Below are 40,533 nucleotides of genomic sequence, written 5' to 3' on the forward strand. Positions count from 1 at the left end.
TGGACGGCGTGCGGCGAGCCGCCGGTCCTGGTCTGCGACAGTCCGCTCCCGCCGACCTGCCTGCGCGACCTGGCCTCGGCGGGCGTTCGCTTCATCACGGATGTCCTTCCCCTGCGGGAGGATCCTCTGACCCGCCTGCCCGGTCGGCGTCCACTGTGGACAACGGGTGGGGTGGAGACCCGGCTGGCCGCCGAACTTCCCGCCGCCCGCCTGGACGACCTCGTGCGGGCGCTGTTCGTACCGTTGCTGCCGGCTCGCGAACTGGAGCGCACTGTGGCGCTGGCGGCGTCGCTGGCCCTGGGCATGATCGCCTGGCAGCTGTGGCGGGAACGTGAGCCCCCTGATCCGGTCCTCACCCTGACGAGATTCGCCGACCTGGAGGGCACTGTCCGGTTCACCCGCGACGTGGTGCACGTGAAGCTCCCCTTGGGGCGCCGTCACACGGATCTGTGGCGGGGCGGTGCGCTCGCCGACGTGCCGAACGTGGTCTGGCTGGGTGGCCGGACCCTGACCTTCTCCGGTGGCTGAGGTGAGCGGTCTCGCGGTCGAGCACCTCCGGGTGCGCATGGCGGAACTCCACCAGGCGCTGCGCGGTGCGGTCGCCCGCCAGTCCGAAGTCGCGGCGCTGCTGACCCGACCGGACCTGACGCCGTTCTGCGTGACGGACGAGCAGGTGGACACGTTGCTGGATCGCGTCGACGCGTTCACCGAGGCGATGACCGAGCCACCGTCCACGCCAGGCCGGGACCCGGAGTCGGAGCAGCACCTCCGACGCCTGGCCGCGTCGCGCGGCGTGACGTTGCCGCTGGACGCCCTCGCCGCCCGCTACGGCCTGTCCCGGGTCGAGCAGGCCGCGCTTCTCCTGGTGGCCGCGCCGGAACTCGATCCGGGCTACGAGCGCGTCTACGCCTATGTGGTCGACAACCTGAACCGGCGGGCGCCGTGCGTCGAGCTGCTCGTCACCGTGGTCGCAGATACCCCGGCGGACCGCCTCGCTCTGCGCCGGACGCTCGGGGGCACAGGAACGTTGCGGCGCTACGGGCTGCTGCGAGCGTACGGCGAGGCGCCGACGGAACTCGCCCAGGAGCTGGCCCTCGGCGACGGAGTGTTCGAGTACTTGATGGGCTGGGGCGGTGACGTCGGAATCCTCGGCCAGGATCCGGGTGAGGTCGTCCAGCCGGACCGGCAGGTGACGTCGCCGTATCTGCGATCGGAGCGCCTGGGAAGGCTCGGTCAGGCGCTGGGTGCCGGCGACCTGGACGTGGTCGGGCTTTGGGGATGCCCGCCCGACAGCCAGCTCGATGCCGCGCAGGCACTGGCGGCGGCGGCCGGTCGGCCACTGCGTCGCCAGACCGCGGACATGGCGCACGACCTGCGGACCGCCGCGGCTCTCGGCGCGGTCCTCTGGATCCGGACCGACGGCCGGACGACTCCGCTCGACGAAGTGTTGACGAGATCGAGTGTGCCGTTGTGCCTCACCGGCACGAGCCCGTCGCGGCCGCACGGCCTGCTGGCGGCTCGCACGTACGCGGAGCTGACCATCCCCAGCCCGGGTTTCCCGGAACGCCGGGAGATGTGGTCGTCGGCGTTCCCTGTGTTGCCTTCGGAGGCGCTGGAGGACTTCGCGGCCCGCTATCGCATGAGCGGTGGCGAACTCCGTGCCGTCGCGGCCGTCGCCGACGCGGACGCACGGTTGTCCGGCAACGGCCACCCCGTCACCGAGCACGTGGAGCCCGCGATCGCGACGGTGGCCCGTGGTCGCACGAGCAGTGCGGTGCAGTCGATCCTCCCGCGCCGCACGCTGGCCGACCTGGTGCTGCCGGACGCGCAGATGGGTCAGCTCACGGAGATCGCGTCGGCGTTCCGCGCGTGGCCGCGAGTCGCGGAGTCCTGGGGCTTCGCGCACAAGACGGCGGCAGGTGGGGTGAAGGCGCTGTTCACCGGCGAGCCGGGCACGGGCAAGACGATGTCGGCGGAGGTCGTCACCGGCATCCTGGGCCTGGAGCTGCTCAAGGTCGACCTGGCGCAGGTGGTGTCGAAATGGGTGGGGGAGACCGAGAAGAACATGGAGGAGGTGTTCCGGCAGGCGGAGGACTGCCATGCGGTTCTGCTGTTCGACGAGGCGGACGCGCTCTTCGGCAAACGCGGCGAGGTCAAGCAGGGGACGGACCGCTACGCCAACCTGGAGGTCGGCTACCTGTTGCAGCGCTTGGAGGCCAGCGACGGGTTGATCATCCTGACGAGCAACCTGAAGGAGAACATCGACCCGGCTTTCACCCGCCGTTTCCACTTCGTGGTCCATTTCCCCCGGCCGGGCGTCGCCGAACGCAGGCGCCTGTGGCAGCTGGCGTTCCCGCCGGAGGCCCCGCTGGCTGCGGACGTGGACCTGGAGACGTTGTGCCGGCTGGACATGACGGGCGCAGGCATCACCTCGGCGGCCCGTTCGGCGGCGCTGTCCGCCGCCGACAGCGACAGCTCCGCGATCGGCATGCGGCACGTGGTGCGGGGCGTGTCGCGGCAGTTCCACCGCGAGGCGCGCTTGTTCCGCCCGGCCGAGCTGGGCCGGTATGCTGAATTGCTGGCCGACAACGGAGAGCGCGATGCCTGAACTGATGCCCCCGCAGACGAAGCCCGCCATTCCGGTGACCGCCCAAGAGCTCCGCACCGCCGCGGCTTCGGATCGGGGCAAGAAGAAGCTGGTGCTGGTCCCGGCCGTCGTCGGGAACGCCCAGGCCGCCAAGACGGCGATGGACGGCAGCTCGAAGACAGTGCCGTCGCACGTCGCTTCGACGTTCGCCGCGGGTCAGGACCGGGTCGGGAACGCGGCTGTCGCGGGCGCCGCGATGCGGGTGGTCCCGATGGCGGTGCCTGTGAAGGAGAGCCGCCCAGGGCGGTAGAGTGCTGCCGCACTGCCTGGCGATCTGGTGTCCCTCAGGGGGTTTGAAGTGCTGGTCGAACAGTTCGACGTGGTCTACTGCGAAGGCTGGGACCCAGCCGCACAAGCGATCGCAGGTCCCATCCAGCCCGCTGAAGCTTCCAGGCGCGACGCTGCCGGGGATCAGTACGCCGTCGTGGTTCTGGCCGGTTCGGATCCCAGGGCACTCATCGAGATTTCGTGGCGACACCATTCTTGCTCTGTCTGGGGATTCGACGAACGAGGTCGACGGGTGCTCAAACGTGACTTCCGTCGGATCGATGGCAAACGGGTTCTTCTGGTGGAGCAGCTCGAGTGGAACTACTCCGAACCCGACGAATCCGAATTCGGCTCAGGGGTGCCGAAGACGATTACGCGACTTCAGCGCGGCCGGTTCGGCGACACGATGGTGATCAGAACCGACCAAGGAGAGCGTAGCGAGGACGCATCTCTGCCGGTACTCACTCGTGACCTGCCGGACTTCGGCGATTGGCGAGAACTTCTCTTTGCGGGTGATTCCGAGGATGAGGCCGGTGTCGCGCGGATGTCTCCGGGCGACGATCCGTTTGCCATGTTGGCGCACATATCCGGCGCTGAAGGTATCTGGCGAGTGAAGCCCGTACTTCCACAACGCAAGTCCGACGTTCGCCTCGTCGAGCGGTTTCCACCGCCGAGCCGCCACACGGAGGCGGCGGCCACGCTGTGGTCTCCACCGCGCCCCATGCAGCCGGATCCACGAGTCCTCGACCTGACCGGCCCGAAAGCGTCACTGATGCTTCGGAGTGAAATTTCGGTCGTGGAGTCCCATACCGCAGGAATGTTGCGGATGCCGACCGGGCAAGTCATGGCGGGTGCTCCCGATGACTACTTTCTCGGCCAACGCGAGCCCTACACGGTATCGGTTCCACCGGGCTCTTACGAATTCGTGCTCCGAGTGGCTCATGGAGCGAACATGGACCCTCGGGTGGCCGCAGCCGGGTTCGTGATCCGGAAAGAACGCGTGGCGTCATGGGAACTCGCAGTAGTGCCGGGTGAGGACCCGAGGCTGCTGCGTGATAGCGAAGCCTATTGCTTCGGTGTCGACGGTGGCACAGCGTGTTTCGCGGACGCCTCTGTCACTGAGTGGATCGCCTCGTTGTGGCGCGACGACGAGGCCCCTCCTCGGCAGACACAGGTCGCGGGCGTCCGGATGTCCGACGCCGAAGACCAGGAGTCCGGCGCGAATGTCATCGCGTTCAGCAGCGGATGGGGTGACGGGTGCTATCCGGTATGGATCGGCCGTACCGACGGCGGCAGCGTCGCATGTTTCGTCGCGGACATGCGATTGTCCGACTGACCTGCGCCCCGTGTCACGGTGGCGGGATGTTGTTCGAGATGGTCCACGACGAACCGGGTTTGGGTACTCGGTTCAGCGGTCCCGGCGTTGCCGTGATGGTGAGTACGATTTCGGACCTGAGGAGATAGTAGGCGAGGCCGCGCAGGATGTGCTGCTGCTGAGCGGCAGCGCGAGGAGGGCCACCCATCGCGCGGTTGATTTCCGCCGAGGACGGCCGATGTGCCCGTGCGATGTCGAACAGCTGCTCGGCCGCGTCCGGTGCGACGGGCGGATAAGCTGACACGAGCCATGTCTGGAACGCCGTCGCGTCCGAGAACTGGTGATTCACCTGCGCCACGTATACGACCTGGTTGGAAACGTCGCCGGTGTAGATGAAGTCGGCGGCTTCCCGTTCGGGCTTCTTCATCGCCGTGTTCGCGGGCACTGTCAGCGGAGACAGGTTGCGACGGTCGGTTCCCGAACCGCCGAGGAGGTTGGCCAGCAGGTGACCACGTTGAAGCGTACCGACACCGGGAATGTCGATCCCAGGGATGTGACCACCGGCAGGTGAGCCACGTCCTTCGGATGCCCTGCTCAACGGGTTGCCGGAATAGCCGGTCGCCCGGCCGAAACCATCGAGTGACGACGGCACGGGATTGTGCAGCGGACGTCTGAACGTCAGTCCGGGGATCTGGAACTTCACACCGATTTCGCTGATCATCTCGCTGAGATCGTTCAGCCAGCCGTTCAACTGCCGGTCGCGATGAGGAGATGCCGGAAGGCCCGCGTAGTCGGTCACTATCTTCGTCGCCTTGCCTTCGACCTTGTCCAACGCGTTGTTCAGCTCGCCACCCCAGGTCTGTTCCCGGGGATACCGCGACTTCAGTGCATTGTTCGCGAGCTGACGAAGCACTTTCATCTTGACCCGTATCGCGTCGAACCCTTCGCTCGCCATGAAGATCTTGACGCGTTTGCCCTGAATACGAGCCTGAAGAACGTGTGATTCGGTGCCGACCCTGGTCGACTGTTCGACGCTGTGCGGTGGTACCTCTTCCTTGTCCTTAGCGGAAGGATCTTCTTTCTTGTCGCCGGGCTTCTTCGTGTCCTTCGTCGGCTTCTTCTTGCCGAACTTGTCCTTGAGCTTCTTCCCCGCGGCCTTGGCCTTGTCCGCGATCTTCTTCGCGAGGGACTTGACCTTGGCCCAGACCTTCTTCACCAGTCCGACGATCTTGTCGATCACCCAGTCGATGGCCTTGTTGACCGGTTTGGCGATCTTCTGGAAGACCTCCTTGACCTTCCCGGCGATACCACCGATCCCGAGAATCGCCGCCAGCGCGCCGATCAGCACGGGGATCGACCGGGCCAGCGCCTTCTCGACCAGGCCGGCCACGCCACCGGCGCCGCCCTTCGCGATCGCGATGACCGCGTCCAGGACGGTGTTGACGAACTCGATGATCTGGCGGCCGTTCGTCACGATGAACCGGATGATGTCGATGATCATCTTGCAGGCGCGGATGAACGCCGACGCGGGATTGAACAGCGAGATGATCCACGTGATGCCCGCCATCACGATCGTCGGCAGCAGGTAGGACACCAGGTTGTCGATGAGGTTCTTCTTCAGGTCGCCGACCCGGGACTTGAGGTCGTCCCACAGCGCTCGCACCCCGCGTCTTCGGACTTCGAGAATGATCGGGAGGGCGGCCTTGCCCGCCTCGATGGCGGCCATGGCCTCCTTCGGCACCTTCCGCGCGATCCGGGCGAGGAGGTTGGCGCCGGAAAGCCCCAGCAGGCTGGCGATCAGCACGAGGATGCTGACGATGTCGAAGCTCTTCGGCAGTTCGATGCCCGCCGTCGCCGCGGTGCCCAGCAGCCAGGACAGGACGCCTTGCTGGAGATGCGCGAGGGCGTTGTTCTTGAACTGCTTGAGGCCGCCGCCGACCGCGGACACCAGGTTGCCCAGGAAGCCGATCGGGTCCTTCAGGATGCCCAGCACGGCCTGCGCGGCCTTGGCGAGCACTCCGAGCAACAGGTCCTTGAGTTCGAGGATCGTCTTGATGACGCCCTTGACGGCGTCCAGGGCCTTGTCGACCAGCCCCTTGTTCTTTTCCTTCTCCTCCGCGATCTCGGCGTCGACCGCCTTGACGGCGTCGGTGTACTTCGTGGCGAGCGTGTCGACCAGTTCGGTGCTCTTGTCGTCGACCGACTGGGTCAGCTCGTCGAACTTGTCGGCGAACCCGGCGGCCGCCTGCTTGCCGATCGCCTGGAGGTCCTTCGGCAGCTTCTTGACCTCGGCCTGGAGTTCTTCCCGGCCCTTGGCGATGCGCTGCTTCGCCCTCGTCAGCTCGCGGCCGATCGTGTCCGCGACGGCCGAGATGACCTTGCGCATCTGCTTGACGTAGTTTTCGCGAGCTTCGACGAAGATCTGGTCCGCTTCCTTGGGCAGACCGAGCAACTTGTCGCGGCCCCATCTGATCAGGCCCCAGGCACCGCTGTAGCGGCGATCCTTGTACTCGTCCATTTTCCGCCGGTGTTCGGCGGTGAACGCGTCCCGGGCCTCCTTCTCGCCCTTGGTGAACTGGTCGTCGACGAGTTTGTCCAGGCCGGTGAGGATGCCCTCCACGTCGGTCTTCATGGTGTCGAAGACCTTTTGGAGGGTGGCCGTCACCAGCGCGCGTTTTTCCTCGTCGGTGAGCTTCGTATCCGCCTTCCCGCCGCCGACCTCGTCGCCGGTGCGCTTCCGCCGTTTGGCGATCGCGCCCATGGCGGCGGCGCCGAAACGCCCGGCCTGCGCGGTGGTCTGGCGCAGGTGCTTCGACTCGTTCGCCCGGAGTTCCGGCGGAGTCGCCTCCGAATGCTGTTCCGCGCCCTTCTTGTCCTTGAGCGCCGCGCCGAACGCCGGCTCGTTCGACTTCTTGAGCTGCGTCTCGGTGACCTGGGCGTCGGTCATCTCCCGGTCGACCTTGGCGGGACCCGCGGACAGGTCGGTGGCCGAAGCCGGGAGTTTGTCCGGTGTCGCCTTGGCCGGGTCGGGCGTGGCCGGAGTGCCCGGCGGCCGGTCGGCCGCCATGGGCACGACCTGTTTGACCTCGGCGGCGGAGGTGTCCGGGGGTGCGGCGGTGGTGTCGGCGATCTGCTCCGCCGAGTCCGACTTTCCCTCGCCGACCTTCCCCGCCACCTCGGCCTTGACTTCGGCGGGCTTACCCGATTCGGCGAACTCGTCGGCCTGTTCGAGGTTTTTCGGCGCCTTTTCGGCGATGGCCTTCTCGACGGCTTTGACGAACGCTTCCTTGTCGAAGTCCTTCGGCTTCGCTTCGTTCATCTTCTCGGCGTTGGCCGTCTTGCCCTGCGCCACCTCGTCGTCCTTGGGCGGGACGGACGCGCTCTGTGCCGAGGTCGCTTCCTTGGCCGCCGGGGGGTGGGAGCGGGCGACCGTGCGTTTCTTGTGTGCGATGTCCTTTTTCAGCACCGCGAACTTCGGATCGGCCCCGGGACCTCTGGCCAGACCCGCGGCCACCGCGCCGTTGCCGACCTTGTCCTGCGAGTCCTTCTGGGACGGGTCCGCCGTCGGTTTCTTGTCGCCTGCTCGCAACGCGGCCAGCGCAGCGGCGTTGGACGGCGGCAGCCGATCCGGCTTCCGTTTCGGTGGGCGCTCTTGCAGCCCCACCGGTGACTTGGTCTGCGCCGTCGTCACCGTGGGGAGCTTCGCGCGAGCCCTCGGTGGCGGTGGCATGGGACAGCTCTCCTCCTGCGACGGGCGCCCTCGGACAGCGTCGCAGCCCGCCGTCACCAGGGCGTCGCGGAAGCGTCCTCGGTGCGTGCGGGCGATAATCGGCACGCTATTTTTCGAGAGCGGAGACGGGGCCGAACACGATGTCCACGAGGCAAGACGGAGACACCTGGGACCTGGCGTCCAGTGTCGGCGCGACCGCCACCATGGCCGCGGCGGCCAGGGCGATGGCGACGCGTGACGATCCTTCTCTGATCGACGACCCGTTCGCCGAGCCGCTTGTCCGCGCGGTGGGCGTCGATCTCCTCACCCGGCTGGCGGCCGGTGAAGCCGCGGCAGGCGAACTGGTGGAGCAGCTCTGGATCGACGTCGCCAAGATTCGGACCAAGTTCTACGACGAGTTCTTCCTCGGCGCGACGAACGCGGGAATCACGCAGGTCGTGATCCTGGCGTCGGGCCTGGATTCCCGGGCCTACCGGCTTCCTTGGCCCGCCGGGCCCGTGGTGTACGAACTCGACCAGCCAGAGGTCATCGAGTTCAAAACCCGAACACTGGCGGAGTTGGGCGCGGAGCCCACGGCCGACCGGAGGGCGGTCGCGGCCGATCTGCGTGAAGACTGGCCCGCTGCGCTGCGCGCCGCCGGTTTCGACCCGGCCCGGCCGACGGCGTGGAGTGCCGAGGGGCTGCTGGGTTACCTTCCGCCCGAGGCGCAGGACAGCTTGCTGGACACCATCACCGAGCTCAGCGCGCCGGGAAGCCGGGCGGCCACCGAAAGCAAGCCCAATCCGCGGCCAGGCGAGGAGGACAGGACGAAGGAGCGTCTGGACCGCATCTCCGAACGCTGGCGCGAGCAGAATCTCGACACCGACATGACCCGGCTGCGCTACTTCGGCGAACGCAACGAAGCCGCGCCGTACCTGACCGGACTCGGTTGGACGCTGGACGCGGCCAGCATCCGCGAGTTGTTCGACGCCAACGGTCTTCCGCCCTTGGAGGACGACGGGATGCGTTTGGGGGACACGCTCTACGTCAACGGCACCCTGGGGAAGACCGCGGAGTGGGTCCTGTTTACCGCGCTTGGTCGAGAAAGGTCTGAGCGAGCAGGCTGGCGATGGCCCAGTCCTGCATCGCCACCCCGACGCTCTTGAAGACCGTCCGGCCGGTCCGTTTTCCCATCCCTGCGGCTAAGGCGTCGCCGAGTTCGACGAGGTCGTCCTCGATGATGGCTCCCGAACCGAGCGCGTGGATGATCTCCCCGGCCTCTTCGAGGATCGCTTCGCGCTCATCGATCACGACGGTCGCGTCGGCGAGCAGTTCGTCGGGGAGTTCCCGCATGGTCGGGCGGAAGGCGCCGATGGCGTTGACGTGGGCGTTTTCGGTCAGTGAAGTGGGGGAGAACAGTGGCGTCGAGGACGTGGTCGCGCAGCAGACGATGTCCATGTCACGGACTGCCTCGTCGGCGTCAGCGACGGCGATGACGGTGTCTATCCGCAATTCGGCACCGAGGGCCTCGGCGAGCGCGTCCGCGCGTTCGAGGCTGTGGTCGACGACCCTGAGTTCGGTCAGCGGCCGCACCGCGTGCACGGCCCGGACCTGATCGGCCGCCTGCCCGCCGGCGCCGATGAGGGTGCAGGTCCTGGCCTCGGCCGGGGCGAGCAGATCGGTCGCGACGCCGGCGACCGCGCCGGTCCGGATGCGGGTCACCTCGGTGGCGTCGGCGACGAGATGACGTCCGTGGCCGAGTTCGCTCCAGACGACCGTCCCGACGATCGCCGGGACGCGATCACTGAAGTTCAGGCTCAACGTCTTGATCATCGCCGAGGCGGTCGGGCGATGGTGCGTCGACATCACGAGGAACGCACCGTCGCGCAACACGGTCCTTGTCGGCATCTCGAACTCGCCGCGTCGCAGCGCGAGAAACCCGCTTCGCACCGCGTCGATCGCCGCGGGCATCGAGACGGCGGAACGGATCTCCTCCGGACCGACGGTGACGACGTCCATGAAGTCCTCCAGATCTCTCGTCGGCAAAGTGGGGCTCTTGCCTGTTCGATCATGCCCCCTTGGCCGTACAGGGAGCTCTGGACACCTCGAGTACAAGCGTGCACGCGCCGGTAGCGAGCCGGTCGTGGCGAAGACGACGCAGCAGCGGCGGGTCGAAGACCGGCTCTGGGTGACCGTGCCGCGCTAGAGGGGATCTTGTTCGTGCTCTGTGTCGTTGGATAGGGGTGACTGGTGAGCTTCCGAGCGCGGAGCAGGCCCTCGGATCGGCACGGGGCCCCGCCTGTTCAGAGGCGTTCGATGCGGTCGGCCTGCGGGCCCCGGTCGCTCTGACGCACCGCGTACCGGACCCGGTCACCCTTCTGCAGCGGCTCCGACCCCATGATCACGGACACGTGGGCGAAGAGATCGTCGCCGCCTGCGTCCGGGGTGATGAAGCCGAAGCCCTTGTCCTCGTCGTAGCGCGCGACGACGCCCTCGCCGCCTCGTACGGGCACGTCCCGCGCCGCCGGCCCTGCGGCCGCGGCAGGTGCCGGCCGCTGCGGCGCCGTCTGGGGCTCGGTGCCCCGGACCAGGTGCACGTCGCGGGCCTGCGGGCCCTTGTCTCCACTAGCCACCTCGTAGGCGACGCGGTCGCCCTCCGCGAGCCACGTCAGCCCCTCGGCCAGGGCCCGGGCGTGAACGAAGACGTCCCCGGCGCCGGAGTCGGGGTTGATGAAGCCGAAGCCCTTGTCCTCGTCGTACCAGGCCACCGTGCCGTCGGCACCGTCCGCGATACCAGCCGCAGCGGGTGAGCCGGCCCCTGCTCCCAGCGGGATCACGTGCCCGGCCTGCGGGCCGCGCTCGCCTTCGACGATCAGGAAGGCCACCCGCTGCCCCTCGGTGACCACGCCGCCGGTCACGATGGCGGAGCTGTGCACGAAGATGTCTGCGCCGCCGCCGTCCGGCGACGCGAAGCCGTACCCCTTGCCCGGCTCGTACCAGTTGACGGTGCCGAGCAGGCCCACGGCGCTGCCGGTAGCCGCATCGGCGGTGACGCGAACGCGCAGCGCCTGGGGCCCGCGGTCGTTCTCGCCGACCTCGAACACGACGGCCTGACCCTCGCGGAGCAGTTTCGCGCCGCCGTCCCCGACGATCTCGGAGGCGTGCACGAACACGTCCGGGGAGCCGTCCTCGGGCGCGAGGAAGCCGAAACCCCGTTCGGCGTCGAACCAACGGACGGTCCCTTGCGGCATCAAATACTCCAGGTTGAGAGGGCGGGCACTGGCCCCCAGTCTCCCTGACTGACCTCCGGTCCGTCGGGCCGGGTCCACAGGCGGGCGGTGCGGAGCCAGGGGCGGGCTGTTGGTTCACCTAGCGACACGCCGAGTTTCGAGACCAGGTCTTAGAACACGAATCGCCACTCACGACCCCTGAGGTCAGGCCAGTTGCCGTGGGGTTGTCGTACCGCGCCCTTCCGGGCAGGACACCTCCACGGCAACCGGCGGAGGGTTGTCGAACGCCCGCGTCCAGACCGTCTCGATCCAGTCGGCGACCGTATCGACGACGACGTCCGCCGAGAGGTCTCGTGGGAGGGACGGCACCTCCGGCTCCCAGCCCGTTTCGTGGTGGACGACGCCGAAAAGGTGGCGATGCTCGTCGATCGGTTTGTTGAGGACGAAGGAATCCGGACCGTCGAACCGGGCCCATACGTCGAAAGTTCCCTCGCCGTCTTCGTCGGGGAACACCTCGATCTGCACGCTCTCGACGGTGTCGCCGATCAGCTCGACGATCGCCCTCAGCCGGGCGGTGACGTCCTCGGAATGCGCGTCGAGGACGCGGCGAAGTCGGCGGCGGTACTCGGCATGGTCCACACAGGACAATCTAGCGCGGCCCCGATACCGGTGAACGCACATCCTGGACGGTCTCGCTGCGCCGGAAGCGCGGATGGGCCGCGAGTACCAGCGCGCCGAAGGTGATCGCGACACCCGCGAAGGTGGCGACGGACGGCCGCGGGCCTGGAGTGAGGGCGTCCAGCAGGACGGCGCCGAGCAGTTGGCCCGACACACTGGCCAACCCGAAGACCAGCACGCCGATGCGCCGGACGACGAGCGTGGCCACCGAGACAACACCTACCCCGATCAGCCCGCCCAGGTAGAGCAGTGGCTCCGAGGGCAGGTGTCCGGGCAGATCCCCGCCGAACCCGGCCCGGATCGTCAGAGCGAGGGTGAGCGACCCGGCCGCGACGACGAAATTGATCAGGGTCGCCGGCCACGGAGACCCGGCGACCGCTCCGACCCGCCCGTTCAACGCCGACTGCACCGCGATCGCGACACCGGCGAACACGGGCAGGACCACCAAGGCCAGTGTTCCGGACCCGCTCCACGCGCCTCGGCCGGTCACGGCGACCGCAACCACGCAGGCCGCGGCACCCGCCGTCCGCGCCACCGTGATCCGGCGCGGAGCGCCGGCTCCACCCCAGAACCGGTCCATGAGCAGCCCGCCGACAGCCGAGCCACCCACGACCGCCACGGTGAACACGGCCACGCCGACCGAGCCGACGCTGATTCCCTGACCGGCCACGAACACGGCGCCACACACTCCGCCCGCCAGATGCCACCACCGCAGCTCGCCGCCGCGGACCGCGGCGTGGACCAGCCTCAGCCCGCGTCGTCCCACCGGGAGCAGCGGAACGATCGCGAGCAGGAGGAGAAGCCCGACGGACGTCGAGGCCAGTGTGGCCGTGATCCCGTCGCCCACTCGCGAACCGAGCTCCCCGTTCAAGCGCGACTGAACAGCCAAGCCGACACCGCCGATCACCGCCCCCGCGATCGGGATCGGACCTCGACCAAGTCCAGCCGGCGAACCCGGCTCCACCGATTCCCCACGCCCCATCACTGGCCGAACGATAACGCCCTGCCGCAGGCTCTGGTGATCTTGTCGAATTCTTCACCGGGATGGCGGAGAATTGTCTCGCAGCCTGGGATCTCGCGAAACTCCTCAGCCCACCGAGGTGCGGGTGGCCCGGTGTTCGGTGGTGGCGCTTACGGTGCCGGCGTCGGTCTGGACGTAGACGAAGCTGTCGCCGTTGGGATCGAGGTACATGTCGAAATGCAGGGTTCCGCCGATGGTGAAGGTCCCCGAGCAGTCCGACGCGACGGTATAAGTACCGGTGAAGGCGTTGTGGGAGCTCGGCGTGCCGTTGAAGTTCGTGCTGGACACCCCTTTGAGGTTGCCCGCGCCGTCGAACCGCTCGGAGCCCGCGAAGGCCAGCGGGACGGCTCCGGTGCCACTGATCGACCAGCCGTCGCCCGCGAACAGGTACGTGCCCTTGAGTGTGGACAGACCGCAGGGCGGTGCGGCAGCCGTGCCGGCGGTGGCGGAACTGACGAGGACTCCGGTGATTCCGGCCAGAAGAGCCGCGGCCAGAATCATCGAACGACGCGTGAAGCGGATACGATTCGACATGAACTCTCCCCAATTCACAGAGAACCATTGGCGTGATCAATCAATGGAATTAATGGTTCACGCGAGTGGCGGCCACGGGCAGAGTCCAAAGTCCTCGAATTCGCCTATTCGGCGACAAACAATTTCAGGCAGCTTGTTTGTTCGATAATTTCCGGAATCGCATACGTGCGCATGCGGGTGTTTCCTGGGAGACTTGGTCGATGCGGATCAGGTATCAGGTCGTCACCTTCGACGCGGCAGATCTCTCGGCCGAGAGCCGATTCTGGGCTGGCGTGCTGGGCGGGGTGGTCGAAGACGATGGTGACTGGCACATGGTGACCATCTCGACCTGTGGGTCGAAGACTTCGCCGAAGCGCACGAACAGGTCATGGCCCTCGGCGCCTCGGTGCTGAAGAAGGCCGCCGGGAACACGACCGGGGACGACTTCCAGGTGTATGCCGATCCCGCGGGGCATCCCTTCTGCCTGTGCTGGCTGGTCGCCGAACAGCGCTGAGCGGCGGTCAGGCGGATCGCAACACGTCGATCTCGCCGCCTGGCATGGAGATGTCGAAGCCGTGCTCGGTCAGCCAGCGGATCGCCAGCAGGCTCCGCACGGACCACCACGCGCGGATCAAGTCGAGGTCGGCGTCCGTGCCGTAGCCGGCGATGACGTCGTCGAGGTGTTCCCTGTGTCCTAGCGTCAAAGAAGCGAGGTCGAAGTGGGCGTCGCCCTGGGCGGCCTCGGACCAGTCGATCACGCCGGTGACCTCGTCGCCGTCGACGAAGACATGGGCGACCTGCAAGTCACCGTGGATGAACGCGGGCGTCCACGGCCGGAGCACGGTCTCGGCGATTCCGCGGTTGCGTTCGACCAGGTTCTTGGGGAGGACGCCGGTGGTGACGAGCCACTCGCATTCGGCGTCGAGACTCGAAGCGAGTTCGTCGACACTCCGGCCGGGCCGGGGTGTCAACGGCGCGTCGTGCAGTTTCCGCACCGCGGCGCCCGCGGCGGTCCATGCCGCCGACGACGCGGTCGAAGGCTCGCCGAGTCGGCCGAGCGCCTTCCCTGGGAGAGCAGCGAGCGCGAGCACAGGCGGCTTTCGCCACAGGATTTCGGGAGTCGGTATCGGCGCCATGGCCATCGCCTCGACCTCGACGTCGGTGCGTGTCTGATCGGCGTCGATCTTCAGGAACACGTCACCGACGCGCAGGGTCGCGCAATCGTGGTGGGCGACGACGACCTCGACTTCCTCCATGAAGCCCATTGTCACGGGGAAGATCGTCGATGTCGCAGGAATTATCGCGCGCGGTCGGCCCGCTGCCCTGACCCAACGGATAGCCGTGCTGTCGGGGATATCGTCGAAGACGTGTCGGATCCCTGGCTGCGTATCGAGGTCCTCGATGGGGAGATCCCTGCGAGCGCGTGGCGACGCGCAAACGCCGAAGTGTTCCTCGACGCCGCGATCGCCGATCGGGCTGTGCGGTGGTCGTGGCGAGTGCATGATCTCGGCGTGGCGTTCGAGGTCGCCTTCCGCACGGAACAGATCCGTGACGAGTTCTGTCGCCGAATTTCGGTGAAGGAAGCGCTCGAAGCCGCGCCGGATCCTCGACGCGGCGTGACCGTGACGTCAGGCGGTGGCGACTAGCGCGTGGCTCCCCGGTGCCGCCCGTAGGGTTCCGCCCTGACCAGGGTGACGTGGACCGCGCCACCGCTCGGCACGCGATATTCCCGCCGGTCACCAGGTTTCGCACCGTGCAGCGCGCGGCCGATCGGCGAATCGGGGGAGTAGACCTCGAGATCTCTGTGGCCCGCTTCGTCGCGCATGCCGAGCAGGAAGGTCTCGGTGTCGCCGTCGTCGTACTCGACGGTGAGCACCATGCCGGGCTCGGCGACCCCGTCGTCGGGAGGATCCTGCCCGACGACGGCCACGCGCAGCACGTCCTCGATCTGCCGGATCCGTGACTGCCGATGGGTGTGGAGCGCGATTTCGTCGTCGCCGTCCCGCTCGACGGCGGCGGCGCGTCGCAACGCCGCGAGTTCCCGCACCAGACGCGCATGGGTTTCCGGGGTCAGCCAAGGGCCTGACGAGACCATGGTCATGGTGATGATCGCCTTTCGGTCGAAGGGCTGCGGGGCTGTCGCCGGAAAGCACCCGCGTCGGTGGCGAAGCCGATGGCGGCCTTCAGCAGGAGAGCCTTTTCGGTGCGCAGCAGAGCGTTCTCGGCGCGGAGTCGGTCCACTTCGGACTGTGCGGTCTCTTCTTCCGGTGGCATCGTCATCCGATTCAGCGGAGGGGATCGAAGGGGCGCAGGGCTTCGGACTGTTTGCCGGTGGTGATGTGCTCGGCCAGGAGCCGTCCGGTGATCGGTCCGTGGGTCAGGCCCCACATTCCGTGCCCGCCGGCGATGTAGAGCCCGGGGGTGCTCGTCGCGCCGATCACGTGCCGTCCGTCGGTGGTGACCGGGCGCGAGCCGACCCATTCGTCGGTTCGCCGGTCCCAGTCCAACCCGGTGAGATACGGCCTCGCCGAGTCGATGATCGCGGCGATCCGGGCCGGATCCGGTGGCGCGTCCGGCTTCCGGAACTCCATCGTCCCGGCCACGCGGAGGCCGCCCTGGTACGGCGTGCACGCCACGCGAATGTCCGGCAGGTAGAGCGGTCCGGGCACCGGCTCGTCGGTCGGCACGGTGAAGGAGTAGCCGCGCCCGGCGCGCACGGGGACCTTGACGCCCCATCGTCGTCCCAGGTCGCCCAGCCACGCTCCGGTCGCGAGTACGACCGCGTTGGCGTTCACGGTCTGGCCGGAGGTCGAGCGCACGCTCAGCGCGTGATGGTGCGCGCGCAGGGACGCGACCTCGAACCGGTGCCGGATCGTCCCGCCCCGGCTGACCACCGCCCGCGCCAGCGACTCGACGAACCGGCCCGGGTCCACGTAGCGCTGCCCCTCGATCCGGACACCGGCGCCGAGCCGCGTGGCCGCCTGGGGGAATCGCTCCGCGAGCTCGGCGCCGGTGAGACGGGTGTACGAGATGTCCTGTCCGGCCTCGCCGATGCGCCGCAGTTCCGTGATCAGCCCCGCCGCGTGCCCCGCGGTCTCGAACGCCGCCGTGATCGGCGCTTCGATGGTGGGCGCGTCGACACCGTTCGCGGTGAGGACGTCGAAGGCCTCCAGGCATTCTTCGTTCAGCGGCGCGTTCGCCTCGACGGTGCGGGTCCACGATCGATCGGTGCAGTTCGCGGCGAACCGGGCCAGGAACGACCACAGTCGCGGGTCGGGGGACGGCGGGACGTGCAGCGGGGCCTGCCGGTCCAGCAGGGTCCGCAGTCCGTAGCGCAGGACGCCGGGTTCGTTGAGCGGGATCGCGAGCCCAGGGGAGAGCCAGCCCGCGTTACCCCATGACGCGCCCGCCGCGATGCCTTCGCGGTCCACCACTGTGACGCCGACCCCGTGTTCCTGCAAGAACCACGCGGTCGACAGGCCGACCACGCCGGCGCCGATCACGATCGCCGAACGTGGGACGCCGTCGATCCGGTCGAGATCGCCCATGAATTCCTCCGCTGCACGAGTGGTGCTGTCGCGGTCAGGATGACTCGGATCCGGTCGGCGGCGATTGTCCGGATTCGACAATCAGGGCGGGTGGCTTTGGCCGGAACGGTCAAGGGGCAGGGTCGGAGACGGCCAGTTCGATGATCATCGCGAGCCGTTTCGCGGGCTGGTCGAGCCGCAGGTCGGTCACTTCGGCCATCTTCCGCAGCCGGTAGCGGATCGTGTTGGGATGCACGTCCAGCCGCTCGGCGGCCTCCGCGAGATCCCCTTGCGCCTCGAGCCAGGCGCGCAACGTCGTGACATAGCTGGTGGCGTTCGCGCTGTCGTGCCGCCGCAGCTCGGTGATCGGTCCCCGGGCAGGCGCCCGGCCGGACGCCGCGGCGGCCCGCAGCCGTTGCACCAGGATGTCGTCCCAGGCCTCGTCGTAGGCGATCGCCGGCGACGAGGTGGGCCGCACATCGTGCAGCGCGAGGCATTCGTCGGCTTCCCGCCTGCTGGCAGGCAGTTCCGCCGACGCCGCGCCCGCCCCGATCCCGGCCAGCATCGTCACCTGGCGGGGCAGCGCCTCACGGATCGAACCCACCCACGCCCTGGCCGCCGCCACGTCGTCGCCGGGCAGGACGGTGTAGACGGTGTTGCTGAACAACGTGCTGCGGCCCGGACGTGACCAGCCGAAACCCGTGGTCGCCCGTTCGAACGCGAGCAGGAGCGCGGCATGGCGCTCGTCGCCGATGTGGGCCTGCAACGCGATCACCCGGAACCGGCCGGGAGGCAGGCCGAGCCTGCTGAGCACGGCCGCCGCGTCCGGTGTGCCCTCCAGCAGCCGGATCACCAGATCGGATTCGACCTGCCGCTCCAGATCCGCGCTCGCCCGTGACCGCAGCAGATGCAGGCCGACCGTGCGCGAACTGTCCCGCAGCACCGCACGCCGGGCGTCGGACAACGGCTGGTCGCATTCCACCCAGATCGAGCCCAGGGCTTCGCGGCCGGCCCGGACCGCGACCACCATCCGCCCGGTCAGCCCGTGTTCCGGATCGGCCTCGACGAACAGCGGCTCGTCGGACTCGGCGAGGTGCCCGAACACACCCCGCCGCTCGAACAGCTCGCGGACCGGCTCCGGAACACGCCTGCCCAGGATCGTCTCCAGCCGTGCCCGGTCGGCCTGATGCTGACGGCTGGAGTAGGCCAGGATCCGGGAGAGCCGGTCCTCGATGGTCACCGCGCTGCCGAGCGCGTCCGCCAGGCTGTCGGCCAGCGCGAACAGGTCGGTCGGCCCCCGGCCGGACTCGGTCTCCCGGCCCTCCAGCACCAGCCCGTAGACCACTCCGGCGAGCTGGCCCCAGGAAACGTCCGGCTCCACCAGCAGCACGGCGACGCCGCCGGATTCCGCGCGCTCGGTCGCTTCCGGGCTCGGTGGCCGCGATCCGCGGACCAGGACGACCGACGCGTGTGCCGCCGCGGCCAGTTCGACGGCCGTGGTGATGGAGTCCGTCCCGACGGCGAGGAAGACGTCGCCGCGCAGTTCGCGCGGATCGGCGGCGTCGTGCATCACGACGTCGCGCAACGCCACCTCGCGCGAGACAGGGCAGCAGCACAGCCGCGCCCCGTACCCGCCGAGGACGTTCACGAGCCGATCCAGCGTCACCATGGCTCGTTCTTACTCCATTCGCGCGGCGGGGCCGCGGGTTGCCGGTCGTTACCTGAACGCGCTATTTTCAGACCATGCAGTCGGAAAAAAGACTGACCGGTCTGACTTTCATCGAGCAGGCCCGCCGTAGGCAGATCCTCGACGGCGCCGCGCAGGTGATCGTCGAACTCGGTTACGCCAACGCCTCCTTGGTGCGCATCGGCGAGGCGATCGGCAGCAGCAAGGGTGGCGTCCTCTACCACTTCCCGGACAAGAACGCCCTGGTCGGAGCCCTGGTGCTGGACATCTACCAGCGCGGCGCCGCCACCATCGCCGCCGCGGTCCGGGAGGCAGGAGACAGCGCGGGGGCGAGGCTGCGGGCGTATATCCTGGCCAACCTCGCCTTCACCGCGTCGCATCGGATCGAGGCGATGGCGCTGGTGGAGCTGTCCAGTGGTTACCGCAGCCCGGACGGACGGCGGCTCGACGAAGTGATGCGGCATTGGCTGGAGGATCCCGGACGCAGCACCGAAGAACGCGCCGAACTGGCGGCGCTCGACCTCGTTCCGCTGGTGCGCCAGGGGGTCGAGAGCGGCGAGTTCCGCGCGTCGCTCGACCCGGACTCGGTGGCCACCGCGCTGCGCGGAGCGGTCGACGCAGCGGCGTCCCGCTGGGCTCGTGACCCGGGCTTCGACCCCGAGGCGTACGGCCGTGAGTTGGCCGACTTCGCCGACCACGCGTGCAGGAGGGTGCGATGACCCGGCTGCTGATCGTCACCACCGGAAGCCACGGTGACCACGCGCCTTACGCCGGTCTGGGCCACGCGCTGCAGCAGAACGGTGTGCGGGTCACCCTTGCCGCAACGGGCCGCTTCGCGCGGCTCGCCCTCGACGCCGGGATCAGCTTCGCCGTGCTGCCTGACGACCCGGAGCCGATCGAGACGACCGAACGTGGCCGCCGCGCGAACGCGGGCGGAGTGCGCGGGTTGCGGACGCTGGTCGAACTCGGGGTCGAGCAGGCCCGCCGTCAGCTGCCCGCCCTGATCGCCGCCGCCGACACCGACGTGGTGGCCGCGACGATCCCGACACTGTCGCTCGCCAAGCCGATCGCCGGCGTTGATCTCGGGCGGCTCAACCGGACACTGACCGGGCTCGCCGGGCGTTTCGCCACCCGGTTGTACGCGCCGGTGGTGCACGAGGTCCGCCGGACCCTCGGCCTGCCAGCCGAAGACCGGGCGCAGGCGGCTGCCCGGATCGAGGAACTGCCGGTACTGCACGGGTTCAGTCCCGCGGTACAGCCACGCCCGCGCGTCTGGCGGCCGGGCGCCGAGGTTGTCGGTCACTGGTGGCCGATCACCACGCCGGACTGGCGACCACAAGAGGAACTCCTCGATTTCCTCGCCGCCGGACCACCACCGGTGTTCATCGGCTTCGGCACGACTGGCTCTTCGGCAGGGTGGCTGCCGTGGTCCACCACGCCGGAGCGGGTACCACCGCGGCGACCCTGCGTGCGGGCGTTCCGTCGGTCCCGGTCCCGCATGCACACGATCAACCGTTCTGGGCACGCCGTCTGGTGAGTCTCGGAGCCGCCCCGGCCGCCCTACCCGCCAAACGAGCCAACGGGCAACGACTCGCCGAGCGCCTCGCTCAGGCCGTCGGTGCACCTCGATACCGAGACAACGCCGCCCGGGTCGCCGAGACACTCGCCACCGAGGACGCGGTGACCCCGGTGCTGCGCGTTCTCCAGGACCTGATGTCGGGGAAGCGCCTACCTTCCCCCTGACAGGCGGCTGACGAATCGGTCGGTTCAGCCGGAGTCGCGTTTGCCCATCAGGGAGAACGCCACCATCAGGACGACCGCGACCCAAGTGAGCAGGACGCCGCCGCCGGTGAGCGGACCCAAGTAGGTCGCCGCGTCGGTCTTGAGCTGTGCGGTGCTGAGCTGCTCGGCGGCCGAGGCCGGGAAGTAGGCCAGGATGTCGCGCTGGACCCAGGCCGGCAGCAGCGCTCCGAGGATGGCCGGGGCGAAGATGAAGCCGATCGCGGTGGCGATGGCGCCTGCCGCGCTGCGCATGATCACGCCGAAGGACAGCGCGAGCAACGCGAACGCCGCCATTTCCGCGCCCCAGCCGAACAGGCTGCGCACCACGCCGGGGCCGTCGAGGCCGAGCGTGGGGATGTCCGGATTGAGTCCGAGGATCAGCTGCCCGGAGTAGAACGCCGCTGTCGCGAACAGGGTGCCGAGTACGAAGGTCAGCAGTCCCACGACGACGGCCTTGGCGAGCAGGACCCGGCCGCGACGAGGAGTGATGGCCAGGGTGAGTCGTATCATCCCGGTCGAGTACTCGCCGGACACCGCGAGCACCCCGAGCACGGACACCAGGATCAGCCCGAGGTTCATCCCGACCATGCTGGTGCCGGCCGCGTCGAAGTCGACCCGTTGCCCGGCCGGAAGGTTTCGATAGTCCGCTTCGGTCAGCATGCTGAACAGCGCGGAGAAGCCGACGCTGACCACGGCCGCCGCGATGACGACGGTCCAGGTCGAGCGGACGGACCTGAGTTTCGTCCATTCCGCGGCGAGCGTGTTCGTGATGCCGGGGGAGAGCTGTGCGGTGGGCATGTCATTCGCCGCCTTCCGTGGCGAGTGCCCGCACCGTCTCGGCGAGCTTGTGCTCGCTCGCGGAGCGGTACTGCACGCTGTTCTTCGTGAGATCCATGAACGCCGCTTCGAGACTGGCGCGGACCGGAGTGAGTTCGTGCAGGCCGAGACGTCGCTCAAGGGCGATGTCACCGATCCTCGGCGCGTCCAGACCGGCGACGTCGAGCGAGCCGTCGTCCCTCTTCGTCACCTTGCCTCCCGCCCGTTCGAGTGCCTGAGCCAGCTCGGTGACGTGCGGCGAGACCACGTGGACGTGGTTTCGGGCGCTGCCCTGGGTCAGGTCGCTGATCGGCATGTCGGCGATGAGTTCGCCCCGGCCGATCACGATGACGTGAGCGGCGGTCTCTTCCATCTCGTTCATCAAATGGCTCGACACGAAGACTGTGCGTCCCTCGGCGGCGAGATCCTGCATCAGGGTCCTGATCCAGTAGATGCCTTCTGGGTCGAGTCCGTTGACTGGCTCGTCGAACAGCAGCGTCGGGGGATCGCCGAGCAGGGCCGTCGCGATGCCGAGCCGTTGGTACATGCCCAGCGAGAAGCCGCCGACCTTCTTGCCCGCGACGTCGGTGAGGCCGACGGTGTCGAGCACTTCGTCCACGCGCTTGCGGAGAAGACCGCCCGCTTGCGCGACCCACTGCAGGTGGCGGTACGCGGTGCGGGAGCCGTGCACGGCCTTGGCGTCGAGCAGCGCGCCGACCTCTCGCATCGGTGCGGGCAGATCGCGATAGGCCTTGCCGTTCACCGTGACCGAGCCGCCGCTGGGTGCGTCCAGGCCGAGGATCATCCGCATCGTGGTCGACTTGCCCGCGCCGTTCGGCCCCAGGAAACCGGTGACCACACCGGGTTTGATGTCGAACGACAAAGAGTGGACGGCCGTCGTGGTCCCGTACTTCTTCGTCAGCTCTCGTGCTGTGATCACTGGTGCGCTCCGGCCGTCGGTTTCTCGCTGGCAGCGTCCAGCGAACCGCTCGGGCCGGTTGATCGGCTACTGCACAACGTCGCTCGTCGCCGCAACCAAAGTTGCGGCGCGGCCTGCTCGGCCACCTTTACCGGGCCTGCGCGAACAGCCCGGTAAAGGTGGTCCCGGCCTACTTCGTGCAGTGGATCCCGGCTTCACCCCGGTACATCGTGAAGCTGATCTTCACCGAGTAGAGGTGAATGGTCACGCACTGGTCGGGCGTGTACCCGTAAGCGCCCGCCGCCCAGTCGTAGGCCTGTTGCAACGCGGTCCGTTTGGCCGACGCCGAAGTCTTCTCGATGGTCGTCCCGGTGAACGCGCGAGTCTCCTGGACGCTCGTCGAGGCGTTCGCGACCGTCGGCGCGAGTGCCATGAGCCCCGCGAGAGCCACGGCCCCCGCACCACGGGCGATAGTTCTGGTCATGCTTTACCCCTCCTGTGTTTCGGTGGACGGAACGACTGTCAGCGGTGGCACCAGAGCCAGACGGTCGCGCTGTAGTAGCTGAAGTGCGACCGGACGTCCGACCCGCGGACGTAGCACTGCGAGTCCAGCCAGCCGGTGTTGCGGGCGTACAGGCGGGCGACCTTTTCCGCCGACGTGATGGCGTCCGACGGACCCGGGCCGATACCGGTGGCGTAGAAATCTCCGGTCTCCACCGCGAAGGCCGGCGTCGCCGACATGGTCACCGCGGCCAGCGTCAGTGCGGCCGCGGTCAGGAACTTCTTCATGGGAACTCCCCCTTCTGGGCGTCAGCCAGAATCGACTGACTCCCTTCAGTCATTCATCTCAGCTAACGTGGAAACCGTAAGGGGATGCCGTCGCGCCTGTCAATCTCAGATGAATGAGATGTCGCACGGCATTCATCTCAGCTAACGGAGGCGACGGTGACCGAACCGCGGGAGACCACGCTCACCAGCCGGATCGACCGCCTCTTCCAGGTGGTCCGGCGGCCCAACGGTGAGCAGCACAGCCACGAGGAGGTGGCGCGGGCCTGCCGGGAGAGCACCGGTGAGTCGTTCTCCGCCGCCTACCTCTGGCAACTGCGGACAGGCCGCAGGGACAACCCGACCAAGCGGCACCTCGAAGCGCTCGCGGCGTTCTTCCAGGTGCCGCCCGCGTACTTCTTCGACGACGAACAGGGGAGGGCACTTGCCGAAGAGATCGAATTGCTGGGAGCGTTGCGCAACAACGCGGTGCGCAACCTGGCTTTGCGCGCCGTGACACTGTCCGAGGAGGGGCTCGGGACCGTGACCGACATCGTCGAGGCGATCAGTCGGCGCGAGTCCAGGCGGGACAAGGGGGAGTAGCCATGCTTGGCAGGAAGAGCGCGCTCTGGCGCAGATGCGAGCGGATAGCGTCCGCGGTGCGACTACCGGATCCGTTCGACGTCACCACGTTGTTCGGTGAGGTCGCCGCGACGCGGGGGCGGCCCATCGAACTGGTGGCGCTCGACGCGCGGGCGGGAGCGCCGTGCGGTGTGCTCGCGGCGACGGATCGAGCGGACTACGTCTTCTACACGCGGGACACGTCCCCGTTGCACCAGCGGCACATCCTGCTGCACGAACTCGGTCACCTGCTGTGCGGGCACGTCGAAGGCGAAATGCTGCCGGAGACGGTGGCCGCGATGGTCACACCCAGCCTGTCGGTGGATCTGGTCCGCAGGGTTCTCGGCCGCACGACGTACGCGCAGGAGCAGGAGAAAGAGGCCGAACTCGTCGCGTCGTTGCTCATGCGCCGCGCGGTGAGTGCCGGAGCCGGGTCCGATCGGCTGCGGCACGCCCTCGGTTCATGATCAGCTACCTGTCCGCCGGGCTGCTGGCGCTGATCGGCCTCACCCGGCTGATGGCGGTCCGCTCCGGACCGAAGCATCTGGCCACCTTCTTCCTCAGCATGGCGGCCGCCCTCGCCATCTCCGCCGAGGGCACGGTCCGCCTGCTCGGTGACGACCTGCTCCCTCGGCTCGTCACCAACGCGCTGCAGCTGCTCGCGATGCGCGCGCTGGTGCAGCTGGTCCGCAGCACCCGGTCTCCGGAGAAGCCGACGGCGTTCTGGCCGATCGTGGTGTGCTGGACCCTGATGGTCCTGTGCTATCTGGACTTCGCCCCGCATCGGTTCGAAGCGGGCACCTCCGGCTTCCAGTGGCGCTGGAGCATCGTCGCGTATCAGGTCGTCCTCACGGCATACGCGGTCACGTGTCTGGTGATGTTCATCCGCACGCTGGCCCGCAGCGCCGCGGGCCGTCCACGGGGGACGTTCCGGACCGGACTGCGGATCCTCGTGTGCGCCGCCGCCGCGACCATCGGGTGGGTGCTGTTCTCCGGTCTTCCCTCCCTGTGGCTGGAGATCACCGACCTCGCGGACCTGGATTTCCTGCCACGCGCCCGCCTTCTGGGACTCTGCGCGATGGTGCTGTGGGTCCTCGGCGGGCTGTTCACCACCTGGGACGGCGCTCTCCGGCTGGCCCGGGCCTGGAAAGGGATCCGGGCGGTGACACCACTGTGGAAAGAGCTCGTCGCCGCCCAACCCCAGATCGCCCTGCCCGTGCGCCACGACCTGGAGTTCACGTTGTACCGCAGGGTGATCGAGATCCGTGATGGTCTACTGGCGTTGCGGGCGCACGTTCCGCCGCACCTCGGGGACTGGCTGCGCACCCCGGTCGACGAACCCACGCGCGCCGCCGCCGAACTGGCTGCGGCGTTGGTGATGCGCGAGGCGGGCAAGAGCTGGCCACACCGGCCCCGACGCGACGCGCACCCCGGCATACGGGAGGAAAGCGCCTGGCTGAGCGCGGTGTCGTCCGCGTTCAAACATTCCCGCGTCGTGCGGGAGGTGCGGGAACGCGCGGTGGCGGAAGTCGCGTGAGGACGGAATCGCCACTCACGGCAGGCTGTCCGGGGCGAACCTGCCGTCCTCCCGGTAAAGCCAGTACCGGCGCAGCATGCGCAACACCACGGAGACCTGGAGCGCGGTGATCCCCGGCAAGGGAGCGAGATCGCGGGTGAGGAAGTCGGCCATCTCGTCCTCGTTCCGGAACACGCCTTGGTGGATGATCGAAGCCGTGCCGGCCACGATCGACACGTACCGCGCCGACGGATGCCGCGCCAGTTCGCGGGCCACGTCCTGGATGGCGCCCGGGGTGACGGTCAGCGCGATGATCGCTTCCAGTTCGTAGCCGAGCTGAGCGGGTTCGACCTCCACCCGGGGCCGGACGATGCCACGCCGCAGCGTCGACTGGATGAGCCGGTAGGCGGTGGACTGGCTGAGACCGAGGATCCGGCCTGCTTCCGCCGCGGTGATCCGGCCGTTCCCCGCCAGCAACCCGATGAGCCGCCGCTCGTCCGGGCTCGCCTTGTCGGTGTCGAATCCGTCCGGCGCGGCGGGTACCACCTGCTCGCCGGCCAGGATCGCGTGCTGGTCCTGACTCAGCCGGTGCAACCGCCAGGAGTCGGCCCTGGTCAGGGCCCGCAGCACGAGTTCGGAATGGGTACCCGCCACGCCGGCCACCCCGGGGATGCGATCGGCGAGAAGCTCGCGCGCCTGAGCGCGGTCCGGAACGTGCACGGCCAGGTAGACGTCCGATCGGCCCGCCGTCTCCGCCGCGAGCTGGACCTCGGGAAACCGTGCGAGCGCCTTCGCCGCCGAACCGGATGCCCCCGGTTCGGTCGTGACCCAGACGTGTCGCGGGTTCCCGCGAGCCCTCGCCGTCCACTCGACCTGCCCGATCACCCGGAGGATGCGCTGGTCCTCGAGCCGGAGAAGCCGCCGTCCCACCGTGCTGGCGGAAACGTCGAGTGCCTCGGCCAGCACGGCGACCGAAGCTCGCGGGGCGACCTGGAGCGCCGCGATCAGGTCAAGCTCCGGCTCGGTCAGCATGAGGTGAATGTATCAGTCATTTGGCAGGGATAGATGACTGATCCGTGCATCGTTTGATCGACGCTTGCACTATTCGTTCGCCTGAGTTTGTAATGAGCCTCCGACCAGGAAGGAGCCGCGCCGGTGAGTTCCCCTCAAGCCAGAACCACCTCCCGTCCGATGCACCTCCTGCTGCGCGCGCTCGACGTCGTCGAGCGGCTCGGCAACAAACTGCCGCATCCGTTCTGGCTGTTCGTCATCCTGAGCGGAGTGCTGGCTTTAGCCAGCTGGGGGCTCAGCGCGGCCGGGGTGTCGGCGCTGAACCCGGCGACGGGCAAGACGATCGAGGCGAAGAACCTGTTGTCCGCCGAGGGCGTGCGGATGATGGTGACCGACGCGGTCAAGAGCTATACGTCGTTCCCGCCGCTCGGCACGATCCTCGTGGTGATGCTCGGGGTGGCGGTGGCCGAGCGGTCCGGGCTCCTCGCGGCGGTGCTCCGGTCGGGTGTTTCGAAGGTTTCGCCGCGGTGGGTGACCTTCGCGCTGGCGTTCACCGGAATGGTGTCCCACGTCGCCTCCGACGCCGCCTACGTGGTCTTGATCCCCTTGGGAGCCTTGGCTTTCCGCGCGGTGGGACGGAGTCCGATCCTGGGCATCGTGGTCGCGTTCGTGTCCATCTCCGCCGGCTACGACGCGAGCCCGCTGATCACGCCGACCGACGCCATCCTGTCCGGGCTCACCACGGCGGCGGCGCAGACGATCGACCCGTCCTACTCCGTCACCCCGCTGGCCAACTACTTCTTCTCCCTCGCTTCGTCGATCGTGCTGGCCGTGGTGATCACGCTCGTCACCGAGAAGATCCTCGCGCGCCGCGCCGCGGAGATGCCCGTCGACGACGACGCGGAAGAAGACGATCTCGGGTCGCTCCAGCTCACCCGTCAGGAACGAAGGGGGCTGCTTGCCGCGCTCATCGCGCTAGCCGTCTTCGTGGTCGCCCTGGTGCTGGCGGTACTGCCCGCGTCGTCTCCGTTGCGGGGCAAGGGCGGAAGTATCGTCGAGTCGCCGCTGCTGACGTCGATCTCGGTCATCCTCGCACTCGGCTTCCTGGCCGCGGGCTGGGCCTACGGCAAGGTCGCGGGGACGGTGACCAGCAGCCGCGACATCCCGGGGTTCATGGCGCACGGCTTCCGGGAAATGGCTCCGATCCTGGTGCTGTTCTTCGCCATCTCCCAGTTCCTCGCCTACTTCAAATGGACCGGCATCGGCGAGATCACCGCGATCAACGGCGCCGGCCTGCTCAAATCCGCCGGGGTCTCCGGACCGGTCATCATGCTGGGCATCCTCGTCGTGGTGACCTTGGTGAACCTGATCGTCACCAGCGGTTCGGCCCAATGGGCGTTGATCGGCCCGGTGTTCGTGCCGATGCTGATGCTGCTGGACATCCCGCCGGAGACCACCCAGGCGCTGTACCGCATCGCGGACTCGTGCACGAACGCGATCACCCCGATGAGCCCGTACTTCGTGATGGCGCTCGGTTTCCTTCAGCGCTACCGGCGTTCGGCGGGTATCGGCACGCTCTTCTCGATGACGGTCCCGCTCTCGTTCGCCTTGCTGGTCGTCTGGACCTTGCTGTTCTTCGTGTTCTGGGTGTTCGGCATCCCGCTCGGCCCCGGCGCTCCCGTTCGCTAGAAAGGATTCCCTTGTCTCACACGGAATGGTCCCGGAAAGCACTGCCGGCCATGCTCGACGATCTCCGGCGGATCGTGGAACTGGAGACGCACAGCTACGACAAGCCGATGCTGGACCAAGGCCTCGACACGATCCGGACCTGGGTTTTCGACCGTCTCGGCGCACCCGACACCGAAGCCCGGCACATCGACGCGGTCCGCGGTGACGTGCTCGAACTGAGCTACGCGGGGACGGTGCCGGGAACGGTGCTGCTGGCGAGTCACTACGACACGGTCTGGCCGACCGGCACGCTCGCCGAGTGGCCGTACACCGACGAAGACGGCCGCATCACCGGGCCGGGCGCGTTCGACATGAAACTCGGTCTGGTGCAGTCGGTCTGGGCCCTGCGAGGACTGCGCGAACTCGGCCTTCCGCATCCGTCGGTCAAGTTCCTCTTCAACGGCGACGAGGAGATCGGCAGCCCCCACTCGCGGCCGTACATCGAAGCCGCGAGCGAAGGAACGCTCGCCACCCTCGTCTTCGAGGCGTCACTGGACGGCAAGCTGAAGACCGCGCGCAAGGGCGTCGGCCTGTTCGACGTGACCGCCACCGGTGTCGAGGCGCACGCCGGTCTGGACCCCGATGCGGGCGCGAGCGCGATCCACGTCCTCGCCGAGGTTGTCGGACGGCTCGCCGCCGCGGGGTCGCGCGAACACGGGACCACGGTCAACGTCGGCACGATCTCCGGCGGTACCGGCCGCAACGTCACCGCGGGCAAGGCGGTCTGCGGTGTCGATGTCCGTGTCGCCGAACCATCGGAAATGGACCGGATCGACGCGGTGTTCGCCGGACTGGAAGCCGCCGATCCCCGCGTGACGGTTTCGGTCGAAGGGGAGTGGAACCGTCCGCCGATGACGCCGAACGATCCGTCCCGCGCACTGTTCGCAATGGCGCGGAAGGTGGCCGCCGACGAGGGCTGGGAACTGGAGGAGACGGCCGTGGGCGGCGCGAGCGACGGCAACTTCGTGTCGGCGCTGGGCCGACCGGTGCTCGACGGGCTCGGCGCCGTCGGAGGTGGTGCCCACGCACGGGACGAGCACGTCCTCGCGGCGCATATCCCGGAGCGGACGGCGCTGGCGATCGGGCTGATCACGGCACTTGCCGGGCAGGCACCGGCCTGATCTCTTCGTGTCCGGCTTCGTTTCGGGGTGGTCGTGAGTGGTGAGTCGCGTTAGAGCGGACCGGTCTTTACCTATCCACACTTGACCTGCGCGAGGGTGGCGGTTCGGCGGTTGCCGGGCTCGACGATGAAGGAATCGGGACGTTGAACGTCCCGATTCCTTCATCGTCACTCCTGCATGGTCGCTCGGTGTCGCCCCAACGGAGGATCGGGGACACTCAACGTCCCCGATCCTCCACACACGACCGCCGGCCACATCAATTGGCAGGTAAATACGAGTCCGCTAGAACGCGACACACCACTCATGACCACCCCGGCCGAGGGGTTGCGCTGCGGTTGGTCACTCAACTACGGCTTCATTCTTGTCGCCATCACTCTTCAGTGTTGTCGACGCGAATTCATTGTTGCTCAAAATTACGAACACGTGTTCGATTTGGTCGGGTATTCTGGAGAGGTGTCCGAGACCTATCTCCCTGAACTCCCGCAGGAGTTGTGGCGTGCCGGCAAGCTGGAGCTTGCGCATGGTGTGCAGCAGTTCTTGCAGGTGATGCGGGTCGCGTCCGCCGGGTTGGGGCGATACCTGGCGGAGATCGAGTCCCGGGGCGCGAAGGACTTGTTCGGGTATGGCAGCACGATCACGTGGTTCGCCGATGTGGCGGGCCTTTCTCGCGGCGAGGCCCGGCCGGTGGTGAATCAGGCGATCGCATTGAACCCGACCCGCGCCCTAGACGGCACCGAAGTCCCCGCGCTCGCGCCCACTACGGGTGCTGTAGCGGCGGAAGGGTTGGTCGGGGCTGAGCGGATCCAGCAGATTCTGGAGATCTTGGCGAAACTTCCTGCTGACACGTCGGTTGAGGATCGGGAGAGTGCGGAGAAGATTCTCGGCAACCTCGCCCGGGACGCGGGCCCCCGACAGTTGGCGGACGCGGAGGCGAACCTTCTCGCCTGGCTCGACCCCGACGGCAACGAACCGAAGGACCCCGAGCCGAAGCAGCCGCGTCGCGAGGTCACTCTGGAGCGTCGTCGGGACGGGTTCTGGAAGCTGACCGGCCTCCTCGACGACGAGCTCGGGGCCCGCACCGCCGCCGCCCTGGAGGCGTACGCGAAACCTCGCCCGGTGGACGAGTTCGGCCAGGCCGATCTGCGCATGAAATGCGAACGCCAGGGCGACGCGTGGGCTGAGCTTCTCGATCTGGCTATCGCCTGTCCGGATCAACCCGGCACCAGCGGCTACCGGACCCTCGTGCACGTCACCATCGGTCTCGAAGAGTTGAAGACCGGCATCGGGAAGGCCTGCCTGGACTTTGTCGGCACCATGACCGCGCGCGAGGCCCGCATGGCCGCCTGCGACTGCCTGATGCTGCCGGTTGTGATGAACGCTGCCGGAGAACCCCTCGACGTAGGACGGCTGAGACGGTTCGTCACCCCAGGCCAGCGACGGGCGCTCAACATCCGGGACCGGGGCTGCGCGTTCCCCGGGTGTCATCGAAGACCGAAGAACTGTCACGCCCACCATATTCATCACTGGGCAGACGGGGGACTTACCGATCTCCGGAACCTGGTGCTGCTGTGCGGTTTCCATCACCGGCTGATCCACCACGGCGACTGGCAAGTCCACATGGCCGCCGACGGGCTCCCGGAGTTCATCCCACCCCAGTACCTGGACCCGCTACAACGAACCCGGCGCAACACCCTCCACCGCGCCTGACACCCCCTGCACCACCCGAGGAGCCCGCCACCCACACCGGCGACGGGCCCCTCGCCATGCCCACAAGCCGACACCACTGGGACCCACCGCTCACCGCCGCCTGGCCTGCCTGCGCTACATGAAGGCCCCCTTCACTGCGTCTAGCGCAAGGATGGGGGCCTTCATGTAGTCGGCAAGGGTGAAGGTCGAGTTTCCTCGGCTGAGCCGAGGCAAGGAGGCCTTCACGGACCGGGCCTGTCAACAACAGCAGCCAGAGGCCAGTAGGTACCCAAGACACGGCCAGCCCTAACCCGAATCGCCACTCACGACCACCTCGGCCCAATGCGAAACCCCTCAACCAAGGTATGGCCCCGAAAGGCGCCAATGTTCTCTCCGCCGACTGGTCGCCTTCGACGACTTGCACGGCCGAACGGGAACCCGGTCTTGCCCGCGTTCCGGGTCGGCGCACGCCGTCGGAAGCCGGCTCGACCTGATCGACCACGATTGCGGTCGTCCCGGCCCACGGGGACCGCGGATCAACTCGATCGGCGGTCGTCACGGGCGACGAAAAGGACGTGAACGTAGATCATCCCTGCCTCGGGCGTTCTCACATCAAAAGAACTCGATCGCATTTTCTGAGAAGTGCGGGCGCCGACGAAACGGCGAGCCTGGATCATGGCGATGTCGTCGATGCGAGCTTTGTCTTCCTCTCGCGAATCTGATCAGGAAGGAGCGTCCATGGCCGGCACGGAGGGGCGTCCTCGACGGATACTCGTCGCGGGCGGTGCTGGTTTCGTCGGTGGTCACCTGTGCGCGCGCCTGCTCGCGGACGGCCATTCCGTGCTGTGCGTGGACAATCTCAGCACGGGGCGGCTGCGGAACCTCGACGGGTTCGTGGAAACGGGAAGATTCGACTTCGTCGAGGCCGACATCGTGGACGGACTCGCGATCGCCGAACCGCCCGACGCCATCGTCAACCTGGCTTCCCCGGCGAGCCCTCCGGACTACCTGAGGGCACCCATCGCGACCCTCCGGACCGGTTCGGTGGGCACGCTCACGTTGCTGGAACTGGCCCGCGCCACCGGCGCGCGGCTGGTGCACGCCTCGACCAGCGAGGTCTACGGGGACCCGTTGACGCACCCGCAGGCGGAGGAGTACTGGGGCAACGTCAATCCGATCGGCCCGCGGGCCGTCTACGACGAAAGCAAGCGTTTCGGGGAAGCCGCGTGCGCCGCCTTCGCCAGGGAGTACGGCACGAACTGCGGAATAGTCCGGATTTTCAACACCTACGGGCCCGGAATGCGTTCCGACGACGGCAGGCTCGTGCCGAACATGATCATGCAGGCGCTCACGGGGGAACCGCTCACCATCCACGGATCGGGAGAGCAGACCCGATCGCTGTGCTACGTCGAGGACACAGTGGACGCACTCGTCCGGATGATCGAACGCGATCACCGCGGTCCGGTGAACGTCGGAAATCCGGTGGAGCTGCCGGTGCACCGGGTGGCGACCCTGGTCAAGGAACTGACCGGCTCCGCGTCCTCGCTGACGTTCCTGCCCGCGCTGGCCGACGATCCGCGCCGGCGTAAGCCGGTCATCGATCTCGCCGAACGCGCGCTCGGCTGGTGGCCACGTACGGATTTGCGAGCGGGCCTGCGCAAGACCATCGCCTTCTTCGCCGGAGAACGCGAAGTACTGAGACGTTGACACGTCGGTCCCCGGCGAGCCGGAACCCGACGATCGAGACTTTGGGGGGTGGATCGGTTGTCAGAACAGCGGATCGTCGTGATCGGTACCGGCTATGTCGGGCTCACGACCGGGGCGTGTCTCGCCTCGCTCGGGCATTGGGTGGTGTGCGTCGACATCGACGCCACGAAGATCGACCAGCTGAGGGCGGGGAGGGTTCCGATCTTGGAGCCCGGCCTGGCCGACCTGGTGCTCGAAGGGCAGGCGACGGGCCGACTCGAGTTCACTGTGGACGGTGACCTCGCGGTGACCGGCGCGGAGTTCCTGTTCCTGTGCTTGCCGACGCCGATGGGCGACGACGGCGGTGCCGACTTGCACGCGACCGAGTCGACGGTGACGCGGATCCGGCACGCGCTGCCGGTCGGCTGCGTGGTGGTGAACAAATCCACGGTCCCGGTGGGGACCTCGGTGCGAGTCACCGGACTGCTGGACCGTCCGGACGTCGCCGTGGCGAGCAATCCGGAGTTCCTGCGGGAAGGCAGCGCGGTCACCGACTTCCTCAGGCCGGACCGGATCGTGGTGGGCGCCGACGTACCGGAGGTGGGGAAGCGGGTCGCCGGCCTGTACTCCCGATTGAGCGCGCCGATCCTGGTCACCGACGCGGCGAGCGCCGAGCTGGTCAAGTACGTCGCGAACTGTTTCCTCGCCATGAAGCTGTCCTTCGTCAACGCGGTGGCGGATCTGTGCGAGCGATTCGACGCGGACGTCGACCAGGTACTGGACGCCGTCGGACGCGACCCCAGGATCGGCCGCGCCTACCTGCGACCGGGGCCGGGCTGGGGTGGTTCCTGCCTGCCCAAGGACAGCGAGGCGATGCTGCGGATGGCCGAGACCGTCGGCTTCTCCTTCCCGTTGCTGCGGGCCACCGTCGACATGAACGTCCAGCAGCGCGAAAGGGTCGTCACGAAGCTGGCGGCGGCGTTCGGCGGTTCGCTCGACGGCGCGCGCATCGGGCTGCTCGGCCTGACCTTCAAGGCGGGGACGAACGACCTCCGCGGCTCGCCCGCCCTCGCCGTCGCGGAACTGCTGGTCGCCAGGGGTGCCGAACTCCTCGCCTGTGATCCGACGGTGGCAGGGGGAACCGAGGTGGACGGCATCACCGTGGTGGACGACCCCTACCAGGTCGCGGAGAGCGCCGAGGCGCTCGTGCTCCTCACCGACTGGCCGCAGTTCCGTGCGCTGGACTGGGTGCGGATGGCCAAGTTCCTCGGCGGCACGGTCGTGCTGGACACCCGCAACCAGCTCGACGTCGAGACGCTCGGCAGCGCCGGCCTGGTCTGCCATGGCATCGGCCGGCGGTCCGAATCCTGAGGTACGCGAAGCGGTGTCAACCCGCGATCTTGGACGGGTGCGCCGCCAGCGGTGTCACCTTGATCTCCATGTACGGGAACAACGGCAGCCCGGACAACAGGGTGTGCAGCTCGTCATGGTCCTCGACGTCGAGGATCGAGAAGTTCGCGTACTCACCTGCGATCCGCCACAGCTGCGGCCACTTGCCCTCGCGTTGCAGCTTTTGACTATAGGCCTTTTCCCGCGCGATGATCTCGGCGCGGACGGCCGGGTCCAGGTCTACTGGCAGGCGGACATCCATGCGGACGTGGTAGAGCATCAGGAGCGCTCCGGGTCCAGGACGAAGCCGTATTGGATGGCCTCGCCGTCGCCCGACGGACGCGGGTCCAGCACCAGTTCCGGCTTGACCGCCGAAGCGATGTCGTCGTCGTTGTGCTCGTCGCCCGGGAAGTACAGCTGCGCGGTGAGCAGTTCGTGGCCCGGAGCCGAAACCTTGACGTGGAGATGCGCCGGACGCCACGCGTGCCAGCCCGCCGCGGCGATGAGCTTGCCGCACGCGCCGTCGGTCGGGATCTGGTACGGCGCCGGGCGCACGGTGTGGATCTCGAACTCGCCGCCGGCGTCGGCGGTGAAGCTCGCGCGAAGGTTCCACTCCGGGATGTTCGGCGCGAACTGGGAGTAGAAGCCCTCGGCGTCGGCGTGCCAGAGCTCTACCTTCGCGCCGCCGAGCGCGGTTCCGTCGGTGGAGGTGACCTTGCCCGTCCAGGTCAGCGGGGTGCCGGGCTCGTCATCCCGCATCGGGACCGAGCCGCGGGCACCTTGTCCGGGCGCGTCGGGCACGTAGTACGGGCCTTCGATGGTGCCCTTGTTGCCCTCGCGGTGCTCCGTGGCGACCTCTTCGACGACGTGTTCCACCCACACGTCGAGGAACAGCGGCCACTCGCCGTCCTCGCCGACGCCGATCAGCCACGACTTGAGGGCGTTGTACTCGTCGTAGGTGACCTTGTGCTTGCGGATCGTGCCGTGCACGGCCTCCAGCACCTCCCGAGCCAGCAGGCTGACCCGCTCCTTCGGCGTTCCGGCGACACCGGCGAACTTGTCGCTCTTGAACCGCTCGGTCGCGTTGGCACCGGACGCGGCGGCGGTGGCCGTCTCGTGGATGGCGGTCATGAATCCTCCTTGATTCGTGGTGGGAGTCAGTGGTCCTGGCGGTAGCGCCGGAGCTTGTCGGGATCGATCTCGGCTCCGAGGCCGGCGCCGGGGCGGACGGTGAGTTCGCCGTCGGTGATGCGCAGGGGCTCGGTGAGCAGGTCGTCGCTCATGTCGAGGAAGTTCGAGAGTTCGCCGGGCCGCCTTGAGGTGAGTTCGTAGGCCGAGCCGAACGCGACCGTGCACAGCGAGCCGAGCTGTCCGTCGATCTGGTTGCCCATGACGACTTCGAGGCCGAGTCCCTCGGCGAGGTGATGGGTGCGCTGTGAACGGGTGAAGCCGGTGCGGGCGGTCTTGATGCTGATGGCGGTGGCGGATCCGCCGAGGATCTCTCGGGTGACGTCCGCCGAGGTCACCGCGGATTCGTCGGCGATGAACGGTACGTCGATCTGCCGCACGAGCCAGCGCCTGCCGAGGACGTCGTCAGCGGGGCACAGTTCCTCGGCGAAGAGCAGGTCGAGGTCGGCCATCTCCCGCATCGCGCGGGCCGATTCGGCGGCGGTCCAGCCGCGGTTGCCGTCGATGTAGAGGTCGACGTCGTCGCCGAAATGCTCCCGCAACGCGCGCACGACGGCGGTGTCGAGCGACGCCGGGCGGCGGCCGACCTTGACCTTGAACGTGGTGATGCCGTGGGTTTCGCGCATCCGCTGGGCCTCGCCCACCATCGCGGCGGGGTCGTCGAAACCGAGCATGTGCGACACGCGCATGCGGTCGGTGTAGCCGCCGAGCAGTTCCGTAACCGAGACGTCGAGGCTGCGCCCGAGCGCGTCCCAGATGGCCATGTCGATCGCCGATTTGGCGGTCGGGTTGCCGATCGTGCGGGCGAGCCGGGTGTGCACCGTTTCGCGGTCGAGCAGGCTGAGCCCGACGATCTGCGGGGCGAACAGGGAGTCGATCACCGCGACGATCCCGGCCTGGGTCTCGCCGTAGGTGAACGGCCGCGGGGGAGCCTCGGCCACGCCGACGACGCCGTTGTCGGCGTGCACCCGCACGAGGACGTGCTCGGCGGCGTGCACCTCGCCCGACGCGAACTTCAGCGGTTTCCGGTACGGGATGGCGAACGGGATCGCCTCGACTCGCGTGATCTTCATCAGGTGCCCCCTGCGGATGCTCGGACGGAAGGAAAGACGCCCTCGAGTTCGGAGAGGACGGTCGCGACCAGCGGGGACGAGGTCTCGCGATACCAGGCCAGGGCCAGCTCCACGGTCGCCGCGTCGGCGAGGTCCCGGAACACGACACCGGCCAAGGGGAGGGCGCGGGCAGAGGCGGGCACCACGCCGACTCCCAGCCCACCGGCGACCAGCGCGAGCAACACCGCCGTCCCGGGAGCTTCGTGCACCTGCTGCGGGGTGAGCCCCGCTTCCCGGCAGCTGCGCGCGACGGCCTCGTACACGACGGAGTTGCGCCGGTCGTAGGTCACGAGCGGTTCGGCCCACAGCTCCGCCATCGCGACGACGGGCTCGACGGCCAGCCAATGGTCCGACGGGACGGCGAGGACCAGCGGTTCGCGCTCGATCACCCGGAAGTCGATGTCGTCCCCGGTGACCGGAGGGCGGAGCACCCCGATCCCGAGCGTCCCCTTGCGCAGGTGTTCGCACTGCTCGGCGGTCAGGAGGTCGGCGCGGACCTCCAGTTCGACGTCCGGCACCCGCTCGGCGAGCGTCCTGGCCAGATGCGGCAGATGGGAGAACGCCGCCGTGCCGGTGAACCCGATCCGGACCAGGCCCAGCCTGCCCTCGCCGATCCGGCGGACTCCCCGCACGCCGACGTCCAGCCCCGCGAGCACGCGTCGCGCTTCGGCCAGGAAGAACTCACCCGCAGGTGTCACCCGGACCTGCCGGGTCGTCCGGGCCAGCAGGACGACGCCGAGTTCGTCCTCCAGCTGGCGGATGGTGTGCGACAGCGCCGGCTGCGCGACGTGCAGCTGCTCGGCCGCCCGACCGAAGTGGCATGTCTCGGCGACAGTGACGAAGTAGCGCAGGTGACGAAGTTCCATGGGCGCCTCCTCCCGTGCCTCTGTCGCCGATTCGTTCACGGTAGAAAGTGAACTCATCGAAGACAAAGACTTTATTGAGGTCTATTGATAAACAGGAATTATCAATAGAACCCGCACTCGGGCGCCTTCGGAGGGCTGATCAACTGTAGGAGGGTGCGCCTGCGCCCAGGTAGTCCAAGTACAGGTCCAGCGCCGCCTCGAGGTGATCCGCGGAACCGGTGGACATCAGGATGGTCACGCCGCCCTGGATCGCGGCGATCAACGCGGCCGAGGCGCGGACCGGATCGACGTCACGGCCGATCGACCCGCTCGCCTGCATGTCCTCGATGCCCGCCTGAATCTGCCGTTGCCACTGCTCCAGGAGTTGCCTGGTCACCGCCTGCGCGGCCGGGGTGTGCCTGCCGATCTCGGTGATCAGCACCCCGAGCGGGCAGTGCACGCCTTGCCGCCGGTATCGCTCGACCACGACGTCCCGCCACTGGCCCCACGCCCGCCACGAGGTCAGCTGACCGAGATACGGCTGCTGGTCCTCGATCACCTGACCGGCCTCCCATTCGGCCACGGCCATCAGCAGTTGTTCCTTGCCCTCCGGGAAGTAGTGGAAGAGCTGGCTCTTGCCCGTGCCGCTCCGGCGGCCGATGTCGTCGAGGGTCGCCGCGCCCACCCCGCGCTCGCGGATCTCGTCGGCTGCGGCGTCGATGATCCGCTGCCGCGTCGCGGCGCCCTTCTTGGTGAGCATCAGGACCTCCCGAATGTACTTGCCGGTCCATTGTCCCGTGTCCGGCGAGTGGACGCGATCACGGCACCAGCAGCAGCTTCCCGGACGTGCGACGGGACTCGATGTCCCGGTGCGCCTGCGCGGCGTCGGCGAGGGCGTACCGGCCGCCGATATGTGGTGTCAGCCGTCCGCGGCGGATGTGGTCGAAGAGCTCGTTCGTCCGCCGTGCCAGTGCCTCACGGGTGGGTACGTGGTCTGCGACGGACGGATACGACAGCAGGATGCTGTTGGGCAGTTCGGCGGGGCGGAAGGTGGGATTGCCGTTCACCACGCCGTAGTAGGCGTGCACTCCATGGCGGCGCAGTGCCCGTTGTGACGAATGGAACGTCGCCGCGCCGCCGCCGTCGTACACCACCTGCGCACCCTCGCCGCCGGTCAGTTCGAGGACGCGCCCCTCGAAGCCGCCTCCGGCCGACACGAGAACGTGGTCGGCGCCGGCTTTCTCGGCCACGGGGACCTTGTCCTCGCGGGACACCAAGCCGATGACCGTGCCACCGCGAGCCTTGACCAGCTGGGTCAGCAGGAGCCCCACCCCGCCCGCGGCGGAGTGCACCACGGCCGTGTCGCCCGCCTTGACCGCGTAGGTCTCCGTCACGAAATGGTTCGCGGTCAGACCCTGCATCAGGATCGCGGCGGCGGTCTCGTCGTCGATGTCGTCAGGAACCCGCACCACCGTGTCCGCCGGGATGGCGAGCTGCTCGGCGTAGCTGCCCTTGTGATAGCGCCAGGCGACCCGGTCGCCGACCGCGAGGCCTTCGACGTCCGGCCCCTGCGCTGTGACGATCCCCATTCCCTCGACGCCGAGCACGGTGGGCACCGACCAGGTGGGCAGCGGCATCTTGCGGGCACCGGTGTCCATGAAGTTCACCCCGGCCACGCCCAGCCGCACGCCCACCTCACCGGCACCGGGTACCGGATCGGGGAACTCGGTCCAGGTCATGACCTCGGGGCCGCCGTATTCGCGAACGTGGATCGCGCGCATCAGGGACTTCTTTCGCCTCGGAACTCGCTGTCCGGCGCCAAGGTAGAGACCAAAAAATGTACCGGCAAGTACAAACGATCAACAGTCAGGAGTGTACTTGCGGGTACATTTTTCCGTCTGCATTCTCGGCCGGGTCAAGCAAATCCGGCCGTTTGAAGGGAAACCGATGGACGATCTCGCCCGACTGGTGGCGACGGAGGACGTCCGGCGCGTGATGGCTCGCTACGTCTACAGCGCCGATCACCACCGATGGGACGATCTCGCGGCACTGTTCCTGCCCGACGCGCCGTTCATCGCGTCCACAGTGGACGGATCGGTGCAGGCGCGGATGACGGGCCGCGACGACATCGCGGGTCAGCTCAAAGCGCGTAACCACCCGGATTCCGTGCTGGTGCATCACCTGTTCTCCAGTGAGATCGACTTCGAGTCGGAGGATTCGGCCACCGGTGTCTGGGCCATGGAGGACATCGTCACCAGACCGGCAGGTGAACCCGCCGGAATGCACGGCTACGGCCACTACCGGGTGCGCTTCACCCGGCTGGACGGACGCTGGCTCATCGCCGAACTCCGCATCACCAGGCTCCGCCTGGACTGGACCTACTGAAACCCCAGGGAGAAATGACATGACCGACACCCTCGAACCCTTCGTCGTCAACGTCGAGCAGGACGTCCTCGACGACCTCCGGTCGCGCCTGAAGGCGACCCGGTTCGCACCCGATCTCGACAACGAAGACGAGGCCTTCGGGCTGAGTACCGCCTATCTCAAGCCGATCGTGGAGTACTGGGCCGACGGTTTCGACTGGCGGGCCGTCGAAGCCCGGCTGAACGGCTACTCACACCATCGCGTCGACGTCGGCGGCACGCCGGTGCACTTCATCCGCGAGCCGGGCAAGGGTCCCGCGCCGATCCCGCTGCTGCTCATGCACGGCTGGCCGTGGACCTTCTGGGACTGGAGCAAGGTCATCCGCCCGCTCGCCGACCCGGGCGCGTACGGCGGCGACCCCGCGGACGCCTTCGACGTCATCGTCCCCTCGCTGCCCGGATTCGCGTTCTCCACGCCGCTGACCAACGGCAAGGAGAACTTCGTCAGCATGGCGGACCGGTTCCACACGCTGATGACCGAGGTGCTGGGCCACGAGCGATTCGGCGTCGGCGCGGCCGACTACGGTGCGCTGGTCGGGGCGCAGCTCGGCCACAAGTACGCCGACTCGCTCCACGGTATCCACCTCGGGAACGAGATGCTGCTGACGATCTTCCAGGGCGATCGCCATTGGGATCTCACCGGCGGCGCGCCGATCGACCAACTGCCCGCGGGGCAGCGCGCCGACATGGTCAACTTCGTGAACACCTACGTGTCCCACGTCGCGGTGCACATGCTCGACGGGCAGACGATCACTCACGGCCTCAACGATTCCCCGGTCGGGATGCTCGCCTGGATCCTGAAGCGGTGGAAGAAGTGGAGCGACCAGAACGGGGTGTTCGAGGATTCCTATCCCATGGACCACATCCTCACCAACGCGACGATCTACTGGGTCAACCAGGCCATCGGCTCGTCGATCCGCGCGTACAAGAACGTCAACCGTCACCCGTGGCAGCCTTCGCACGACCGGACCCCGGCCGTCGAGGCGCCGGCCGGCTTCACCTTCCACCTGGGCGACGCCGCACCTCCGGGAGCCCACGACCGTGAGCAGCGGGTCGCCGCGTTCAAGAAAGCGGCCGGTCATTTCTACGCCGACGTGCGCCAGGTGAACGTCCACGAGAAGGGTGGCCACTTCGGTCCGTGGGAGAACCCGGAGGCGTGGATCGACGACCTGCGCACCACGTTCCGGCCGCTGCGCTGACACCGGCGCGACGAGCGTGGACGGTCGTGAGTGGCGTTTCGGGTTATTGAGCAGATAGGCAAAGGTGTCCTGTCAGGTGCCACGTCCGTGAAGGCCTCCTTGAGGGACCCAGGGTCCCTCAAGGAGGCCTTC

General features: G+C 68.1%; 43 protein-coding genes (1 of these 43 only partly in view). 20 read left to right on the top strand and 23 right to left on the bottom strand.

The features are described from left to right. The 4 genes in view from B0293_RS31000 to B0293_RS31015 are tightly spaced (at most 48 nt apart) and all read left to right on the top strand, a layout consistent with a single transcriptional unit that may run on beyond the window. On the top strand, nucleotides 1-528 hold the 3' end of the coding sequence (locus B0293_RS31000) for a hypothetical protein (RefSeq protein ID WP_005160050.1). 1,134 nt of this gene lie to the left of the window's left edge; only the last 528 of its 1,662 coding nucleotides appear in the window; the start codon falls outside the window, past its left edge; the stop codon is at nucleotides 526-528. Then, nucleotides 521-2,608 (top strand): ATP-binding protein, encoded by a 2,088-nt coding sequence (locus B0293_RS31005; protein ID WP_209437303.1) that lies wholly within the window; start codon nucleotides 521-523, stop codon nucleotides 2,606-2,608. Before B0293_RS31000 ends, B0293_RS31005 begins: the two co-directional genes overlap by 8 nt. Continuing rightward, a complete protein-coding gene (locus B0293_RS31010; RefSeq protein WP_005160055.1) occupies nucleotides 2,601-2,897 on the top strand; it encodes a hypothetical protein in 297 nt (98 codons plus the stop codon). The genes B0293_RS31005 and B0293_RS31010 overlap by 8 nt, the downstream gene beginning before the upstream one ends. 48 nt (nucleotides 2,898-2,945) lie before the next feature. Continuing rightward, nucleotides 2,946-4,250, top strand: coding sequence for a DUF4241 domain-containing protein (locus B0293_RS31015; RefSeq protein ID WP_143254676.1), 1,305 nt, complete (start codon nucleotides 2,946-2,948; stop codon nucleotides 4,248-4,250). A gap of 13 nt (nucleotides 4,251-4,263) precedes the next feature. Here B0293_RS31015 and B0293_RS31020 read toward each other — a convergent pair whose 3' ends face one another. Continuing rightward, entirely contained in the window at nucleotides 4,264-7,959 is a 3,696-nt protein-coding gene (locus B0293_RS31020) for a hypothetical protein (RefSeq protein ID WP_005160060.1), read from the bottom strand. Nucleotides 7,960-8,099: 140 nt separating this feature from the next. Here B0293_RS31020 and B0293_RS31025 point away from each other — a divergent pair, with 140 nt between their 5' ends. Further along, nucleotides 8,100-9,104: a class I SAM-dependent methyltransferase gene (locus B0293_RS31025; protein WP_245191989.1), complete on the top strand. Its 1,005-nt coding sequence runs from the start codon at nucleotides 8,100-8,102 to the stop codon at nucleotides 9,102-9,104. Here the strand turns inward: B0293_RS31025 and B0293_RS31030 are convergent. From B0293_RS31030 to B0293_RS44395, 6 genes are all read right to left on the bottom strand, one after another. Further along, complete coding sequence (locus B0293_RS31030) at nucleotides 9,025-9,957, bottom strand: ornithine cyclodeaminase family protein (protein WP_005160068.1); 933 nt, start codon at nucleotides 9,955-9,957, stop codon at nucleotides 9,025-9,027. The genes B0293_RS31025 and B0293_RS31030 overlap by 80 nt on opposite strands. 284 nt (nucleotides 9,958-10,241) lie before the next feature. Continuing rightward, the gene (locus B0293_RS44730; protein ID WP_005160071.1) at nucleotides 10,242-11,189 is read right to left on the bottom strand and encodes a cold-shock protein; all 948 of its coding nucleotides are present in this window, start codon (nucleotides 11,187-11,189) and stop codon (nucleotides 10,242-10,244) included. A 183-nt stretch (nucleotides 11,190-11,372) separates the two neighbouring features. Then, nucleotides 11,373-11,807 carry a DUF6389 family protein gene (locus B0293_RS31040; RefSeq protein ID WP_005160073.1) on the bottom strand — a complete coding sequence of 145 codons (435 nt, stop codon included), beginning with the start codon at nucleotides 11,805-11,807 and terminating at the stop codon, nucleotides 11,373-11,375. Between the two features lie 10 nt (nucleotides 11,808-11,817). Then, the gene (locus B0293_RS31045) at nucleotides 11,818-12,810 is read right to left on the bottom strand and encodes a DMT family transporter (RefSeq protein WP_407640112.1); all 993 of its coding nucleotides are present in this window, start codon (nucleotides 12,808-12,810) and stop codon (nucleotides 11,818-11,820) included. Nucleotides 12,811-12,933: 123 nt separating this feature from the next. Further along, a complete protein-coding gene (locus tag B0293_RS31050; protein ID WP_005160076.1) occupies nucleotides 12,934-13,401 on the bottom strand; it encodes a hypothetical protein in 468 nt (155 codons plus the stop codon). Nucleotides 13,402-13,505: 104 nt separating this feature from the next. Next, on the bottom strand, nucleotides 13,506-13,712 hold the full coding sequence (locus tag B0293_RS44395) for a hypothetical protein (protein WP_245191990.1): 207 nt from the start codon (nucleotides 13,710-13,712) through the stop codon (nucleotides 13,506-13,508). A 56-nt stretch (nucleotides 13,713-13,768) separates the two neighbouring features. Here B0293_RS44395 and B0293_RS44400 point away from each other — a divergent pair, with 56 nt between their 5' ends. Beyond that, nucleotides 13,769-13,894, top strand: a complete 126-nt coding sequence (locus B0293_RS44400; protein ID WP_005160081.1) for a VOC family protein — start codon at nucleotides 13,769-13,771, stop codon at nucleotides 13,892-13,894. Between the two features lie 7 nt (nucleotides 13,895-13,901). Here B0293_RS44400 and B0293_RS31060 read toward each other — a convergent pair whose 3' ends face one another. Further along, on the bottom strand, nucleotides 13,902-14,636 hold the full coding sequence (locus tag B0293_RS31060; protein ID WP_039918804.1) for a phosphotransferase family protein: 735 nt from the start codon (nucleotides 14,634-14,636) through the stop codon (nucleotides 13,902-13,904). Here B0293_RS31060 and B0293_RS43260 point away from each other — a divergent pair. Further along, nucleotides 14,607-15,026: a hypothetical protein gene (locus B0293_RS43260; protein ID WP_143254677.1), complete on the top strand. Its 420-nt coding sequence runs from the start codon at nucleotides 14,607-14,609 to the stop codon at nucleotides 15,024-15,026. The genes B0293_RS31060 and B0293_RS43260 overlap by 30 nt on opposite strands. Here the strand turns inward: B0293_RS43260 and B0293_RS31070 are convergent. From B0293_RS31070 to B0293_RS31085, 4 genes are all read right to left on the bottom strand, one after another. Next, nucleotides 15,023-15,481, bottom strand: a complete 459-nt coding sequence (locus B0293_RS31070; RefSeq protein WP_005160087.1) for a GreA/GreB family elongation factor — start codon at nucleotides 15,479-15,481, stop codon at nucleotides 15,023-15,025. The two genes, B0293_RS43260 and B0293_RS31070, sit on opposite strands and share 4 nt — an antisense overlap. Next, entirely contained in the window at nucleotides 15,478-15,660 is a 183-nt protein-coding gene (locus B0293_RS44015) for a hypothetical protein (protein ID WP_005160089.1), read from the bottom strand. The genes B0293_RS31070 and B0293_RS44015 overlap by 4 nt, the downstream gene beginning before the upstream one ends. Before the next feature lie 5 nt (nucleotides 15,661-15,665). Continuing rightward, nucleotides 15,666-16,928, bottom strand: a complete 1,263-nt coding sequence (locus B0293_RS31080; protein ID WP_005160091.1) for an NAD(P)/FAD-dependent oxidoreductase — start codon at nucleotides 16,926-16,928, stop codon at nucleotides 15,666-15,668. A 109-nt stretch (nucleotides 16,929-17,037) separates the two neighbouring features. After that, entirely contained in the window at nucleotides 17,038-18,576 is a 1,539-nt protein-coding gene (locus B0293_RS31085; RefSeq protein WP_005160093.1) for a PucR family transcriptional regulator, read from the bottom strand. A gap of 74 nt (nucleotides 18,577-18,650) precedes the next feature. Between B0293_RS31085 and B0293_RS31090 the strand changes: the two genes are divergently transcribed. The 3 genes from B0293_RS31090 to B0293_RS44905 are packed head-to-tail and all read left to right on the top strand — an operon-like array spanning nucleotide 18,651 to nucleotide 20,337. Beyond that, nucleotides 18,651-19,313, top strand: a complete 663-nt coding sequence (locus B0293_RS31090; protein ID WP_005160095.1) for a TetR/AcrR family transcriptional regulator — start codon at nucleotides 18,651-18,653, stop codon at nucleotides 19,311-19,313. After that, entirely contained in the window at nucleotides 19,310-20,131 is an 822-nt protein-coding gene (locus tag B0293_RS31095; RefSeq protein ID WP_005160097.1) for a glycosyltransferase family protein, read from the top strand. The genes B0293_RS31090 and B0293_RS31095 overlap by 4 nt, the downstream gene beginning before the upstream one ends. Then, the gene (locus B0293_RS44905; protein WP_342364830.1) at nucleotides 20,020-20,337 is read left to right on the top strand and encodes a glycosyltransferase; all 318 of its coding nucleotides are present in this window, start codon (nucleotides 20,020-20,022) and stop codon (nucleotides 20,335-20,337) included. Before B0293_RS31095 ends, B0293_RS44905 begins: the two co-directional genes overlap by 112 nt. 24 nt (nucleotides 20,338-20,361) lie before the next feature. On the opposite strand, the gene B0293_RS31100 is transcribed toward B0293_RS44905, so the two are convergent. The 4 genes from B0293_RS31100 to B0293_RS31115 form a co-directional block, all read right to left on the bottom strand. Continuing rightward, nucleotides 20,362-21,174, bottom strand: a complete 813-nt coding sequence (locus B0293_RS31100; protein WP_005160099.1) for an ABC transporter permease — start codon at nucleotides 21,172-21,174, stop codon at nucleotides 20,362-20,364. A 1-nt stretch (nucleotide 21,175) separates the two neighbouring features. Continuing rightward, nucleotides 21,176-22,132 carry an ABC transporter ATP-binding protein gene (locus B0293_RS31105; RefSeq protein ID WP_005160101.1) on the bottom strand — a complete coding sequence of 319 codons (957 nt, stop codon included), beginning with the start codon at nucleotides 22,130-22,132 and terminating at the stop codon, nucleotides 21,176-21,178. Between the two features lie 169 nt (nucleotides 22,133-22,301). Next, on the bottom strand, nucleotides 22,302-22,595 hold the full coding sequence (locus B0293_RS31110; RefSeq protein WP_039918764.1) for a hypothetical protein: 294 nt from the start codon (nucleotides 22,593-22,595) through the stop codon (nucleotides 22,302-22,304). Between the two features lie 38 nt (nucleotides 22,596-22,633). After that, a complete protein-coding gene (locus B0293_RS31115) occupies nucleotides 22,634-22,900 on the bottom strand; it encodes a hypothetical protein (RefSeq protein ID WP_005160105.1) in 267 nt (88 codons plus the stop codon). A 156-nt stretch (nucleotides 22,901-23,056) separates the two neighbouring features. Between B0293_RS31115 and B0293_RS31120 the strand changes: the two genes are divergently transcribed. From B0293_RS31120 to B0293_RS31130, 3 genes are read left to right on the top strand one after another with little or no spacing between them, the layout of a single operon-like run. Then, a complete protein-coding gene (locus B0293_RS31120) occupies nucleotides 23,057-23,479 on the top strand; it encodes a helix-turn-helix domain-containing protein (protein WP_005160106.1) in 423 nt (140 codons plus the stop codon). A gap of 2 nt (nucleotides 23,480-23,481) precedes the next feature. Then, a complete protein-coding gene (locus B0293_RS31125) occupies nucleotides 23,482-23,964 on the top strand; it encodes an ImmA/IrrE family metallo-endopeptidase (RefSeq protein WP_052014503.1) in 483 nt (160 codons plus the stop codon). Continuing rightward, nucleotides 23,961-25,034: an MAB_1171c family putative transporter gene (locus B0293_RS31130; protein WP_005160109.1), complete on the top strand. Its 1,074-nt coding sequence runs from the start codon at nucleotides 23,961-23,963 to the stop codon at nucleotides 25,032-25,034. The genes B0293_RS31125 and B0293_RS31130 overlap by 4 nt, the downstream gene beginning before the upstream one ends. Before the next feature lie 15 nt (nucleotides 25,035-25,049). Here B0293_RS31130 and B0293_RS31135 read toward each other — a convergent pair whose 3' ends face one another. Beyond that, on the bottom strand, nucleotides 25,050-26,045 hold the full coding sequence (locus tag B0293_RS31135; RefSeq protein ID WP_005160113.1) for an Lrp/AsnC family transcriptional regulator: 996 nt from the start codon (nucleotides 26,043-26,045) through the stop codon (nucleotides 25,050-25,052). 159 nt (nucleotides 26,046-26,204) lie between these two features. On the opposite strand from B0293_RS31135, the gene B0293_RS31140 reads away from it, so the two are divergent. The 5 genes from B0293_RS31140 (at nucleotide 26,205) to B0293_RS31160 (ending at nucleotide 33,616) form a co-directional block, all read left to right on the top strand. Then, nucleotides 26,205-27,713, top strand: a complete 1,509-nt coding sequence (locus B0293_RS31140; protein WP_039918768.1) for an AbgT family transporter — start codon at nucleotides 26,205-26,207, stop codon at nucleotides 27,711-27,713. Nucleotides 27,714-27,763: 50 nt separating this feature from the next. Continuing rightward, complete coding sequence (locus tag B0293_RS31145; RefSeq protein WP_005160117.1) at nucleotides 27,764-28,873, top strand: M20 family metallopeptidase; 1,110 nt, start codon at nucleotides 27,764-27,766, stop codon at nucleotides 28,871-28,873. Between the two features lie 453 nt (nucleotides 28,874-29,326). Beyond that, entirely contained in the window at nucleotides 29,327-30,580 is a 1,254-nt protein-coding gene (locus B0293_RS31150; RefSeq protein ID WP_039918811.1) for an HNH endonuclease signature motif containing protein, read from the top strand. 717 nt (nucleotides 30,581-31,297) lie between these two features. Further along, entirely contained in the window at nucleotides 31,298-32,266 is a 969-nt protein-coding gene (locus B0293_RS31155; RefSeq protein ID WP_005151447.1) for an NAD-dependent epimerase/dehydratase family protein, read from the top strand. Nucleotides 32,267-32,323: 57 nt separating this feature from the next. After that, nucleotides 32,324-33,616, top strand: coding sequence for a UDP-glucose dehydrogenase family protein (locus B0293_RS31160; protein WP_039915584.1), 1,293 nt, complete (start codon nucleotides 32,324-32,326; stop codon nucleotides 33,614-33,616). A gap of 16 nt (nucleotides 33,617-33,632) precedes the next feature. On the opposite strand, the gene catC is transcribed toward B0293_RS31160, so the two are convergent. The 6 genes from catC to B0293_RS31190 all read right to left on the bottom strand — a co-directional run bounded on the left by catC (nucleotide 33,633) and on the right by B0293_RS31190 (nucleotide 38,560). Beyond that, nucleotides 33,633-33,914 (bottom strand): muconolactone Delta-isomerase, encoded by a 282-nt coding sequence (gene catC / locus B0293_RS31165; protein WP_005151445.1) that lies wholly within the window; start codon nucleotides 33,912-33,914, stop codon nucleotides 33,633-33,635. After that, nucleotides 33,914-34,765 (bottom strand): catechol 1,2-dioxygenase, encoded by an 852-nt coding sequence (gene catA / locus B0293_RS31170; RefSeq protein WP_005151444.1) that lies wholly within the window; start codon nucleotides 34,763-34,765, stop codon nucleotides 33,914-33,916. The genes catC and catA overlap by 1 nt, the downstream gene beginning before the upstream one ends. Before the next feature lie 26 nt (nucleotides 34,766-34,791). Continuing rightward, entirely contained in the window at nucleotides 34,792-35,895 is a 1,104-nt protein-coding gene (locus tag B0293_RS31175; protein ID WP_005151443.1) for a mandelate racemase/muconate lactonizing enzyme family protein, read from the bottom strand. After that, entirely contained in the window at nucleotides 35,895-36,800 is a 906-nt protein-coding gene (locus B0293_RS31180; protein WP_005151442.1) for a LysR substrate-binding domain-containing protein, read from the bottom strand. Before B0293_RS31180 ends, B0293_RS31175 begins: the two co-directional genes overlap by 1 nt. Nucleotides 36,801-36,939: 139 nt before the next feature. Continuing rightward, nucleotides 36,940-37,539 (bottom strand): TetR/AcrR family transcriptional regulator, encoded by a 600-nt coding sequence (locus tag B0293_RS31185; RefSeq protein ID WP_005151441.1) that lies wholly within the window; start codon nucleotides 37,537-37,539, stop codon nucleotides 36,940-36,942. Between the two features lie 58 nt (nucleotides 37,540-37,597). Then, nucleotides 37,598-38,560 carry a quinone oxidoreductase family protein gene (locus B0293_RS31190; protein ID WP_005151440.1) on the bottom strand — a complete coding sequence of 321 codons (963 nt, stop codon included), beginning with the start codon at nucleotides 38,558-38,560 and terminating at the stop codon, nucleotides 37,598-37,600. A 166-nt stretch (nucleotides 38,561-38,726) separates the two neighbouring features. Here B0293_RS31190 and B0293_RS31195 point away from each other — a divergent pair, with 166 nt between their 5' ends. Both B0293_RS31195 and B0293_RS31200 read left to right on the top strand, forming a co-directional pair. Continuing rightward, complete coding sequence (locus B0293_RS31195) at nucleotides 38,727-39,164, top strand: nuclear transport factor 2 family protein (RefSeq protein ID WP_005151439.1); 438 nt, start codon at nucleotides 38,727-38,729, stop codon at nucleotides 39,162-39,164. Between the two features lie 19 nt (nucleotides 39,165-39,183). Then, complete coding sequence (locus B0293_RS31200; RefSeq protein ID WP_005151437.1) at nucleotides 39,184-40,401, top strand: epoxide hydrolase family protein; 1,218 nt, start codon at nucleotides 39,184-39,186, stop codon at nucleotides 40,399-40,401. Nucleotides 40,402-40,533 lie beyond the last annotated feature (132 nt).

Source organism: Amycolatopsis azurea DSM 43854 (assembly GCF_001995215.1).
GTDB lineage: Bacteria > Actinomycetota > Actinomycetes > Mycobacteriales > Pseudonocardiaceae > Amycolatopsis > Amycolatopsis azurea.

What these genes read in the sequence shown, in the direction of transcription:
- B0293_RS31070 (WP_005160087.1), bottom strand. Translation starts at nt 15,481, where the DNA reads ATGACCATGGTCTCGTCAGGCCCTTGGCTGACCCCGGAAACCCATGCG.
- B0293_RS31135 (WP_005160113.1), bottom strand. Translation starts at nt 26,045, where the DNA reads ATGCTGACCGAGCCGGAGCTTGACCTGATCGCGGCGCTCCAGGTCGCC.
- B0293_RS44730 (WP_005160071.1), bottom strand. Translation starts at nt 11,189, where the DNA reads ATGCCGCAAGGGACCGTCCGTTGGTTCGACGCCGAACGGGGTTTCGGC.
- B0293_RS31030 (WP_005160068.1), bottom strand. Translation starts at nt 9,957, where the DNA reads ATGGACGTCGTCACCGTCGGTCCGGAGGAGATCCGTTCCGCCGTCTCG.
- B0293_RS31060 (WP_039918804.1), bottom strand. Translation starts at nt 14,636, where the DNA reads ATGGAGGAAGTCGAGGTCGTCGTCGCCCACCACGATTGCGCGACCCTG.
- B0293_RS31050 (WP_005160076.1), bottom strand. Translation starts at nt 13,401, where the DNA reads ATGTCGAATCGTATCCGCTTCACGCGTCGTTCGATGATTCTGGCCGCG.
- B0293_RS31100 (WP_005160099.1), bottom strand. Translation starts at nt 21,174, where the DNA reads ATGCCCACCGCACAGCTCTCCCCCGGCATCACGAACACGCTCGCCGCG.
- B0293_RS31190 (WP_005151440.1), bottom strand. Translation starts at nt 38,560, where the DNA reads ATGCGCGCGATCCACGTTCGCGAATACGGCGGCCCCGAGGTCATGACC.
- catA (WP_005151444.1), bottom strand. Translation starts at nt 34,765, where the DNA reads ATGACCGCCATCCACGAGACGGCCACCGCCGCCGCGTCCGGTGCCAAC.
- B0293_RS31195 (WP_005151439.1), top strand. Translation starts at nt 38,727, where the DNA reads ATGGACGATCTCGCCCGACTGGTGGCGACGGAGGACGTCCGGCGCGTG.
- B0293_RS44015 (WP_005160089.1), bottom strand. Translation starts at nt 15,660, where the DNA reads ATGACGATGCCACCGGAAGAAGAGACCGCACAGTCCGAAGTGGACCGA.
- B0293_RS31155 (WP_005151447.1), top strand. Translation starts at nt 31,298, where the DNA reads ATGGCCGGCACGGAGGGGCGTCCTCGACGGATACTCGTCGCGGGCGGT.
- B0293_RS31130 (WP_005160109.1), top strand. Translation starts at nt 23,961, where the DNA reads ATGATCAGCTACCTGTCCGCCGGGCTGCTGGCGCTGATCGGCCTCACC.
- B0293_RS31175 (WP_005151443.1), bottom strand. Translation starts at nt 35,895, where the DNA reads ATGAAGATCACGCGAGTCGAGGCGATCCCGTTCGCCATCCCGTACCGG.
- B0293_RS31095 (WP_005160097.1), top strand. Translation starts at nt 19,310, where the DNA reads ATGACCCGGCTGCTGATCGTCACCACCGGAAGCCACGGTGACCACGCG.
- B0293_RS31115 (WP_005160105.1), bottom strand. Translation starts at nt 22,900, where the DNA reads ATGAAGAAGTTCCTGACCGCGGCCGCACTGACGCTGGCCGCGGTGACC.
- B0293_RS31110 (WP_039918764.1), bottom strand. Translation starts at nt 22,595, where the DNA reads ATGACCAGAACTATCGCCCGTGGTGCGGGGGCCGTGGCTCTCGCGGGG.
- B0293_RS31080 (WP_005160091.1), bottom strand. Translation starts at nt 16,928, where the DNA reads ATGGGCGATCTCGACCGGATCGACGGCGTCCCACGTTCGGCGATCGTG.
- B0293_RS31180 (WP_005151442.1), bottom strand. Translation starts at nt 36,800, where the DNA reads ATGGAACTTCGTCACCTGCGCTACTTCGTCACTGTCGCCGAGACATGC.
- catC (WP_005151445.1), bottom strand. Translation starts at nt 33,914, where the DNA reads ATGCTCTACCACGTCCGCATGGATGTCCGCCTGCCAGTAGACCTGGAC.
- B0293_RS31025 (WP_245191989.1), top strand. Translation starts at nt 8,100, where the DNA reads ATGTCCACGAGGCAAGACGGAGACACCTGGGACCTGGCGTCCAGTGTC.
- B0293_RS31200 (WP_005151437.1), top strand. Translation starts at nt 39,184, where the DNA reads ATGACCGACACCCTCGAACCCTTCGTCGTCAACGTCGAGCAGGACGTC.
- B0293_RS31185 (WP_005151441.1), bottom strand. Translation starts at nt 37,539, where the DNA reads ATGCTCACCAAGAAGGGCGCCGCGACGCGGCAGCGGATCATCGACGCC.
- B0293_RS31090 (WP_005160095.1), top strand. Translation starts at nt 18,651, where the DNA reads ATGCAGTCGGAAAAAAGACTGACCGGTCTGACTTTCATCGAGCAGGCC.
- B0293_RS44400 (WP_005160081.1), top strand. Translation starts at nt 13,769, where the DNA reads ATGGCCCTCGGCGCCTCGGTGCTGAAGAAGGCCGCCGGGAACACGACC.
- B0293_RS31010 (WP_005160055.1), top strand. Translation starts at nt 2,601, where the DNA reads ATGCCTGAACTGATGCCCCCGCAGACGAAGCCCGCCATTCCGGTGACC.
- B0293_RS31125 (WP_052014503.1), top strand. Translation starts at nt 23,482, where the DNA reads ATGCTTGGCAGGAAGAGCGCGCTCTGGCGCAGATGCGAGCGGATAGCG.
- B0293_RS31140 (WP_039918768.1), top strand. Translation starts at nt 26,205, where the DNA reads ATGCACCTCCTGCTGCGCGCGCTCGACGTCGTCGAGCGGCTCGGCAAC.
- B0293_RS31085 (WP_005160093.1), bottom strand. Translation starts at nt 18,576, where the DNA reads ATGGTGACGCTGGATCGGCTCGTGAACGTCCTCGGCGGGTACGGGGCG.
- B0293_RS31020 (WP_005160060.1), bottom strand. Translation starts at nt 7,959, where the DNA reads ATGCCACCGCCACCGAGGGCTCGCGCGAAGCTCCCCACGGTGACGACG.
- B0293_RS31145 (WP_005160117.1), top strand. Translation starts at nt 27,764, where the DNA reads ATGCTCGACGATCTCCGGCGGATCGTGGAACTGGAGACGCACAGCTAC.